The sequence below is a fragment of the Lentzea terrae genome (assembly GCF_003265345.1).
Classification (GTDB): Bacteria; Actinomycetota; Actinomycetes; order Mycobacteriales; family Pseudonocardiaceae; genus Lentzea; species Lentzea terrae.
In genome coordinates this window covers 1-57,671 of record NZ_QFWW01000021.1, presented here as the reverse complement: position 1 = coordinate 57,671, position 57,671 = coordinate 1, and the positions used below count along the sequence as shown (strand labels likewise).

Genomic DNA, 57,671 nt, shown 5'->3' with positions numbered 1-57,671 from the left:
TTCGGACCGGTTGCGCGCTCCGAGTTTCGCCATCGCCGTCGACAGGTAGTTGCGGACTGTCCCCTCCGCGAGGTTGAGCCTGGCCGCGATCTCGGCGTTGCCGGCGCCGGTGGTGACCTCGCGCAGCAGTTCACGTTCCCGTGACGTGAGCGGGTCGGCGTGGTCCCACGCGGCCATCGCGAGCTCGGGCGCGACGACACGTTCACCGGCGTGCACCCGGCGCAGGGCGCAGACGAGGTCAGCGATCGGCGCGTCCTTGAACACGTAGCCCACCACGCCGGACTCCATCGCGCGCCGCAGGTAGCCGCTGCGGGCGAACGTCGTGATGATCAGGACTCGCGTGGGATCGCCACGGCGGCTCAGCTCCCGCGCGACGTCGAGGCCCGTGAGACCGGGCATCTCGATATCGGTGAGCAGCACGTCAGGCCGGTATTCCGCAACGGCCGCAAGGGCTTCGTCACCATTGCCCGCGGTCGCGACGACCGTGACGTCGGGCTGGAGGTCCAGCAGCTGGGCGAACGCGCCACGCACCATCGTCTGATCCTCGGCCAGCACCACCCTGATCACGTGGCCACCCGCAGCGGGACGGCGATCGTGACCGTGGTGCCCGCCGAGCCAGTGCGCCGCACCAGTCCGCCGAGCGCGGCGATCCGCTCGCGCATGCCGGTCAGCCCGTTGCCCTCCTGCGCGTCGCTGCCGACGCCGTCGTCGGCGACCACCAGGCGCAGCTCGCCGTCGCGGGCCTCGACCCCGATGTGGCACGTCGTCGCGCTCGCGTGCCGGGCGACGTTGGTGACGGCCTCCCGCAACGCGAGCGCCAGCTCGTGCTCGGTCGAGCCGACGATCACGAGGTCCGGATCCTGCCGCACCACGACGTCGACGCCGAGGCTCGTCAACGTGGCACGGGCCGACTCCAGCTCGGTCTCGAGACTCGCGCTGCGCCAGCCGGTGACGGCGTCGCGGATCTCGCCCAGCGCCGCGCGGGCGGTGCGCTCGATCTCCGCCGCTTCCTCGTGCACCCGTGTGGGATCCGCGGCGACCAGCTGGGCGCGGACGATGATCGCGGTCAGCGTGTGGCCGAGCAGATCGTGGAGGTCGCGGGCGATGCGCTCACGTTCCGCGAGGGTGGCGAGATGTTCGATCCGCACATTTCGGATGCGCAGCTCGGCGGCCTCGCGTTCCCGTTCGGCCCACTCGACCTGCAGGATGCCGATCAGCCACAGGAAGATCAACGACGGGAGCAACCCCCACAGCCGGTAAGGCATCTCGACCACCGACACCACGGTAAACAGGCAGATCAGCGCGGACAGGCCGACGAACCACCGCATCGCCAGACGCCGGGACTCCGACAGACCCGCGAACGCCGCCGCGTAGACGAAGAGCACCGCGGCGCCGGTGTTGAACGGTGTCACAAGCGCGCCGAGCACCACCGTCGGCACCGTGCAACGCCAGCGGACCAGCGACGGCCGCTGCCACGCCAGCACGTACATCGGCACGAAGGCCGCGACCACGCCGGCCACGAGCACCCAGTCCACCCAGCCCGTGTCCGGGTCGAACACCGGTGCCCACAACAGGTTCCCGAGATAGAACAGGTGGAACCAGCGCGAGATCCCTGCGACTTTTTTCATGACCGGGCATGACGATACGACAACGCGGCCAGCGCCGCGGCCACGATCGTCGTGCCGAGCAGCACGAGCACGTGCGTGAGCACGGGTGCACCGGTCAGCTGGGCGAGCGCCAGCCGGGCCAGGTGGTAGGTGGGCAGGAACGGCGCGATGTCACCGAAGAACGCAGGCATGATCTCGAGCGGCATCCACAGCCCGGACAGGACGGCCGACGGGATGAGGATCGCGTTGAGCACAGCGGTCGCAGCGCCTGCCCCAGTCTGGAACCCGACCGCCAGGCTCAGCAACGCGAACGGCAACGCGCCCACCATCAGCACAGCGAGAATCCGCAGGAGCGCGGTCACCGGCGCGTCCAGCGCACCGGTGACCGCCGCGGTCGCCGTCATCGCGAGCAGCACACCCGCCGCGTAAGGCAGCGCGGCGACCACCTTCGCCGCAAGCGTCACACCGATCGGCACCGCGGACACCTGTTTCGCCCGCAGCCACCCGCGTTCCCGATCGGCCGCGACGCCGATGCCGGGATTCATCAGCACGACCGACACCACGCCGAACGCGCCGAACGTGGCGACCATCGTGGTGCCTGCCGACAACCCTCCGCTGCTGAACTTTCCGAACAGGGACACGAAAAGCCCGAAGAACGCCACCGGCATCACGATGGAGAAGAACAGCGCCGTGGGCTCGCGCACGATGCCCCTCAGCTCGTCCGTGAGCTCGACGCCGAAGACCTTCCCAGAAATGTGCACAGTCACGCCGCACCCCTCTCCCTTTTGATCAAACCCGCCACTGCCTCTTCCAGCCCGGCGCCCTCGACCCGCAGATCACTCAGACCGGGGTCCTGCGCGAGCAGCACCCGCAACAACGCCTCCGGCGTACGAGTGCCCAGATGAACGTGCTCGCCGTCGTTGCGCACCGACACCACACCCGGCAACATCGCGAGCCGGTCCCGGCCCAGTGCCGTCCGCGCGATCACCGTGCGGTCCGGCAACCGAGCCACCAGTTCGTCCGGCGTGCCGCCGGCGAGCACGCGACCGTGATCGAGCACCACCACGCGATCGGCGACGGCCGAAGACTCCTCGATGAGGTGCGTGGTGACCAGCACGCCGGTACCCCGCTCCCGGCGCTGCGCCAGCAGCTGCCAGAACCTCTTGCGGGCAGGCACGTCGAGGCCCGCGGTCGGCTCGTCCAGCACCAGCAACCTCGGATCGGCGACCAGCGCCATGGCGAGCTGCAGCCGCTGTTTCTGGCCACCCGACAGCTTGGCCGCGCGCCGCCCGGCCAAGTCGGTCAGGTCCAGCTCGGCCATGACCGGCCCGGAGGCCGACCTCGGCATCCCCGCGCGCACCGCGGCGCCGGTGACCAGCTCGACCACCTTCAGCGTGGTCGGGAACCCGAGGGACTGCTGCACCACACCAAGCCGCCTACGCGTCGACGCAATGCGCGGGTCACCGCCGCAGACGCGGACCCGGCCCTCCTTCGCGGGCAACAACCCGACCACCAGGTTCACCAGCGTCGTCTTGCCCGCGCCGTTCGGCCCGAGCAACGCCACGCACTCCCCCGCCCCGACATCGAGATCGACGCCGGCCAGGGCCGGCGTCGATCCGTAGCTGTGCCGCGCCCTACGTACTTCGAGCACTGTTTCCATGGGGCTCAGCCTGACCGGGTGAGGTGGGCGCCAGTAGTGAGGCGGAGTCACCGGTTGGTGATGACAAATGTCAACACCACAGCGTGCTCGGGACGCTGAGGTTGCGCCTCTGACCTGTTTCGTCACTCGGCCTGGCGGGGTATCTGGTCCGTTCGAGGGTTGAGCGGAAGGCGCACAGTGGATCCTGGCCCCCTGTTGTACACCGGCGCGGGCCTCGCGACGCTCGCCGCTGCTCTGCTGCCGCGGCTGCTTGCGCGCGCGCCGATCTCCATGCCGATGCTCTTCCTGGGCGCGGGCGCCCTGACGTTCTCAGTGGTGGATCCGCTGCCCGATCCCGACCCTGCCCGGCACAGCAGCGTGCTCCTGCACCTGACCGAGATCTGCGTGATCATCTCGTTGATGGGAGCGGGCCTCGCCCTGAACCGCGTGGTCGGTCTGCGCAACTGGGCGAGCACCTGGCGCCTGCTCGCCATCACCATGCCGCTGTCCATGCTCGCCGTCGGCGTGCTCGGCTGGGCCGCGCTCGGCCTCGGCGTCGCGGCCTCTGTTCTGCTCGCGGCCGCCCTTGCCCCCACCGATCCCGTGCTCGCGAGCGAGGTTCAGGTCGCCGAACCAGCGGAGAACCCGGAGTCCGACGAGGACGAGGCGCGGTTCGCACTGACCTCCGAGGCCGGGCTCAACGACGGGCTGGCCTTCCCGTTCACCTACGCCGCCATCGCGATCAGCGTCGCCGGAGCCGCGCCGTCGGGGTGGCTCGGGCATTGGCTCGCCGTGGACGTGCTCTGGCGGCTCGTCTCCGCACTGGCCGTCGGCCTGGTCATCGGCTGGGCATTGGGCAAGCTGTTCTTCTCGGCGCCGTCGAAGAAGTTGCGCCTGGCCGAGCACGCGGAAGGCTTCGTCGCGCTCGCGGCGACCTTCCTCGCCTACGGGATCACCGAGCTGATCGAGGGCTACGGGTTCATCGCGGTCTTCGTGTGCGCCTGCGCGGTCAGGGCCAGCGAACGCCGCCACGGCTATCACCAGGTGCTGCACCGCTACGTCGAGCAGGCCGAGCGGATGCTCACCGTGCTGATCGTCTTCCTGCTCGGCGGCGCCGCGGCCACCGGTCTGTTCTCTGGCCTCAGGTGGCCCGAGGTCGTGGTCGCCGCGGTGGTCCTGCTGCTGGTGCGGCCGTTGGCGGGGTGGGCCGGTCTGCTCGGCGGCGGAACCGGCCCGCGGGAACGAGCAGTCATCGCGTTCTTCGGTGTGCGCGGCGTCGGATCGTTGTTCTACCTCGTCTACGCCCTGCAAGCGGGCAAGTTCGCCGAGCAGAACGCGCTGTGGCGGGTCGTCGGGCTCGTCGTGATCGGCTCGATCCTCCTGCACGGGGTCTCCGCGTCTCCGATCATGTGGCTACTCGACCGGAAACGCCAGCGAAAGGCACGAGCTCGGCACGACGAGACGTCTCGCACCCACGTGTGACGGCCGGACGAGCCACCATCTACCTGCCTGGTACCAGGACGGCGGGAGATCACGGCCGATTCGGGGAGGGGTCTCGTCGGCGGACGAGTGCAGATCGGTGAGGTGGCAGAACGGACCAGCCTGTCGTTGCGCATGATCCGCTGCTACGACAAGCACCTCGACGGCCTCACGGAGTTCCGGATCGCGGATGAACTGAGCCGGGTTGCACGCGGACCGGACCAGACGAGGGGCTGCGGTCTTGCTGGAGTCGCGCTCTCAACGCCACTTGGCTCAGTTGGTCCACGGGCGACCCCGTGAGTCGATCACGGTTACGTCCCTGGGAATGCCGAACGCGACGAGCGAGGCCAGGATCGTCGGTCTTACCCCTGACAGTTCGATGAGAACGCCATTCCCGAGGGTGCGGCGTAACAGCCTGACGAGCATGACCAGTTGCGCACCAGGGGCAGTCGGAGCGCCGGCCAGATCTACCGTGAGTTTCTTGATCGAGTGAAGATCTGGTTCGTCGGGATCGTCCGTCATCGCTGCTCGGCCCGTCCGGCGGCCGCATTGTCGCCGCAGGCGCCCCGGACGAGGTCGCCGCAACCGGCACCAAAACCGCGACCTACTTGCGCCACGCTCTCGGCCGCTGACCACCAGCCAGCACCGTGTGCGTGTGGAAAACCCGCATCCGTGCAGGTTAGGCGGCATGTGAATCGTCGTGGATGAACACGCCGAGACGGTCCGGCCGATTTACGGTGAGACGTTCGATCTGGCCGGGTTTGAGGACCTGGGCCGAGGTCCACAGGGTTGCTGCGGCGGCCACTGGACGGCGGATCCGCTGCTCGTCAAGGTGCCGCTCGTGCTCGCGCACGGCATGCCGCAGGTAGGCCTGATCCTGATTGGCGTGCAATCCAGCAGTTCAGCGCGAAGAGGGCTGACCCAGCGTTCGATGAAGAAAGGTATGCGTGGAATCCGGACACCGCCGACACAGTAGCGATCCCCGCGATGTCGCGGCTCTAGCCAATCGCAGCGGGGCGACAGTGCCGAAACGGCAGCAACACTCCCCTGTGTTCGGATGGTGACGAGCCGGCGCATGAGGGCGCTGGTGTGGCCGCCGAGGTTGTCCCACACGAGCACGATCGGCCCGCCGAGTTGCTGATGCGCGGCATCCAGCAGGGCGGCGAAGTCGTGTTCGCGGAAGCCTTTCTTCTCGCCCTTGCGGCCTCGGTGCAGCATCATCCGGTAGATCAGCCGTGATTTCTCGCCCGCTTTGTAGCAGGTCATGGCCGCGATCGAGATCCGGCCCGAGCCCTTGGCCGTCACCGCGACCACGGGCGTGTGCCCGCGCGGAGCCCGTTTCCTCCAGGCGGCCACCGCGTCGTCATCGCGTTCCGCGGCGCGGTGGATCGGCACCTGGGGAGTCCAGCCCAGCCGGTGCAGCAGCAACGCCACACCCTTGAGGCTGTAGGAGACGTGAAACATCCGCCCGATCAGTTTCGCCACCCTGGCGAGCGTCCACCGCTGATCCTCGGCCCAGGCCGCCGCCGGACCGTCCAGCAAGGCCTGATGGCGATCCACGCCGCCTGTGCGTGGACTCCGCTGGTCACTGGCCTTCGGTCCCTCAGCCATCCGCCCGCCCGGACCCCGCGGTCGCCACGGTTCCCCGCGGAGAATCCCGTGAGCACCGTCCGCCAGCCCAGGGCGTCTGTGGTCGCCCAGAGTGTCCCCCGCCAGTTCAGCCGACACCCGGTCACCGTGCGGTTCACCGTCGCAGAACAGCTCGTCCGGCGGGAGTCGGTCGTGCCCGCCGAGGTCGAGTTCGTCGTGGTGGCACGCACCCGCGCGGTCCTGCGGCCGCTGAGACTCACCGGACTGGACCGCAAGTTCGACGTGATCCCCGACCTGGGTGCCCAACGATGAGAGTGGTGTCAGTCCTGTCGGCCGGCTGCCATGCGCTCGCGGAGGCTGCGCGGCCGCATGTCGGTCCACACCTCGTCGACGTAGGACACGCAGTCCTCCTTGCTCCCTTCCGTACCGGTGGCGCGCCAACCAGCGGGGACGTCCTGAACCGCCGGCCACAGTGAGTACTGCTCCTCGTCGTTGATCAGAACCTGGTACCTGACGTCCTCGTCCATGTCGTCATCGTCCTTTCGTGGTTTCTGCTTCTGATGCGTCCGTCGCGACGGTCTCGTCGCGAGGGAACGAACGCATGGTGGGACTGAGGGTGGTGATGACCGCGATGACGGCGATGGCGGCGGCGATCAGCAGGACCGCACGAGTACCGGACACCGCCTGCACGAGCAGGCCACCGAACGCCGGACCCGCCGCGGCGGACACCCCGGAGATCATCCCCATCACACCGCTCAGCCTGCCGCGCAAGCGATCGGGCGTCAGCAAGAGCTGGTAGGTGTTGATCGTCGTGTTCGCGGTCGGCGGCAGCAGGGCCATCGCGAAGAACAGTGCTCCCATCAGCAGGCCGCTGTCGATGAACACCGCTAGCGGGGTGAGCGCCGCCAGCGCCCAGAACACCCCGATGATCGATGTGTAGGGACTCACCACTCGATGCAGGTACGGCGCGAGCAGAGCACCGAGAATGCCGCCCACGCCGAGCATCGCCGCCATGACGCCGATCTCGCCCGGCGACACTCCCCTGCCGGCGACCAGCACGATGATGACGATGTAGTAGGCGCTGAAGAAGAAGTTGAGGCTCACCGCACACAGCACCGTGACCCGGACGTGCCGCTGCCGCCAGACCCAGCGCAGGCCTTCGACCATCTCCCCACCCAGATGGCTGCCTGGTTCCTGCTCGATGTCGCTGTGCGGCACGCGGACGAACAACAACGCCACGAACGAGATCGTGTGCGTGAGCACGTTGAACGCGAACGGCACCAGTCTTCCCACCGCGAAAAGGAAACCGCCCAACGCCGTGCCCGACAGCTGCCCCACCGAACCACGGGCGGAGTTCATCGCCAGCGCCCTCGACAACTGCTCCTGCGGCACGATCCGCACCAGCGAGGCACTTTCCGCAGGTCCGAACAGGGCGTTGCAGACACCCATCAGCGCCGCCACCACCACCATGTGCAGCACGCTCGGCACATCCAGCCACAACGCGAAGACGAGGCTGGCGACCGCCAATGCCTGCGTTGCCTCCGCGATGAGCATGAGCTTCTTTCGGTTCCAGCGATCCACCAGTGCGCCGCCGGGGACGCCCACCAGGACCTGGGCTGTCGCTTCGACCCCCAGCACCAGCCCGGTCATCGCGGGCGACCCGGTGACGGCTAGCACCAGCAGGGGGAACGCGATCATCGACGCGCTGAACCCCGCCCCCGACAACGCCTGGCTGATCCACAACAGCCGGTAGTCGCGGTTGCGGGACAGCGGAACAGTCATGGCTGCTCAGCCTTTCCCGCAGTCACGCGCGATGCTCCGCAGCGCGTCGGCGAAGTCACCGGCAACCGACTCCACAGTAGACAGATCGTGCAGACCAGGTTGGTAGAACCAGGAGAACACCAGCTCACCGCCCTGGACCGCACCCACGACCTCGAGCACGTGGGAACTGCTCTCGGCGAGATCGTGGTCCTGTCCCAGCGAGGAGTGCGACGCCGCGTAGAGACCGTCGCCGGTGTCCTTGGCCGTGCTGTCCCACTGCCCGAGGTAGTTGAAGGCGATCTGCGGTCCCCGCCCGTCGCCGGACAGCCGCTCGCGCGCCTCGGGTGAACCGAGATGACGCAGGGCCGAGTAGCCGAACCCGTTTCCCGGCACGGTTCGCAACTGCCTGCGGACCGACTTGACCAACTCCCGCCACCCCGGCTCGTCCCCGTCCGGCACGGTCAGGACGATCGGGAAGATCGTGGTGAACCAGCCGACGGTCCGAGTCAGGTCGACCGCGTCGAGAACGTCCTCGCGACCGTGTCCTTCGAGATCGATCGACACGACACGCTGACGAGTCCACCGGGACAACGCCCAGGCGAGGGCACTGAGCAGCACCTCGTTGATCCGCGTGCGGTAGGTGGCGGGCGCCGAGTGCAGCAACGCGTCCGTGTCCTCGGCGTTCAGCGCGATCGACACCACTTCGGCAGGCGCCTCGGACCGCTGAGGCGTCCGATCCACCGGCAGTTCCCACACGTCCAGGACCCCGGCCCAATGGGCGAGCTCGTGATCCAGACCCCCCGCCGCCACGTGGTCGCTGAGGCGGTTGGCCCAGTCCAGGAACGAGGTCGTCTTCCCGCCGAGGTCGACCGGCTCGCCTCGGGCCGACTGCCGGTACGCCAGATCAAGATCGTCCAGCAGGACGCGCCAGGAGACTCCGTCGACCACGATGTGGTGCGCCGCCAGGAAGAGGTACGGCCGACCGCGGGCGACCGTGAACAGGACGGCTTTCAGCAGCGGGCCGGTCCGCAGGTCGAAGCTCGCGTGCACCTCGTCGGCCGCCTTCTCCATCGCGGCCATCTGCCCGTCGTCGTCCACATCGGACAAATCGCGTCGGTGCAGCAGCTGGGCCGGCTCGGGGGCGGCGTTGTGCTGCTGCCACTCACCGTCGACGCACTCGAAGCGCATCCGAAGGGCGTCGTGGTGCAGCCACAGTGCGTCCAGGGCCTGTCGCAACGCCGTCTCGTCCAGGTCACCGGCCAGCTCCAGCAGCATCGACTGGTTGAAGTGGTGCGGATTGACGGTGTGGCTCTGGAAGAACCACCGCTGGATCGGTGTGAGCAGTACCGGACCGACGACCGGTTCCGCCTGCCCTCGTGCCACCGCAGTGTCTTCGAACGCGCCGAGCTCGACGGCGAGCACGTCGATGGTCTGGTGCAGGAACAGGTCTTTGGACGTCAGCCCCAGGCCGGCCTGCCTGGCCCTGGACACCACCTGCATGCTGAGGATGGAGTCCCCGCCCAGGTCGAAGAAGTTGTCCCGCACGCCGACTCGTTCCAGCCCGAGCACGTCGGCCCAGATCCGGGCGAGCGCGAGCTCGGCCGGGCTGCTCGGCTCCGCGTAGGGGGTTCCCGGATCGGGCACCGCGGTCACCAGGAGCAGCCGGCGCCGGTCCACCTTTCCGCTCGGGTTCAGCGGCAACGCGTCCAACGCCGTGAAGGCGATCGGCACCATGTAGTCGGGCAACGTCCGGCCGAGGAACTCGCGCAGGTCCGTCGTACCGGGTGCGGCCGAACCGAGTGCCGGCACCACGTAGGCGACCAGGCGTTCGTCCTGCACGACCACGACGGCCTCGCCGACCTCCGGGTGCCGCAGCAGAACCGACTCGACCTCGCCCAGTTCGACCCGGAACCCGCGGATCTGCACCTGGTCGTCCGTCCGTCCGATGAAGTCCAGCTCACCGGCCGCGGTCCACCTGACGAGGTCTCCGGTGCGGTAGAGGCGCGACCCGGCCGGCCCGAAGGGGTTGGCCACGAACCTGTCGGCGGTCAGCCCAGGACGGTTGAGATATCCGCGGGCCAGGCCCATGCCCGCGACGTGCAGCTCACCGGGAACACCGATCGGAACGGGCTGCAGCGCACTGTCCACGACGTACACACGGGTGTTCCAGATCGGCCTGCCGATGGACGGGGTTCCCGTGCCCGTCAGGGGTTCGCTCCAGGTCGTCGACACCGTGAACTCCGTCGGCCCGTAGCCGTTGATCATCCGCAGGTCTGGCGCCCAGCGGGCCGCCAGGTCGGCGCTGCACACGTCACCACCCACGATGAGAGTGCGGAAGTCCGGCAGTGGTGTCTTCGGCATCGTGGCCAGTGCTGCGGGAGGGATCTCCGCGACGGTCACCGCGTGATCAGCCAGCACCTGGGCGAGCTCTTCGCCCAGCAACGGGCCAGGCGGCGGTACGACCAGCGCTGCCCCGGCGGGCAACGACATGCACAGTTCCAGCACTGAGACGTCGAAGCTCGGGGAGGAGTACTCCAGGACGCGATCGGCCGGTGTGATGGCGAAATGGTCTATCGCAGCCGCCGAGAGACTGGCCAGCCCGGTGTGCGGCACGACGACGCCCTTGGGCCGCCCGGTCGATCCGGACGTGTAGATCACGTAGGCCGGATGTCCCGCCGACAGGGGTGAGGTCCGGTCCGCGTCAGTCAGATTGCCGGGCTGCTCACCATCCACTTCGGACATGAGGCCGGGCTCGTCGAGCACCAGCACGGCGATGCCCCCGGCGCTGGTCAGGTTCGTGACCATGTCGCGGCGGGTCAGGATCAGCGCGGGACGGGCGTCGGCGAGCATGAAGCCGATTCGTTCCGCCGGATAGGCAGCGTCCACCGGGAGGAACGCCGCCCCTGCCTTCAGCACCGCGAGCTGAGCGACGATGATGTCCACCGAACGCGGCAGGACGAGCGCGACGATCTGCTCCGGTCCGACGCCTCTGCCGACCAGCACCCTGGCCAGCCGGTTGGCTCGCGCGTTGAGCTCGACGAAGCGCACCTCCTCGTCCTCGCCGGTGGCGAGGACCGAGAACACCGCTGGAGCGTGCGGATCACGCCGCGCCTGCGCCTCGATCAACTCCGGCAGCAGGCCGGCGGACACGTCGTGATCCGTGTCGTTCCACTCGACCAGCAGGCGCTGTCGTTCGGTCTCGGAAAGCAGGGCCAGCCGGGAGACAGGTCGTGCCGGATCGTCCGCGATGGCGCCGAGCAGGACCTGCAGCTGGTCGGCGAGCCGCTCGATCGTGGCGGGCTCGAACAAGTCCGTGCTGTAGTTCAACGCGACCCGCAGGTGACCCTCGACCTCCTGGAACTCGACCGTGATGTCGAAGTTGGCCGTCGTCACCGGCAGTAGCACGTCCTGGACCTCCAGGCCGGGCAGCAGCGGCGAGGACTGCGGAGCGTTCTGCAGCACCACCATGACCTGGAACAACGGCGTGCGGCCGGTGTCGCGGCCGGGCTGGACACCGTCCACGACCCGCTCGAACGGAAGGTCCTGGCGGTCGAAGGCGTCCCGGACCGTCTCGTGCACCCCGCTGAGGAACTCGGTGAACGCGAGCTCACCGCGCACGTGAGACCGCAGCACCAGTGTGTTCACGAAGAACCCGACAAGTCCGGTCAGCTCGGCACGCTCCCGGCCGGAGGCCACGGTTCCCACCGTCACGTCGTCCTGCCCGGCCAATCGTCCGAAAAGGACCTGACAGGCCGCGACCAGCGTCGTGAACAAGGTGGTTTCCCGCTCACGGCTCAGCTCTCCGAGCCGCGCGGTGACCGACACGGGGATGACGGTCTCCCGCACAGCGCCGGCGGTCGAGCGCACCGCGGGCCTGGGGTGGTCCGTCGGCAGCTCCAGCGGCTGGACGTCCGCGAGTTGCCTGCGCCAGTACGACACCTGCTCGTCCAGCACGCTCTCCGACAGCAGTCCTCGCTGCCAGGTGGCGAAGTCCGCGTACTGCACGAGAAGCGGCGGCAGATCTGCCTGCTCGCCGCGCAGGGCGGCGCTGTACAGCAGGCTCAACTCACTGGCGATCACTCCGTTCGACCAACCGTCGGTGATGATGTGGTGCAAGGCCAGGGTCAGCACGTGCTCGTCGTCCGCCAGCCGGATCAGCCCCGGCCGCATCAGCGGACCGCGGCGAAGGTCGAACGGGCGGCGGCCCTCCTCGGCCAGCAACGCCATCAGATCCCCGTCCTGAGGCAGGTCGGCCACGGGCACCTGAACTTCGAACGGCGGTTGCACCACCTGGACGCCACTGCCTGCCACGGATCCGAACGTCGTGCGGAGAGACTCGTGCCTGGCGACCAACGTCGTGAACGCTTCGGACAGCGCGCCGACGTCCAGTTCGCCCACCAGACGCACGACGGTGAACGTCACGTACTCGGCGCCGCCCGGTTCGAAGTCGTCGAGGAACCAGAGCCGCTGCTGGGCGAACGACTGCGCACTGGTGCCGTGCCGCGGCAGCACCGGAATCCGGCCGGCGGTCCCAGCGCTCTCCGCGGCGATCGCGGCAGCCAGACCGGCGACCGTCGGAGTGGCGAACACCTCTCGCGGGGACACGCTCACCCCGCACTCGGCCAGCAACCCGGACACCAGCCGGATGCTCATGATCGAGTCGCCGCCGAGTTCGAAGAAGTTGTCGTCGACGCCCACGCGCTCCATGTCGAGCAGGCGCGCCCAGATGGCCGCGACGGCTCGTTCGAGACCGGTACGCGGTGCCACGTAGCGTTCGCCGGCTGCCCTGCCCGGTGCCGGAAGCGCCCGGCGGTCCAGCTTTCCGTTGCGGCTCAACGGCAGCTCGTCAAGAACCATGATCACCGCCGGAACCATGTACTCCGGCAGCATCGCCTCGGCGTGCTCACGGACCAGCGAAGGTTCGACGGTCGCCGGGACCACGTAGGCGACCAGCCTCTCCCCGTCCAGGACGGCCACCGCCTGGCTGACGGCCGGGTGAGCGGCCAGCACGGCCTCCACCTCCCCCAGTTCGACCCGGAACCCGCGCAGCTTCACCTGCTCGTCGGATCGTCCGAGGAAGGCCAGTTCGCCGCCGGCCATCTGCCGGACGGCGTCCCCGGTCCGGTACATGCGCTCCCCCGGCACGCCGAACGGGTCGGCCACGAACCGTTCCGCTGTCAGCCCAGGCCGGTTCAGGTAACCGCGCGACAGTCCAGAACCGGCAACGCACAGTTCGCCCGGCACTCCCCTGGGCACCGGTCGCAGGTCGTGACCGAGCACGTACCCGCGCATGTTGTCCAACGGTCGCCCGATCGGCACCGGGTCGGCCACCGGACCGTGCATCCGGTGGGCGGTCGCGAAAGTAGTGGTCTCGGTCGGGCCGTAGCCGTCGACGACCACCAAACCCGGGCACGCCGCCATGATCCGGCGCACCGCGGTCGCCGGGACCACGTCGCCGCCGGTCCACACTTCCCGGACGCCGGTCAGGCAACCAGGTGCGTCCTGGGCCACCAGCCGGAACAAGCCCGCGGTCAGCCACAGCCCGGTCACCTCGTGCTCGGCTACGGCCTGGCCCAGCGACTCGACGCTCAAGTCCGGGGTACTGGCCAGCACGACCTGGCCACCACTGAGCAACGGTACCCACAGCTCATAGGTCGAAGCGTCGAACGCCAGCGGTGAATGGGCCAGCACCCGCTGGTGAGCGCCACCGCGGAAACGGCCGTCCGAGGCCAGCCCCACCACGTCCCGGTGGCGGACCGCCACACCCTTCGGCGTTCCAGTCGACCCCGACGTGTACATGACGTACGCCAGGTTCTCCTGATCCACTCGGACTTCCGGGCCCGTGGCCGACTCTCCGGCATCGACGAGCACGGTCTGTCCACTGTGGAAGCCATCGGCGACGGCCTGCCAGGTGAGATCCGTGACCAGTACCGATGCGCCGGATTCGGTCAGCATGGCACGCATTCGCTGCCGTGGCGCGCGAACGTCGAGCGGAACGTAGGCCCCGCCGGCCTTCAGCACGGCCAGCTCCGCGACGCAGTGGCCGACCGAGGGCTCCAGCAGTAGTGCGACCCGATCTTCCGGCCGGACACCGAGCTCCACCAACCGGTTCGCCAAGTGGTTCGAGCGGGCGTCCAGTTGCGCGTACGACAGGACGACGGGCCCGTGCACCACCGCCGGTGCGTCCGGCGTGCGGACCACCTGGGCGGCGAACAGTTCGGGGACTGTCGCCGCAGGCACGTCACGCCGGGTCCCCTGGTACTTCGCGACAACGCGACCACGCTCGTCGTCAGACATCCACGGCAGCCTTGCCACCAGAACGTCCGCGTCGCCCGCGATGCCTTCGAGCAGGAGTCGCAGGCGATCGACCATCGCACGGATCGTGCCGGCGTCGAACAGCTTCGGGTCGTAGGCGAGGTCCAGGGCAAGGCTCTCGCCGAGGGAAGCACGCAGACACAGTGCGAAGCTCGTCGCGTCCGAGGAGCTCACCTCGAGCACGTGCGGTGCCCCTGCCGTCGCGGGCTCGGTGATCGGGTAGTTCTCGAACACGACCATGCTGTCGAACAGGTTCTGGCCGGCGGGCACGTCGCTCCAGGCCCGCAGCTGCCCGAGGGAGACGAAGTCGAAGCTCCGCGACTCGCTCTGCGCGGCCTGCAACTCCCGCAGCCACCTGACCAGCGTCCATCCACTGTGGACCTGAACGCGAGTCGGCACCGTGTTGATGAACATCCCGAGCATCGACTCGACGCCGGGAAGCTCGGCCGGGCGACCGGACACCGTGGTGCCGAACAGGACGTCCTGCTCGCCGCTGTACCGCGACAGCAACAGCGTCCACGCCCCCTGGATGATCGTGTTGACTGTGAGCGCGTTCTGCTTGGCGACCTCCTGCAACCTGATCGTCTCGATCGGCTGGAGCTCGACGCGGACCGACTCGGCCGACTGCGTCCGGTGCGCCTGCACCGGACGACGATCACAGGGCAGCGGGGTCGGCGACTCGAAGCCGGACAGCGTCCGCCGCCAGTACTCCTCGGCCTGTCCCGGATCCTGCTCGGCCAGCCAGCCCAGATAGTCGCGGAACGGACGGCGGGCCACGAGCTGAGGCTCACTTCCCCCGGCCACGGCCGCGTACTGTTCGCAGACCTCGGCGAACACCTGGGCAGCGCTCCATCCGTCGAGCACGACGTGGTGCGAGGTCCACACCATCAGCACCTCGTCATCGGACAGCGCGATGATCGACACCCGGGACAGCGGTGCCGTGCCGAGCTCGAACCTGTCGGCACGATCCCGTTCCAGCAGGTCACGCAGTCCGGCTTCCTGGTCGGCCGCGGTCCTGTCCCGCCAGTTGTACTGCGCGATGGGCAGCACGACGTCACGTTCGACGACCTGCACCGGTTCGTCGACGCCGGCCCACACGAGCCGGCTGCGCAGTGCCGGGGTCCTGTCCGTCACCCGTTGCCACGCCTCGCCCAGCCCGTTCGGGTCGGGCACACCGGACAGCCGGATGCGGATCTGCTCGAAGTAGGCGGCCGAATCCGTGTCCACCAGACCGTGGAACAACATTCCGGCCTGCAACGGGGTCAACGGGTAGATGTCCTCGACCGAACGGCCGTCGGAGACCAGGGCGTCCACTCCCGCCTGATCCAGCCGGGCGAACGGGAAGTCCGACGGGGTACGTCCGCCTGCCCCCGGTGAACCGCAGTGCTCGACGATCTCCCGCAGGGCCGCGATGAGCTGTTCTGCAAGGCGCTGCACGGTTTTCTCGTCGTGCACGGCGGTGGAGTACGTCCAGCCCAGTTCCAGCTCGCCGTCCTCGACGACGCCGGTCACCTCCAGCAGGTAGGTGCGCAGCCGGTCACTGGCGACGTCCTGGCCGATGCCACCACCCCAGGAGCGGTAGAAGCCGTCCGAGTCCGCACTTGCGTTCCACTGGCCGTGGTAGTTGAAACAGATCTCCGCTGCCTGGTCGGTGTTCAGCACGCCGTTCGGGCTCAGGTAGCGCAGCGCGCCGTAACTGAGTCCTTTGTGGGGAATCGCGCGCAGTTGTTCCTTGGTGGATTTGAGCGCGTCGCCCCAGCCGGTACCGGGCACCGCGAGCGCGACGGGGAACTCCGCGGTGAACCAGCCGACCGTGCGCGACAGGTCGATCCCGTCGAGGATCTCCTCGCGTCCGTGCCCCTCCATGGCGACCAGGACCCGATCGCGACCGGTCCACTGCGACAGCACGCGGCCAAGCGCGCTCATCAGCACGTCGTTGACCTGTGTGCGGTACACCTCGGGAACCTTGCGCAGCAAGGCGTCGGTGTTCTCCCGGTCCAGCCGCACCGAGATCGTGCTGCTGGACCCGGCCGTGTTGGCGCCTCGGCGATCCACCGGCAGCTCGGGTGATGCGGTGGCCTTGCCCCAATACACCCGGTCCTCGTCGAGGCCACCGGCCACGACGTGATCAGTCAGCCGCCGAGCCCACAGGTGATAGGAGCTCGTCTTCACGCCGAGGTCGATCGGTTGACGGGCCAGCGCCTGGTGGTAGGCGACCTCGAGGTCACCGAGCAGGATGCGCCACGAAACACCGTCGATCACGAGGTGATGGATCGCGAGGAAGAGCTGGGGTGCTCGGTCGCTGAAGGTGAACAGCACTGCCGCGACCAGCGGTCCGTTCATCAGGTCCAGACCGGATTGCGCGCCGGTTGCGGCGGCCTGAACCTCCACTTCGGAGAGATCGTGGCACCGCAACACCGGGATGTGGTGGATCGGTGCGAACTCCTGCTGCCACTGACCGTCGAGCTCGGTGAACCGGGCGCGCAGCGCGTCGTGGTGGGCCACGACCGCGTCCAACGCCGCGGACAGCACCTCCTCGTCGAGATCGGGGGTCAGCTCCGCCAGCGTCGACATCGTGAAGTGGTGGGGATCGTCGTGCTCGGTTTCCAGCAGCCAGCGCTGGATCGGGGTGAGCGGCGCCGGGCCGATGATCAGGTCGGGGTCGGCGGAATCGGCTGCCGTACCTGCCTGCACGACCACCGCGAGTTCGGCGATGGTCTGGTGGCGGAAGATGTCCTTCGAGGTCAGCCGCAAACCCGCCTGCCGGGCGCGAGAGACCACCTGGATGCTCAGGATCGAGTCACCGCCGAGCGCGAAGAAGTTGTCCTCAACGCCCAGCAGTCCGGCGCCGAGCACGGCGGCCCAGACGTCAGCCAGCTGCCGTTCGGTCTCGGTGCGCGGCGCGGTCCCGCTCGGATCCGGCTCCCGCAGGCGTTGCGGGGCGGGCAGGGCACGGCGGTCGACCTTGCCACTCGTGCTCAGGGGCAACCGGTCGAGCACGACGAACGCCGACGGCACCATGTAGTCCGGCAGGGTCTGCTTCAGCCAGGTGCGCAGCTGCAGCGCACCGGGCACACGCTCGCCGCTGGGCACGAAGTAGGCCACCAGTCTCCGGTGCCCCTCGTCCTCCCTGGCGACGACAACGGCCTCGGCGACCTCTACATGGCCGCGCAGTGCCGCCTCGACCTCACCGGGTTCGATGCGGAAGCCGCGGATCTTGACCTGTTCGTCGACGCGCCCCAGGTACTCCAGCAGTCCGCCCGCGGTCCAGCGCACCCGGTCGCCGGTGCCGTACAGCCGGCCTCCAGGCGGCCCGAACGGGTCCGCGATGAACCTCTCCGCGGTCAGTCCCGGCCGATTCAGGTATCCCCTGGCAAGGCGGCTGCCCGCCAGGTAGAGCTGACCTGGAACCCCGATCGGCACCGGGTGCAACAGCTCGTCGAGCACATGCGCACGCACGTTGTGACCCGGTCGGCCGATCACCGGGCGGTTGTGGGCGTCGAGCCGTGTCCACACGACGTCGACGGTGGTCTCGGTCGGCCCGTAGTAGTTGTAGGCGACCGTGCCCTCGACTGCGGACAGCTCACGCCACAACGCCGGGTCGACCGCGTCCCCACCAAGCATGACGACCGACGGCTGATGGCGCCCGCCTGCGAACAAACCGGCCAGGATCAGTTGCTGAACGTGGGATGGCGTCGAGTCGATCAGGTCGATCCTCCGGCTCACGACGTGGTCCACCAAGGCCTCGGGGTCCAGCCGCATGACGTCGTCGATCAGGTGCAGCTCATGACCGTCGGCCATCATGAGCAGGCCGTCCCACGACGCGTCGAACGAGAACGCGGAGGTCAACGCGACCCGCAGTCGGTCTTTTCCTTCCGCGGTACCGAACTCGGCCCGGTGGTCGTGACTCAGATCGGTCAAGCCCCGGTGGTCGACGACCACACCTTTCGGCCGGCCAGTGGAACCTGAGGTGTAGATGCAGTACGCGGCGTTCTCGGCCGCCACCGGGACGGCCACGTTCACCGCGGAGCCGTCGAGCACCGGGATCGAGTCGAGGACCACCACCGGCTGCGCGTCTCGCAGTACGAACTCGGTCCGGTCGGGTGGCAGCTCGGGGTCGAGTGGCAGGTAGACCGCTCCCGACTTGAGCACGGCGAGGATCGCCACGACCACCTCTGCGGACCGAGGTAACGACACGGCGACGAACCGCTCGGCAGCGGCGCCCTTGTCGATGAGATAGCGGGCCAGGCGGTTCGCGCGGGCGTTCAGCTCGGCGAAGGTCAGTTCCTCGTCCTGGAACACCAGTGCGGTCGCGTCCGGGGTTCGCGCGACCTGGTGCTCGAACAACTCCTGGAACGTCACCGAGGGCACGTCGACGTCGGTGACGTTCCAGGAAACCAGGAGCCGGTCCTGCTCGGTCCCGGTCAGCAGGTCGAGCTGTGCCACGGGCCGATCAGGGTCGGCCACGACCGCGGCGAGCAGCACACCGAGGTGCCCGACCATCTGGTCGATCGTGTCCGCGTCGAACAGGTCGGTGTTGTAGTCGACGAGTCCCCGCAGACCGTCGTCGTGCTCCTCGAACTCGAACCCGATGTCGAAGGTGGCCCTGGTGATCGGCAGTGTGAGCTCACTGATGGCGAGGCCACCCAGTTCGGGCAGCCGGTTGCCCGCGTTCTGCAACGTCACCATCACCTGGAACAGGGGCGAGCGGCTGGTGTCGCGGTCGGGCTGGAGCTCGTCCACCACCCGTTCGAAGGGCAGATCCTGGTTGGCGAAGGCGTCCAGCACGGTCCCCCGGACCTCCGCCAGGAACTCCCGGAACCCGCGCCGGCCGTCTATCCGTGACCGCAGCACGAGGGTGTTGACGAAGATGCCGACCAGCCGCTCCACCTCTGGCCGTTCGCGGCCGGAGCTCACCGTGCCGACGGCGATGTCGTTCTGACCGGACAGGCGTTGCAGCAACAGCTGGCAACCGGCCACGAGCGTCATGAACAACGTCGTGTCCTTCTGTCGCCCCAGCTCCCTGAGTCCGGCCGTGACCCCTGCGGGCACGGTGAACTCTCGCGAGGCGCCATTGGTGGTCTGCACCGGGGGCCTGGGCCGGTCGGTGAGCAACTCCAGCGCGGCGAGCCCGTCGAGCTGACCACGCCAGTACTCGACCTGCTCGCTCATCGAGTCGTCCGCCAGGCGTTCCCGTTGCCACAAAGCGAAATCCGCGTACTGGATCGGCAGCGCGGGCAGCTCGGCGGGTCCGCTGTACAGCGCGCTCAACTCTTCGGCCAGCACGCCCATCGACCAGCCATCGGTGATGATGTGGTGCATGGACAGCACGAGCGCGTGTTCGTCCGCAGCCAACCGCGCCGTCAGGACTCGCAGCAGCGGGCCGTGCGCAAGATCGAACGGGCGGGTCGTGTCGTTCTCGATCAGTCTGCGAAGTTCGGTCTCGTCCTGTGCTTCGACCACGGACACAGCGATGTCGCGCGGCGGGTGCACTACCTGCCGCGGCCTGCCGTCCGCCGATTCGAAGGTGGTGCGCAGTGACTCGTGCCTGGCGACCAGTGAGTTCAGTGCGCGGCCGAGGGCGTCGACGTCCAGGTGGCCGCGCAGGCGGACCGCGAAGACCGTCACGTACTCGGCGCTGTCCGGATCGAACTCGTTGAGGAACCACAACCGCTGCTGCGCGAAGGACAACGGCAGGTCCTGGTCGCGGCGCACGGCAGAGATCACCGACAGGGCAGGGCCGCTGGAACTCGCGGACAGGTCGGCGGCCAGCAGGGCAGGCGTCGGCAAGGAGAACAGGACGCGTGGAGACACCTCGGCACCAAAAGCCGCGCGCAGCCGGGACGCGACCCGGATGCTCAGGATGGAATCGCCGCCGAGCTCGAAGAAGTTGTCCTCGGCTCCCACGCGCTCGACGCCCAGAACCTCGGCCCAGATCGCGGTGACGGTCCGCTCGGCCTCCGTCCGAGGCGCTCGGTACCCACTGCTCGCCACAGCGCCCGCGTCCAGCGCCCGTAGTGCCTCCCGATCCAGTTTCCCGTTACGCGTCAACGGGATCTCCACGAGCGGGACGAACGCCGACGGCACCATGTAGTCGGGCAGGGTGCGCAGCAGCGCGTCGCGGAAGTCCGCTGTGCTCGGCAGGTCCCCGTCCGTGACCGGCACGACGTAGGCCACCAGTCTGCTGAGGCCCGTCTCGTCCTCGCGCGCCATGACGACAGCCGAGGCGATCTGCGGCAGCCCGAGCAGGGTGGCCTCGATCTCGCCGAGCTCGATGCGGAATCCGCGGATCTTCACCTGCCGGTCGGCGCGGCCGACGTACTCCAGCGCACCTTCCCCGCTCCACCGGACGACATCACCGGTGCGATACATCCGGGTGCCGGACGCGCCGAACGGGTCGGCGACGAACCGATCCGCCGTGAGGCCGGGGCGGTTGAGGTAACCACGGGCCAGTCCGGCTCCGGCGACGTACATCTCGCCGGTCACCCCGGCCGGAACCGGGCGCAGGCCGGCGTCGAGCACGTACGCCCTCAGGTCCGGCAGGCCCACGCCGATCGTGTCGACCGAGTCCCTCGTGAGCACCGAACAGGTGACGTGCACGGTGGTTTCGGTGATCCCGTACATGTTCACCAGCACCGGCGCGGAATCGTCGTGCCGGCTGTACCACTCCCCCAGTCGGCACGTGTCGAGCGCTTCGCCGCCGAAGATCACGTATCGCAGCGCATCGAGCTTGGTGGCGCCCATCAGTTCGTAGAACGCTGACGGGGTCTGGTTGAGCACCGTCACCCGCTCGTCGGCCAGCAGCCGCAGGAAGTCGCGCGGTGATCTGGAGACGGCCTGAGGTACGACGACCAGGCGCCCGCCGTGCAGCAGCGGACCCCAGATCTCCCAGACCGAGAAGTCGAACGCATAGGAGTGGAACAACGTCCAGACGTCGTGCTCGTCGAACGAGAACCAGTCGCGGGTGGCCTCGAACAGGCGCGTGACGTTGCTGTGCGGGACAACCACGCCCTTGGGTACACCGGTCGAACCCGACGTGTAGATCACGTAGGCCGCGTTCATCGGGGACAGCAACGGGCTTGGATCGGTATCCGGGTAGCCATCGCTGTCACCGATGTCGTCCAGCACCACAACGGGCTCGACGTCGTCGAGCATCGCCCTGATCCGCTCCGACGGGTGGTCCGGATCCAACGGCAGGTACGCCGCCCCTGTCTTGAGCACCGCGAGGATCGCCACGATCATCTCGGCCGAGCGTGGCAGGGCCAGCGCGACGAACCGCTCCGGGCCGGCGCCGAGTTCGATCAACCGGTGAGCCAGGCGGTTGGCCCGTGCGTTGAGCTGCCCGTACGACAGGCCTTCGCCCCCGCACGTGACGGCGATCGCGTCTGGAGTCCTGACCGCCTGTGCCTGGAACAGCTCTGGCAGCGTGCCGGCGGGTAGGTCGTGGGCAGAGCCGTTCCACTCCACCAACACCTGGTGTCGCTCGGACTCGCTCAGCATCGGAGACTTCGACACGGGCCGGGCCGGATCAGCGATGAATCCGGTCAGCACGACTTTCAGGTGCGCCGCCATGCGTTCGACGGTGTCCGCGTCGAACAACCTCGGGTCGTAGGAGAGCGCGACGTGGAGCCGATCGTCGAGGTGAGCACGCACGCTGAGCGGGAAGCTCGTCGTGTCCACGGCCTGCACATCAGTGACCCGGATGCCCGCGGTGGACGTGTCGTCGAACGGATAGTTCTCGAAGACGACCGAGCTGTCGAACAGGGAGTTTCCCGCTGCCAGGTCGCTCCAGGTCCGCAGTTCGGCCAAGGACACCGCCTCGAACCGCCTGGAGTCGGCCTGCTGCGCCTGCAGGTCGCGCAACCACTGCACCACCTGCTGGGTGTCGTCGACCCGGACGCGAGTCGGCACCGTGTTGATGAACATGCCGACCATCGACTCGACGCCGGTCAGTTCGGCCGGCCGCCCGGACACGGTGGTGCCGAACAGGACGTCTCGTTCGCCGCTGTAGCGGGACAGCAGCAACGCCCACGCTCCCTGGACGACCGTGTTCACGGTCAGACCGTTCTGCTTCCCCATCTGACGCAGCTGATCGGACTCATCCTTCGACAGAGCGACGTGCACCGACTCGGAGGACTCGGTTCGGTGAGCCTCCAACGGCTTCCGGTCGAACGGCAGCACGGTCGGTGACTCGAATCCTGACAGCAGGGCTCGCCAGTACTCCTCAGCCGCGGCCTGGTCCTGCCGGTGCAGCCACTGCAGGTAGTCGCGGAACGGCCGCCGGGCGGGCAGTTCCGGTTGCCGATCCGCAACGATCGCCGTGTACTGCTCGCACACCTCCGCGAAGACCTGTCCCAGGCTCCAGCCGTCCAGCAGGACGTGGTGGAAGGTCCAGACGAGCAGCACCTCACCGGCCGGGAGCGCGGCGATGCTCACCCGCATCAGCGGCGCCTTGGTCAGGTCCTTGGCGGCGACACGATCCTCCGCCGCCACGCGCGAAAGCTCCTGGTCTCGGTCCACATCAGACAGCCCACGCCAGTCGTGGTGCGAAGTCGGGACGTCGACCTTCCCGTGCACCAGGAGAAGCGGCTCGGCCACGCCTTCCCAGGCCACGGAACTGCGCAGCACCGGCGTGCGAGCCACCACGCGCTGCCAGGCCGCGCCGAGCGCCTCGGGATCGGACACGCCGGCCAAGGTCAGCCGGGCCTGGTCGAAGTAGGCGCCGGACTCCGCGTCCACCAGGCTGTGGAACACCATCCCCGCCTGCAACGGCGTCAGCGGGTAGACGTCCTCCACCGCTTTTCCGTTGCCCACCAGACGGTCCACGGCGGCCTGATCGAGCTGCGCCAGGGGGAAGTCCGACGGCGTGCGTCCACCCGCGTCCGGCAGGGCGCAGTGGTCGACGATCTCCAGCAGTGCCTGCCGCATGTCCCCGGCCAGGCGCGCCACCGTGGCTTCGTCGTGCACCTGGTCGGAGTAGAGCCAGCTGATGGCCAGTTCCCCGTTCTCCACCGCACCGGAGATGTCCAGCAGGTGGGCGCGCGGCTGTCCAGGAGCCAGGTCCTGGCCGACGCTGTCGCAGCGGGCCAGGTACAACGCGTTGGTAGCCGGCGCCAGGTCCCACTGGCCGTGATAGTTGAAACTGATCTGCGGTGACGGGTCGTCGCACAGCGAGTTCCGGCGCAGGTGGCGCAGGGCTCCGTAACTCAGTCCTCGCTGCGGCACAGCCCTCAGCTGTTCCTTCACCGACTGGAGAACCTGACCCCAGTGGCGGTGAGCGGGGACGGTGAGCGCGATCGGGAACATGGTCGTGAACCACCCGATCGTCCGGGAAAGATCAACGCCGTCGAGGATCTCCTCACGGCCGTGTCCCTCCATCGCGACCAGCACGCTGTCCCGTCCTGCCCACTTCGACAGGACCCCACCGAGGGCGCTGAGCAGAACGTCGTTGATCTGAGTGCGATACGCCTGGGGAACCTTGTGCAACAAGGCGTCCGTGTGTTCCTCGTCCAGCCGGACCGTGACGGTGCGGGTCGAACCCACGGTGTTGGCGCCCGAGCGGTCGACCGGCAGGTCGGCCGAGGCCGACCTCGACACGGCCTCCCACCGCGCGAGGTCGTCGTCGAACGCACCGGATTCGACGTGCTCCGCCAGGCGTTGTGCCCAGCGGGCGAACGAGGTGCCGACCGGCTCCAGCTCCACCGGCTGACCCGCAACCTTCTGATGGTAAGCCGCTTCCAGGTCCCCCAGCAGAATTCGCCAGGACACCCCGTCGATCACGAGGTGATGCGCGGTCAGGAACAACCGCGACCGCTGCTCAGGCCCCAGGTCGAACAGCACAGCCCTGAGCAACGGGCCGGTGTGCGGGCTCAGACCGGTCTGGGCGGCCAGCGCCTCGGCCTCGATCGCGCCCTGCCGCGCTTCGGGGTCCAGTGTGGACAGATCGCGGCAGTGGAACACCTCGATCGACTCGGCTGGCCGGACTTCCACCTGCCAGTCGCCATCCGCCTGTGCGAACCGCGCCCGCAACGCGTCGTGGTGCGACACCACTGCGTCAACGGCCACTCGTAGCGCCTTCTCATCGACGGCTGCCGGCAGCTCCACCAGCATCGACATGGTGAAGTGGTCGCGAGCCACCGGCACCGTTTCGAAGAACCAGCGCTGGATCGGCGTCAGCGGTACCGGACCGGTGAGCGGCCGATCATCGTCACTCACCGGCTCCGCCGCCGTCTCGACTCCGGCGGCGAGCTCGGCGATGGTCTGGTGCAGGAAGAGGTCCCGCGAGGTCAGTCGCAGGCCGGCCCGCCGGGCCCTGGACACGACCTGGATGCTCAGGATCGAGTCGCCGCCCAGCTCGAAGAAGTTGTCCTGGACGCCGACCTGCTCCGCGCCGACGACCTCCGCCCAGATCTCCGCCAGCGTGGTCTCCACCGCACTGCGCGGGGCTGTGTACCGCGCTGCCACGTCCGGACCAGGTTCAGGTGACGGCAACGCCTTGCGATCCACCTTGCCGTTGGCACTCAACGGCAGCTCGTCGAGCACCACGAAAGCCGACGGCACCATGTAGTCAGGCAGGCTCCGCTTCAGCCAGGGCCGCAGGTCCCCGACTGCGGGACCCGCGGAGGTCACGTAGGCCACCAGGCGCTTGCGCCCGTTGTCGTCGTTCGCGACCACAACGGCCTCGGCGACGTCAGGGTGTCGCGTCAGCGTGTTCTCGATCTCGCCCGGCTCGATCCGGAACCCGCGTATCTTCACCTGGTCGTCGGCCCGGCCCTGGTACTCCAGCACGCCGTCGGCCGTCCACCGCACCACGTCCCCGGTCCGGTACATCCGCGTACCCGGCTCCCCGAAGGGATCGGCCACGAACCGGTCGGCGGTCAAACCCGGCCGGTTCAGATAACCCCGGGCCAGTCCGGCACCCGCGACGAACAACTCGCCAGGAATGCCGACAGGTACCGGTGAAAGTGCGCCGTCGAGCACGTAGGCACGCATGTTGTCCAACGGACGCCCGATCGGCACCGCGTCCGGTACCAACTCGGTGTCGGACAACTCATGCGAGGTCGCGAAGGTCGTGGTTTCGGTTGGCCCGTAGGCGTCCGAAACCACGACACCAGGGCAAGCCGCCAGCATCCGGCGCGTGGCGGACGCGGAGACCACGTCGCCGCCGGTCCAGATCTCGCGGACACCGGCGAGACAGTCCGGCGCGTCCTGTGCCACCGCCTGGAACAACCCCGACGTCAGGAACACGCTCGTCAACCCGTACTCGGTGACCAGCAGCCGCAGGACGTCCGCATCCACATCACCCGGCGGGGCCACCACAACGCTGCCACCGTTGAGCAACGGCACCCACAGCTCGTAGGTCGAGGCGTCGAACGCGGAGGGCGAATGCAGCAGCACCCGTTCGTGCCCGCCGCCTTCGAAGCGACGATCGGCAGCCAGCGCGACCACGTCGCGGTGCCGGACCGCCACCCCCTTCGGCGTGCCCGTCGAGCCCGAGGTGTGCATGACGTAGGCCAGGTTGTCGGGATACATCGGGACATCGGGATCCGTGTCCGGCCCGTCCGGCAGGTGTGCGCTGTCAACCGAAACCACGTGCACGCGGTGGATCTCCTTGGCCGCGGCCTCCCAGGCGTGGTCGGTGAGCAGGACCGACGCATCGGTTCCCAGCAGGAGCGACCGCGTCCGCTCGACGGGTGCGCGCACGTCGAGCGGTACATATGCCCCGCCCGCCTTGACGATCGCCAGCTCGGCCACCACGAGGTCGGCCGAGCGGTCCATCAGCACGCCGACCGCGTGCTCCGGCCGCACACCGAGTCGAATCAGCAGGTGCGCCAGGCGATTGGCTCGGGCGTTCAGCTCCGCGTAGGTCAACGGCATCCCGTCGGCGATCAGCGCGGTCTTCTCCGGGGTCTGCCGAACCCGGTCGGCGAACAGGCCGGCGATTGTCCCGTCCGGACGCTCGCGAGCGGTGTCGTTCCACTCCCCCAGCACCTGGTCCCGTTCGGCACCGGACAGCAACGGCAGCCGCGACACCGGACGCTCCGGATCGGCGGCAATGGTCTCGGCCAGCCGCACCAGGTGCCCAGCCATCCGGTCGATCGTGGCGGCGTCGAACAGGTCCGTGCTGTAGCCGATCGAACCGGCGAGGACACCGGCCGACTCCTGGAACTCCACAGTGATGTCGAAGTTCGCCGTGCGTTTGGTCAGGGCGACCGGGCGGACGTCGAGGCCCGCGAACCGCGGGGACTCGCCCTGGGCGCCGTGCAGCAGAACCATGACGTCGAACAGCGGGTTGTGGCTGGGGTCGCGGTCGATCCGCAGTGCCTCGACCAGCTTCTCGAACGGGGCGTCGTCGTGTGCGAAGGCGTCCAGCACGGTGTCCTTCACCGCGTCCAGGAAGTCGGCGAACCGCGCCGATCCGTCCACTGTGGAGCGCAGGACGACGGTGTTCACGAAGAACCCGACCATCCGCTCCACCTCCGGCCGGCCCCTGCCGGAGACCACCGTGCCGAGGGCGACGTCCTGCTGACCGGTGTACCTGGCGAACAGCACCTGGCAGGCCGCGATCAGGACGGTGAACAGAGTCGTGCCGTGCGCGCGGGCCAGCGCGGTCAGACCGGCGGCGGCCTCCGCACGGATCTCGAACTCGTGCACCGCTCCCGCGGACGTGCGCACAGCAGGCCTGCGCCGGTCGGCCGACAACGCCAGCGGGACGACATCGGCCAGTTGCCTGGTCCAGTAGTCGAGGTGATGGTCCATCCCGGCACCGGCCGACCTGGCGCGTTGCCACACGGCGAAGTCGGGATACTGCAGGGAAAGCTCCGGCAGCGAGCCGGCCCCGTACAGCTCGCTCAACTCGTCGACGACAATGCCCATCGAAGCACCGTCAGTGACGATGTGGTGCGCGGTGAGCATCAGCACGTGTTCCTCGGCGCCGACGCGAACGAGCAGCGCCCGCCACAGCGGTCCCTGCCGCAGCTCGAAGGCCCGGGAATACTCCTCGAACAGCACGCGGTCCAGCTCGTCCGGTCCCAGGTCGATGATCGGCAACGGGAGGCCGGCCGCCGGGTGCACGATCTGCACGGCACTGCCGTCGATGTCGTCGATCGTGGTGCGCATGGACTCGTGCCGCGCCACCAACGCGTTCAACGCGGTCGTCAACGCGGCGACGTCCAGCTCACCGGCGAGCCGGAGTGCCACCGCGCTGTTGTACTCGGAGTCCCCTGGCTGGAACTCGTTGAGGAACCACAGGCGCTGCTGGGCGAACGACAGCGGGAGCGCACCGTCACGCTCGGCGCGAGGAATCACGTCGGTCCGCTCAGCACCTCCCGCCAACCGGCGCTTCAACAGCTCCTGCACCTCTGCGGGCAACGCGTCAATGCGGTTCTGCTTCGATACGGTCATCGCCGTTCCCCTGCTGTTCCGTGCCCGGATTGCCCGACGAGCTGTTCCAGCTCGCGCAGGACGTGTTCCTCGACGACTTCGGCCAGGGCGGAGACCGTTCGCGCGACCAGAACGTCACGTGGGGTCAACGAGACGTCGAACGCCACCCTGGCCTTGGCAGCGATGCCGAGGCTGCTCAGCGATTCGCCGCCGAGGTCGAAGAAGTCGTCGTGGATCCCGACCCGTGGCGCACCAAGCACGTCCGCCCAGATTCCGGCCAGTACCCGTTCGGTGTCGGTTCGCGGCTCCACGTGTCCCGGCCCCGCCACCGCGCCGGAAGGTTCAGGCAACGCGCGCCGATCCAGCTTCCCGTTGGGGCTCAACGGCAACCGGTCCAGGATCACGAACGCCGACGGAACCATGTGCTCCGGCAGGGACTCGGCCACCACGGCCCGGAGCGTCCCGGCCAGTGTCTCGTCCGCTGCCGTCACGTAGGCGACCAGCCGTTTGACTCCTGGTGCTTCTTCCCGAGCGACCACGACGACGTCATCGACGTCGGCGTGCCTGCGCAGGACCGTCTCGATCTCGCCAGGCTCGATCCGGAACCCGCGGATCTTCACCTGGTGGTCCACCCGGCCGGCGAACACCAACTCGCCCGACGGGTTCCACCGCACGAGGTCCCCGGTCCGGTACATGCGGGATCCGGCCGGGCCGAACGGGCACGCCACAAAGCGTTCCGCCGTCAGCCCCGCACGATGCAGATACCCTCGCGCCAACCCCGCGCCGGACACGTACAACTCACCCACGACGCCCACGGGAACCGGACGCAACGCGCTGTCCACGACGTAGACCCGGGTGTTCCAGATCGGTCCGCCGATCGCGGGCACACCATCACCCGGTGACAGCGGGCCGCTCCACGTCGACACCACCGTTGCCTCCGTCGGGCCGTACGAGTTGATCATTCGGCGGCCAGGCGCCCACCGCGTCACCAACTCGGCCGAACAGGCGTCTCCGCCCACCGTCAGCATCCGCAGCCCCGGCAACTCCGAACCCTCGGGAACAGTCGTCAACGCCACCGGCGGAATCAACGCATGTGTGACTCCCTGAGACACGACGACGTCGGCCAAAGCCTCGCCCAGCAACGGACCTGGCGGTGGCACCACCAAGGCCGCGCCGACCGGCAGGGACATGCACAACTCGAGCACCGACGCGTCGAAGCTCGGCGATGAGAACTGCAGCACCCGATCACCAGGACCCACCTGGTAGTGCTCGGCCTCGGCCGCTGAGAAGCCCGCCAGTCCGGCATGGGACACCACGACGCCCTTCGGGATCCCCGTCGATCCGGACGTGTAGATCACATACGCGGCATTGGCCAACGTCACCGGCGCCAACCGATCCACCTCGGTCGATCCGTCCACAACAGACTGGTCGAGCGCCAGCACCTGGACGTCGCCTGGCAGCATCCCGGTGAGATCAGCGGTGGTCACCACCAACACCGGTCGTGAGTCCGCCAGCATGAACGCGATCCGCTCCGGCGGATAGGCGGGATCAACGGGCATGAACGCCCCGCCTGCCTTCGCCACGGCCAGCTGCGCCACCACGATGTCCACCGATCGCGGCAAGAGCAGTGCCACGATCTCCTCAGGCCCGACACCACGATCAACCAACGCGTGCGCCAGCCGGCTCGCCCGCGCGTCCACCTCGGCGAAGCTCATCGACTCGCCCTCGAACACCACGGCCGGCGCCTCGGGCGTCCGCGCGACCTGCTCCTCGAACAGCTCCGCCAGTGTCAGCCCAGGCACGTCCCGTGCGGTGTCGTTCCAGGCCACCAGAACCTGGTCACGCTCGTGCTCGGTCAGCACGTCGATCTGTCCCAGAACGACAGCGGGATCGTCGGCGACCAGTCCGAGCACACGGGTCAGGTGCCCGGCGATCCGCTCGACACTCGAGGCGTCGAACAGCTGAGGGTCGTAGCCGAACTCGACCGACAGCCGCTCACCAGGAGACACCACCACGCTCAACGGGTAGTTCGTCGTCTCCACCGCCGACAACGCGCGCAGCTTCAACCCGCGCACCGCCGCTGCCTCGTCGTTGATCGGATAGTTCTCGAACACCACGATGCTGTCGAACAGGTTCGTCCCACCCGGCAGTCCACTCCACGCCTGCAGCTTGCCCAGCGACACGAAGTCGAACCGCCGCGACTCGGCCTGCGAGGCCTGCAGCGCACGCAACCAGTCGACCAGGCTCGACGTGTCGTCGACGGCTGCTCGAACGGGCAGTGTGTTGATGAAGATGCCGGTGATGTCGTCCACCCCGGGCAGATCGGCGGGACGACCGGACACCGTGGCGCCGAAGCAGACGTCGCGATGCCCGCTGTACCTGGACAACAGCAATGCCCAGATCCCCTGCACCACGGTGTTCACGGTCAACCCGTTGCGCTGGGCCATTTCGCGCAGCCGACCCGTCTCCTCGGCACCCAGCTCGAACGGCAGCCACTCCGACGAGCGGGTGGCGTACATCTGGACCGGTGTCCGGTCGTACGGCAGTGTCGTCGGCGCCTCGTAGCTCGCGAGCAGCTGCCGCCAATGGGTTTCCGCGGCAGCGTGGTCCTGTTCCGCCAGCCAGCGGAGGTAGTCCCGGAACGGACGGCGGCTCGACGGCGTCGGCGGCCGTCCACCGGCCAGGGCGGCGTGCGCGTCGAACACGTCCGACAGCACCCGGAAGACGCTCCAGCCGTCCAGCAGGACGTGGTGGAAGGTCCACACGACCTGGACCTCGGTGGCCGACAGCTGTGCCAGGGCGAGCCGCATCAACGGAACGGCGCGCAGGTCCAGCCCAACGGATCGATCGGCCGCGAGAAGCTCCGCGAGTCGGCGCTCACGGTCCTGCTCTGTCGAGGAGTCCCAGTCGAGGAAGGTCACCGGGACCTCGGCCTCGGCGTGGACCACCTGGAGCGGCTCGTCGACGCCCTCCCAGACCATGCCGCTGCGCAGCACTGGTGTGCTGTCGACGACGTGCTGGAAGGCGCGGGCGAGCACCTCCGGATCGGGCACGCCGTCGAGCACGAACGTCGCCTGCTCGAAGTAGAGGCCCTGGCCCTCCTGCGACACTCCGTGGAAGACCATGCCGGCCTGCATCGGTGTCATCGGGTAGACGTCCTCGACCGCACGCCCGTCTCCCACCAGCCGGTCCACGCCGGTCTGGTCGAGTCCGGCGAGTGGGAAGTCGGACGAAGTACGACCCCCCACGCCCGGCTCGGCGCAGTGCGCGATGATCTCGCGCAGCGCTGCCACCAGTTTCTCCGCCAGGACCCGGATCGTGCTCTCCTGGTGCACGTTGCCGGAGTACAGCCAGGTGAACTCCAGTCGCCTGTCCTCGACACTTCCCACGACGTCGAGCAGGTGCCCGCGAGTGGCATCGGTGCTGATGTCGGACTGGAGGCCACCGAGCATCTCGTGGAACAGGCCCTCGCCGAGGTTCGTCCAGTCGAACTGGCCCAGGTAGTTGAAGCTGACCGGTGGCATGGACGTCAGCTCACGGCCCGCGAGGTAGCGCAGGGCGCCATAACCCAAGCCGCGCCGCGGCACCGCCCGCAGCCCTTCCTTGACCGACTTCAGCGTGGAGCCCCAGTCGGCAGTGCCGACGTCCAGGGCCACCGGGAACATGCTCGTGAACCACCCCACCGTGCGAGACACGTCCACGCCGGCAAGGACTTCCTCACGACCGTGCCCTTCAAGATCCACGACGACCCGGTCACAGCCGGTCCATCGGCCGAGCACCCGGCCCAACGCCGCCAGCAGCACGTCGTTGACCTGCGTCCGGTACACCCCGGGAACGTCCCGCAACAACGCCTCGGTCTCCGCGACGCCCAGCCCCACCGACACCGATCGGACCGATGAGGCGGTGTTGTGTCCACTGTGGTCCACCGGAAGGTCAGGATCACCTTGAACCTCGGCCCAGTGCGCGAGTTCGTCATCGAATCCGCCACCGAGCGCGAACTCGTCGAGCCGCAAAGCCCAGTCGCGGAACGCGGTGGTCTTCTGTTCGATGTTGACCGGCTCACCGGCGGCCAGCTGCTGGTAGGTGGCGTTGATGTCCTCGAGCAGGATCCGCCACGACACACCATCCACCACCAGGTGATGCACAGCCAGCAACAGCACCGGCCGCTGGTAACCGCCGAACTGGAACAACACCGCCTTCAGCAACGGCCCGTCGACGAGATCAAAGCCTGTGTGCACCTCCGCGGAGACGTCCCGCATCGCCGACTCACTGTCCACATCGGCCAGATCGTGGACCTGCAGCAGATCAGCCGGCTCGACCGGCGCGTTGTGTTGTGTCCAGCGGCCGTCGACAATCCCGAAGCGCATCCGCAGCGCGTCGTGGTGGGCGATCACCGCGGCCAACGCACCACGGAGAGCCTCCTCGTCCACTTCGCCACCCAGTTCTATCCGCACCGACTGGTCGAAGTGCTCGGCGTGGTCCGGGTTGGTCCGGAAGTACCAGTGCTGAATCGGGGTCAACGGCACGTCACCGGTCACCACGCCCTGGTCGACCCGCTCGGCGACGACCTCACTGACACTGGCCGCGAGCACCGCGATGGTGGGATAGCGGAACAGATCCCTCGGCGTCATCCCGAATCCGGACTTCCGTGCTCTGGACACAACCTGAATGCTCAGGATCGAATCGCCGCCGAGCTCGAAGAAGTCGTCCTCGACACCCACCTGCCGCACGCCCAGGACCTCGGCCCAGATCCGCACGAGTTCGGTCTCGGCGGCGGTGCGTGGTGCCACGTGATCGGCGAGGGCGCTGTGGAAGTCCTTGGCGGCCAGTGCGTCCCGGTCGAGCTTTCCGTTCCGGGTCAACGGCAGTTCGTCCAGCACCAGTACCGCGGAGGGGACCATGTAGTCGGGCAGCAGCACAGCCGCGTGCCGCCGCAGTTCTTCGACGTCAACGCTGCCACCGGCATCAGGCACGACGTAGGCCACGAGTCGTTTGACACCACTGCGGTCCTGGCGGGCCACGACCACGGCTTCGCTGACACGGTCGTGACCGATCAGTGCCGCCTCGATCTCACCGAGCTCGATCCGGAAGCCACGCACCTTGACCTGGTCATCGGCGCGACCGACGAACTCCACCAGGCCGTCGCCCGTCCAGCGTGCGACATCCCCCGTCCGGTACATCCGGCCGCCGGGCGCACCGAACGGATCAGCGATGAAGCACGCCGCGGTCAACCCGGGACGGCCCAGGTAGCCCCGGGCGACCCCGGCTCCGGCGATGAACAACTCCCCAGGAGCGCCGACGGGGACCGGCCCCGAGCCGCCGTCCAGGACGTACACCTGTTTGCCGTCCAGGGGACTTCCGATGGGCACGATGTCCGGCACCACGGCCGGCGACCGGTAGGCGGTCGCGAACGTCGTTGTCTCCGTCGGGCCGTAGCCGTCGACGACAGCCAGCCCCGGACACGCTTCCAGCACTCGGCGCACCGCGCCGGCGGGCACGACGTCCCCACCGGTCCACACCTCGGACACGCCCGCCAGGCACGACGGATCGTCCTGTGCCAGCACCGTGAACAACCCGGCCGTCAGCCACAACGCCGTGACACCGTGCTGAGAGACCAGCGCACGCAGCACGTCGGGATCCACGTCACCCGGCGGCGCGACGACGACCCGGCCGCCTGCCAGCAGCGGAACCCACACCTCGTACGTCGACGCGTCGAACGCCGATGCGGAATGCAGCAACACCCGGTCGTGGGCACCACCCGCGAAACGCCTGTCGGCGGCCAGCGCGACGACATCGCGATGGCACACCGCCACGCCCTTCGGCACTCCCGAAGAGCCCGACGTGTACATCACGTACGCGAGACCGTCCGGATCGATCCGAACCTCGGGAGGGTCACTCGACTCCGCGTCGACGTCGTCGGCCGCCAGCACAACAGATCCGTGGTGTGCCAATGACGCGGTCGCGTGCCATGTCTGATCGGTGATCAGCACCGATGCACCGGCCTCCGTCAGGATCGCCCGCATCCGATCCACCGGAGCGCGCAGATCGACCGGCACGTACGCGCCACCGGCCTTGAGCACCGCCAGTTCGGCGACGACGAAGTCGACAGATCGCTCCATCAGCAGACCGACGCGCTGTTCCTGGCGGATTCCAAGCCGGCCAAGGCGATGCGCCAGCCGGTTCGACCACGCGTCCAACTCCGCGTACGTCAAGGACAGACCGTCCGTTACCAGCGCAACCGAGTCCGGCGCACGAGCCACCTGTGCGGCGAACGTCTCAGTAACGGTGGCACGTACGACACTGCGGACGTTCTCGTTCCACTCCTGCAGAACCTGCCTGCGCTCGACCGGGGACACCGCGTGCAGCTCGCGCAGGGTCTGGCCGAAGTCTTTGGACATGCTCGACAGCAGCGCTTCCAAGTTCGCCGCCATCCGCTCGACCGTGATGGCGTGGAACAACGTCGGGTCGTAGTCGAGCCGGATGGACAGTTCGGTGTCCGGGCTCACCACGACCGTGAGCGGGTAGTTGGTGGGCTCCACGTCCCGCGACTCGACCAGGCTGATTCCGTGCCTGGCCGCGGCGCCGGGGTTGAACGGGTAGTTCTCGAACACCACGATGCTGTCGAAGAGGTTCGTACCGCACCAGTTCTGCAGCTGAGCCAGGGAGACGTACTCGAACCGCCGCGACTCCGCCTGAGTCGCCTGCAGATCACGCAGCCACGAGACCAGCCGCCTGGCACCTTGGACACCCACCCGTGTCGGCACCGTGTTGATGAACAAGCCGACCATGGGTTCCACGCCGGGCAGTTCGGCCGGGCGGCCTGACACAGTCGTGCCGAACACCACGTCCTGCTGTCCGCTGTACGCCGACAACAACACGGCCCACGCGCCCTGAACGACGGTGCTCAACGTCAAACCGTTCCGTTGTGCCGCCGCACGAACACGCGCGGATTCCTCGGCGGACAAGGTGATGCGGACGGTCTCTGAGGAAAGCGTCCGATGCGCCTCGCCACGTTTCCGGTCGTAGGGCAACGGGGTCGTGGAGTCGACATCGCCGAGCAGCGCCCGCCAGTACTCCTCGGCCTCACCGAGGTCGCGTTCGGACAGCCACTCGAGGTAGTCGCGGAACGGGCGTCTCGCGGGCAGCTCCGGCATCCGCTCCTCGACGATGGACGCGTACTGCTCACACACCTCCTGGAACACCTGGGCCGCGCTCCACCCGTCGAGCAGGACGTGGTGGAAGGTCCACACCAGCAGAACCTCTGCGGGCGATGTCGTGATCACAGCGAGCCGCATCAGCGGTGCTTCGGCGAGATCCAGTCCCTCGGCCCGCCCGTCGGTGAGAAGGCGCACCAGCTCGTCGTCCTGCTGCTCCGCTGTCCACTCCGTCCAGTCGTCGTAGCGGATCGGCAGAACCACATCGCGCGCCACGACCTGCAGTGGTTCGGCGAACCCGTCCCACACCACACTGCTGCGCAGCATCGGAGTGCGGTCGACCACCCGTTGCCAGGCGGTTCCCATCGCAGCCGGGTCACGGACACCGGACAACCGCAGGCGCACCTGGTTGAAATAGGCGGTCGAGCTGGTGTCCACCAGGCTGTGGAACAACATTCCGGCCTGCATCGACGTCAGCGGGTACACGTCCTCGACCTGACGTCCGTCGCCGGCCAGAAGGTCCACGGCGGCCTGATCGAGTCCGGCCAACGGGAAGTCCGAGGCGGTACGACCACCTGCCCCCGGTTCGGCGCAGTGCGCGACGATCTCGCGAAGTGCTCGGACCATGTGCTGCGCCAACGACTCGACGGTCGCCTCGCGGTGCACGTTCGCCGAGTAGTACCAGATGAGTTCCAACGCCCCGTGCTCAACCCGGCCGACCACGTCCAGCAGATGCGGCCTGGGCGCCCGCGGATCGGCAGAACCGCCCACACCACCACGAACTTCCCGGAAGAGACCACTTGTCGTCCAGTCGAACTGGCCGAGGTAGTTGAAGCTGATCTGTGGTGATGCCTCGGAAACCGACAGCGTCGTGCCGACGAGGTGGTGCAGGGCTCCGTGGCCCAGGCCGCGTCTGGGCACCGAACGCAGCTGCTCCTTGATCGCTTTCAGCACCGAACCCCAGTCACCGGCACCGGCGTCCAGCACCACCGGGAACATGCTGGTGAACCACCCGACGGTGCGGGAGAGGTCGATGTCGGAGAACAACTCCTCACGGCCGTGGCCCTCGAGGTCGACGAGCACCTGGTCACGGCCCGTCCACCGGGACAGTGTCCGGGTGAGCGCACTCAGCAGAACATCGTTGACCTGCGTGCGATACACCGCGGGAACGTCCTGCAACAACGCGGTGGTCTCCTCGGTTCCCAGGCGCACCACCACTTCCCGCATCGACCCGATCGTGTTGGCGCCGTGATCATCGGGTGGCAGCGCGGACTCGTGGTCGGTGGTCACGGTCGCCCAGTGCGCCAGTTCGTCGGAGAACCCGCCGCTGTGCGCGTGGTCGGTCAGCCGCACGGACCAGTCCCGGAACGAGGTCGTCTTCGGCTGCAGGGCGACGTTCCGGTAGGCGGTGTCGATGTCCTCCAGCAGGATCCGCCAGGACACGCCGTCCACGACGAGATGGTGCACCGCCAGGAACAGCAACGGCCGCCGAGTCTCGCCGAGATCGAACAACACCGCCTTGACCAGCGGCCCGTGGTGCAGGTCGAAGCTCGCGTGGATCTCGTCGATCGCCCGCTGCACGTCGGCATCGGGCAGCGGGTGAACCTGGAGCACGTCCAACGGCTCGATCGGAGCGTTGTGCTGCGTCCACCGACCATCGATGTCGTCGAACCGCATCCGCAACGCGTCGTGGTGAGCGACCACCGCGGCCAGCGCTTCCCCGAGCGCGGACCGATCGGTGCCGAGGTCCAGTTCGGCGAGGACCGACTGGTTGAAGTGCTCCGGATGCACGGTCTGGTTCTCGAAGAACCACCGTTGGATCGGTGTCAGGGGCACGTCGCCGGTCACCGGCCCCTGGTCGACGGCCGTCCGCACGACACCGGCACCACTGGCCGCCAACGTGGCCACGGTGGGATGCCGGAACAGATCCCGGGGCAGGATCGTGAGACCGGACTGGCGAGCACGGGAAGCGATCTGAATGCTGAGGATCGAGTCGCCGCCCAGCTCGAAGAAATTGTCCTCGACACCCACCTGCGGCACGCGGAGGACGTCGGCGAAGATCCTGGCCAGCTCCACTTCCGCGGCATCACGGGGTGCCACGTGGCCGGTCGTCGTGAGCCCGGCCCAGTCGACCTCGGGCAGCGCGCGGCGATCGACCTTGCCGTTGACGTTGAGCGGCAACCGGTCCAGCGGTACGAACACCGAGGGCACCATGTAGTCCGGCAGTGTTCGCGCCAGGAACGCCCGCAACTCTGCGGTGTCGGGGATCTGGCCCGGCGAACCCACGACGTAGGCGACGAGCCTCTTGCGGCCGGTGCTGTCGCCGGTCGCGACAGTGACGGCCTCGGCCACGTCGGCGTGGCCCTGCAGCGCGGCTTCGATCTCGCCGAGCTCGATCCGGAACCCGCGGATCTTCACCTGGTCGTCGGCCCGGCCGACGAACTCCAGTTCACCATCGGCGGTCCACCGGACCACATCACCCGTGCGGTACATCCGTTCGCCCGCGGTGGCGAAGTCCGGCACCGCCACGAACCGGTCCGCGGTCAGCCCTGGCTGGTCCAGATACCCGCGCGCCAGCCCGGCACCGGCGATGTACAGCTCCCCCGGCGCACCTGCCGGCACGGGCCGCAGACCACTGTCCAACACGTACACCCGCACGTTGTCCAGCGGGCGCCCGATCGGCACGACGTCGGGTACCGCGTCCACGCCGACCATGCTTCGCTGAGTGGCGTACGTGGTCGTCTCGGTCGGCCCGTAGACGTCGACGACGACGAGCCCAGGACAGGCGGCCGACACGCGACGCAACGCCGTGGCCGGAACGACCTCTCCGCCGGTCCACACCTCTTGTGCACCGGCCAGGCAGTCCGGTGCGTCCTGAGCGACCATCCGGAACAACCCGGAGGTGAGGAACACCCCGGTCACCCCGTGCTCGTCGATCATCCGGCGCAGCACGTCGGCATCGACGTCGCCCGGCGGTGCCAGTACGACTCGGCCCCCGTTGAGCAGAGGGACCCACAACTCGTACGTCGAGGCGTCGAAGGCGAACGGCGAGTGCAGAAGCACGCATTCGTGCCCACCGCCGCGGAACCGGCGGTCGAGGGCGAACGAGGCGACGTCGCACTGGCGGGCCATCACTCCCTTCGGAGTGCCCGTCGAACCCGACGTGTACATCACATAGGCGAGGTTCTCCGGGTCGATGACCACGGCAGGCCGTTCAGCCGATTCCCGCGACAGTGAGACGTCACCGTCGATGACAACGTGCTGTCCACTGTAGACATCGGCGGCTGTCGGCTCCCACCGCTGGTCCACCAACAGCGCTGAAACACCGGCCAACATGGCACGCATCCGAGCAGCGGGAGCCCGCACGTCGACCGGCACGTACGCCCCACCCGCCTTGACGACCGCCAGTTCGGCGACCACGACGTCGATCGAGCGCTCCATCAGCACACCGACGAGGTCCTCCGTTCGCACCCCCAGGCCGATCAGTCGATTCGCGAGCTGGTTCGCCCGCGAGTCCAGCTCGGCGTAGCTCATCGATCCGGCGTCCGACGTCAGGGCGACTGCCTGCGGGGTACGACTTGCCTGCTCGGCGAACAAACTCGGCACCGTGGCCGGCGGGAGCTCGTTGCCGGTGCTGTTCCACTCCTCGACCACCTGATGGCGTTCGGCGGCTGTCGTGACGAGGAGCTGGGACATCCGCCGGTCCACGTCGTCGGCGATGCCGCCCAGCACGAGGACGAGGTGCTGAGTCAGCCGGCTGATCGTGGCCGCGTCGAACAGGGCCGGGTCGTAGCCCAGCTCGACCGCCAACTGCCGTCCGGGAGTCACCATCACGCTCAGCGGGTAGTTCGTCGTTTCCACCGCAGACAGTTCGCTGAGACACAAACCATGTGAGGCGGCGGCTTCGACGTCGATCGGATAGTTCTCGACCACCACGATGCTGTCGAACAGAGTGGTGCCGCTCCTCTGCAGCCGCGCCAGCGAGACGTGGCCGAACCGCTGGGCCTCGGCCTGACGGGCCTGCAACTCCCGCAACCACTCCAGCACGCTCTGCTGCCAGCGAATGCCCACTCTGGTCGGGATGGTGTTGATGAACATGCCGATCATCGACTCCACGCCGGCGAGTTCGGCCGGTCGGCCGGACACCGTCGTCCCGAACACCACGTCCTGCCGGCCGCTGTACGTCGACAACACCAAAGCCCAGGCGCCTTGAACGACAGTGCTCAGCGTCAAGCCGGCCTGCTGGGTCATCGCGCGCAATCGGTCCGTCTGCTCCGCCGAGAGGGCCGCGTCCACGTTTTCCGACGACTCGGCGTGGTGTGCGTCCAGCGGTGGCCGGTCGTAGGGCAGGGGCGTGGGCGAGTCGAGATCGCCGACAACGTCCCGCCAGTACGCGTCACTCGCGTGCCGATCCTGTTCGGACAACCACCGCAGGTAGTCGCGGAACGGCCGGCGGCTCACCGGCTCGGGACGGCGGCCTCCAGCAAGTGTGGCGTGGGCGGCGAACACGTCCGAGAGGACGCTGAAGATGCTCCACCCGTCCAGCAGCACGTGGTGGAAGGTCCACACGACCTGGACCTCGGTGGCGGACAGCCGCGCGAGCATCAGCCGCATCAAGGGAGCGGTGCGCAGGTCCAGTCCCCGCACCTGGTCCTCGGCGAGGAACTGGGCGAGCCGCCGGGCCTGATCGGCCGCGGGCAAGTCGCTCCAGTCCAGGAAGGACACCGGAATCGTGGCTTCGCGCATGACCAGTTGCAGCGGCTCGTCGACGTCCTCCCAGACGACACAGCTGCGGCACACCGGATTCTGATCGACCGTGTGCTGGAAGGCCGTGGCCAGGGTCCGCGAGTCGGGAACGCCGTCGAGCACGAACGTGAGCTGCTGGAAGTAGACGCCCTGATCACCTTGCGAGACCCCGTGGAACACCATTCCCCGCTGGGCCGGGGTGAGCGGGTAGACGTCCTCGACAGTCCGCCCGTCACCGGCGAGGAGATCCACGCCCGCCTGATCCAGCCGCGCCAGTGGGAAGTCCGACGGGGTGCGGCCGCCCGACCCGGCCAGAGCACAGTGCGCGATGATCTCCCGCAACGCCGAGACCAACTCCTCGGCCACTGACCGGACGACGTCCTCGCCGTGCACGGTCCCCGAGTAGAACCAGGTGAACTTCAGCGCCCCTTCCTCGACCATGCCGACGATGTCGAGCACATGGGTACGACGGGCGGCCGGATCATCGCTCAACTCGAGTCCACTGTGGAGGTCGCGGTACAGCGCGCTCTCACCGGTCACCCAGTCAGCCTGGCCGAGGTAGTTGAACCGCACGGGTGGCGCGGGCGCGTGCGGCAGCTTGTTCGCGAGATGGCGCAGGGCCCCGTACCCCAGTCCGCGCTGTGGTGTCGAACGCAACTGCTCCTTGACCGACTTCAGCGCCGTTCCCCACTCGCCGGAAGTCGTCTCCAGCACGACGGGGAACATCGTGGTGAACCACCCCACCGTGCGAGATACGTCCACGTCGGCGAGAACTTCCTCACGACCGTGGCCTTCCAGGTCCACCACGACCCGGTCACGACCGGTCCAGCTCCCCAGCACCCGGCCCAACGCCGCCAGCAGCACGTCGTTGACCTGCGTCTGGTACACCTCGGGAACGTCCTGCAACAACGCTTTCGTCTCCGCGGCCGTCAGCACCGCCGAGACTGACCTCGTGGAGCCGACGCTCCCCCGCTCGATGTCGGTTTCGCCCGTCGGTGTGGTCGCGTTCCAGTACATCAGCTCGTCGTCGAATCCGCCGGCGAGCGCGTGCTCGGTGAGTTTGCGCGACCAGTCCTGGAACGACGTGGTCTTCGGGGGCAGCGCCACCTTCCGGTACGCGGCGTCGATGTCTTCCAACAGGATCCGCCACGACACACCGTCCACCACCAGGTGATGCACGGCCAATGACAGCACCGGCCGCTCGCCGCCGACCACCAGCACCGCTTTGAGCAGCGGCCCTCGGCCCAGGTCGAAACTCACATCCGTCTTGCGGTCCACATCGGACAGATCTCGCACCTCTAGTACGTCCGCGGGGTCGTCAGGTGCGTTGTGCTGCGACCACTGGCCATCCATTACCTCGAATCGCATTCGCAAGGCGTCGTGATGAGCGATGACCGTCTGCAACGCGGACCGGAGTGCCCCGTGGTCGACATCTCCGGCCAGCTCCACCGCGAGTGATTGGCCGAAGTGTTCCGATCCGGTCGTGCGGGCGTCGAACAGCCAGTGCTGAACCGGTGTCAAAGGCACCGGGCCTGCCACCACACCCTGATCGATCACCCCAGTCCGCGCCGTTGTCACATGCGGTGCGAGGGAGGCGATGGTCTGATGGAGGAACAGGTCTCTCGACATCACCATCAGGCCCGCTCGGCGCGCCAGCGAGACGACCTGGATGCTCAGGATCGAGTCACCACCCAGGCCGAAGAAGTTGTCCTGGACGCCGACCCGTTCCAGCCCGAGCACGTCGGCCCAGATCTGGACGAGGACGCGCTCGACGTGGGTCCGGGGCTCGGCGTAACCCGTCCGGCCGGCGCCGAAGTCCGGTGCCGGCAGAGCGGCACGGTCCAGCTTCCCGCTGGAGTTGAGCGGCAGTCCGCCGAGGGCGACGAACGCCGACGGAACCATGTGGTCCGGCAACGTCCGGCCGAGGAAGTCACGCAGCTCGGCGACGTCGATCGCCGCTGCGACAACATAGGCCACCAGCCGTTTGTGCCCGGACTCCTCCTGCCGCACGACCACGACCGCTTCCGTGATGTCCTCGCGCTGCCGCAGAGCGGTCTCGACCTCGCCGAGCTCGATCCGGAATCCGCGGATCTTCACCTGGTGGTCGGCCCGGCCGAGGTAGTCGAGCTCGCCGGCGCGGTTCCACCGCACCACGTCTCCGGTGCGGTACATCCGGGCACCTGGCGCGCCGAACGGGTCGGCGATGAAGCGGTCGGCGGTCAGGCCCGGCCGGTCGAGGTATCCGCGGGCCAGGCCACGGCCACCCAGATGAAGCTCACCGGGGACGCCGATCGGCGTGGGCCGAAGTGACGGGTCGAGCACGTAGGCGGTGGTGTTGGCGATGGGACGGCCGATCGGCGGTGCCTGCTGCTGGTCGCCTCCGTCGGAGTACCAGGCCGCCGCGTACACCGTTGCCTCTGTCGGGCCGTAGATGTTGGCGATCCGGCAACTGGGCAGTGCGGCGCGAATGTCCCGGACCATCTGTGCCGGCAGCGCCTCACCAGCGAGGACGACGGTGTCCGCACTGACAGGTAGTCCGCCCTGGGCGAGCAACTGCGCAAACGCCGAGGGAACACCGCTGATCAGACTTACGGGCTCGGTCACCACGCCCTCACCGAGCGCCAGCAGGTCACGCACGATCTGGACGGTCCCGCCGACGGCAAGCGGGCAGAAGATCTCGAACACGGACACGTCGAAGGTCAGCGAGGTCGACGCCACGACGCGGGCCAGCCCAGTCGCGCCGAACTCGGCCGCGGCCCACGCCACCAGGCCGGCCATGCTCTGGTGCGTGACCACGACTCCCTTGGGACGGCCGGTGGAACCAGAGGTGTAGATCACGTAGGCCGGACTGGCCGCGAGCACGCCGCCCACCGGATCTCCGGCCCGGCTCGCGGCGAGTGCCTCGACGACACCGGGCTCGTCGAGGACCAGCCGAGGCACGTCCCCGTGGGCGGGGATCTGCTCGGTGACGCCGGTCGTCACCAGCACCAACGCGGGCCGGGCGTCGTCGAGGATCAGGGCGATCCGCTCCGCCGGGTAGCCGGGGTCGATCGGCAGGTACGCGGCTCCGGCCTTCAGGACGGCCATGGCTGCCACCACGAGGTCCGCCGACCGGGGCATCGCCAGCCCGACGAACTGCTCGGGCCCCACGCCTCGGCTGATCAGCAGATGCGCCAACTGGTTTGCTCGCCGGTTCAGCTCCACATAGGACAGCCGCACGTCGCCACAGACCAAGGCCGTGGCCTCTGGTGTCCGTGCCACCTGCGCCTCGAACAGCGCCGGCAACGTCATGACGGGAACGTCCCGCGCGGTGTCGTTCCACGTCACGACCACCTGGTGCTGTTCGGCGTCGGTCAGCAGGGGCAGCTGCGCCAGCGTCCGGTCCGGTTGGTCGACGATTCCCCTCAGCAAAACCAGAAGATGATCGGTCAGCCGCACCATCGTGTCCGCGTCGAACAGGTCGGTGTTGTACTCGATCGCGACATCCATCTCCTGGCGACCGCGCGGCCAGAACTCGACCACGAGGTCGAATCTGGCCGATGGGCGCGGCAGATCCTGCTCGGTGATCCGCAGTCCCCCGGCCTCGTGTGGCCGGACCATCGCGTTCTGCAGCACGACCAGGGCCTGCACGAGCGGCGTCCGGCTGGGGTCGCGTTCGGGTTGCAGTTCCTCCACGACGCTGTCGAACGGCACCGCGCCGTTGGTGAACGCCTCCAGCACGGTCTCGCGGACCTCGCGAAGGAACTCGGTGAACGGCCGGGTGGGCTCGGCCCACGACCGCAGAACAAGGGTGTTGACGAAGAAGCCGGCCAGGTTTTCCAGCTCGGCTCTGTCTCGTCCGGCGACGACGGTTCCGATCGAGATGTCCCGCTGGTTGCTGTAACGCCAGAACAACACCTGCACGGCCGCGGTGAGAGTCATGAACACGGTGGCGCCGTGTTCACGTCCCAACGCCGTCAGCCTCTCGACCAGCTCCGGTGGCAGGGACGCGCGGTGCACCGCACCGGCACTCGTGCGCAGGTGCGGACGTGGCCGGTCGGTGGGCAGTTCGAGCGCCTGGATTCCCTCCAGCTTCCGTTTCCAGTAGCCCAGTTGACGAGCTGCGGCAGGGGTGGACAGCTGCAAGCGCTGCCACACCGCGAAGTCCGCGTACTGGATCGGCAGGCAGGGCAGGTCCGCCGTGCCCGCGTAGAGCTTTCCGAGCTCGTTCACGAGCAGTCCGACCGACCAGCCGTCGGTGACGATGTGATGCTGACTGAGCATCAGCACGTGGTCGTCGTCGGCCATCCGGATCAGCACCGCGCGGGTCAGCGGGCCTTGTCGGAGGTCGAACGGCCGGGCCAGCTCCTCGGCCAGAACCCGATCCAATTCCTCCACAGTGGACACGTCTTCCGCGCGCAGCGGAAGGTCGGCTTCTGCAGCCACAACCTGGACTCCACGGCCATCCACTGTGCGGACTGTCGTGCGCAACGATTCGTGCCGGGCGCTCAACGCCGTCAACGCACTTCGCAGTCTCTCGACATCCAGCGCTCCCGACAGGCGCAGACCGACGCCGGTGTTGTACTCCGTCCCTCCGCCGGTCAGGTCATCGAGGAACCACAACCGTTGCTGCGCGGAGGAAAGCGGTAGTGCCTGATCTCTGGGGACCGGAGTGATCTCCGCCGCGTGCACGGAGTCCGGCCGCACCGGAAGAGACTCGGCGAGCTGCGCGACCGTGCCGGCGTCGAACACGGCACGTGCGGAGAGCCCGACCCCGAACGCACCACGCACTCGCGCCAGCACCTGGGCGCCGAGGATCGAGTCGCCGCCGAGTTCGAAGAAGTCGTCCTCGACACCTACCTGCCGCACTCCCAGCACTTCCGCCCAGATCCCGGCCAGAACCCGTTCGTTGTCAGTCCGCGGCTCCACCTGTCCAGCCCCCGGCGCCACACCGGACGGCTCAGGCAACGCCCGGCGATCCAGCTTGCCGTTCGGACTCAGCGGCAATCGATCCAGCATCACGAACACCGCCGGAACCATGTAGTCCGGCAGACGCTCGGCGGCCACGGCCCGCAGCTCGGCGGTCAACGCGTCGCCGGCCTCGGTTGTGGCGACATACGCCACCAGCCGTCTGCCGCCCGAAGGCTGTTCCTGTGCCACGACGACAACATCGTCGACTTCCGCGTGCCCGCGCAGCACCGTCTCGATCTCGCCGGGCTCGATCCGGAACCCGCGGACCTTCACCTGGTGGTCCAACCGTCCGATGAACTCCAAGTCGCCCAGCGGGTTCCACTGAACCCGGTCGCCGGTGCGATACATCCTGGACCCGGCGGGACCGAAGGGACACGCCACGAAGCGCTCCGCCGTCAACCCCGCACGCCCCAGATACCCGCGTGCCAGTCCCGGGCCGGCTACGTACAACTCGCCTGCGACACCCACTGGAACCGGACGCAACCCGCTGTCCAGCACGAACACCCTGGTGTTCCGGATCGGCCTGCCGATCGGAGGCACCTCCCCGGCCGACAACGGACCACTCCACGTGGAGACCACAGTGGACTCGGTCGGACCGTACGAATTGATCAACCGCCGGCCTGGCGCCCACCGTGCCACCAGCTCCGCCGAACAGGCGTCCCCACCCACCGTCAGCATCCGCAACCCCGGCAGGTTCACCCCCTCGGGAACCGTCGACAGCGCCACGGGCGGAATCAACGCATGCGTCACGCCCTGGGACGTCACCACCTCCGCCAGCGCCTCCCCCAGCAACGGACCCGGCGGAGGAATCACCAGGGCCGCTCCTGCTGGCAGCGACATGCACAGCTCGAGCACCGACGCGTCGAAACTCGGTGACGAGAACTGCAACACCCGATCGCCAGGCCCCACCTGGTAGTGCTCGACCTCCGCCCCCGAGAGACTCGCCAGCCCTGCGTGCGACACCACGACGCCCTTCGGACGCCCCGTCGACCCGGACGTGTAGATCACATATGCGGGACTCACCAACTCCAACGGGCTCAACCGATCCTCGTCGACCGGACTGGCATCCGTGCCGTCAACAGCGGACAGCTCGTCGAGCAGGAACACGTCCGCGTCAGGCAGCAGCACACCCGCGAACTCCGCCGTTGTCACGACCAGCACCGGGCGTGAGTCCGACAACATGAACGCGATCCGGTCAGCCGGATAGGCCGGGTCGATGGGCAGATACGCGCCACCTGCCTTCACCACGGCCAACTGCGCGACAACGATCTCCACCGACCGCGGCAACACCAACGCCACGATCCCTTCCGGCCCCACACCACGCCCGATCAACACATGCGCGAGCCGATTCGCCCGGACGTCCAGCTCCGCGAAGCTCACCGAGCCGCCCTCGAACACCACCGCCGTCGCCTCAGGCGAGCGCCGAACCTGTCCCTCGACCAACTCCGCCAGCGTCAGTCCTGGCACAGCCCGGGCGGTGTCGTTCCACCCCACCAACATCCGCTCACGCTCGGCCACTCCCAGAACGTCGATCTTTCCCACCGGCACGGCCGGATCCACGGCGACGACCTCGAGCACTCGGCCGAGATGCCCGGCGAACCTGTCCGCCACGAGTGGATCGAAGCCATCTCGCTGATGTTCGATCACGCCGGACACGCCACCGTCGTGCTCGACCAGACGCACCACGAGATCGGCGAGACGCAGTCCCGTGAACGACGGGGCATCGGCGAAGCGATCCGACACGACCACCACCGTCGGCGGCGAGTCGTTCAGGCTCGCTTCCTGCGCCAGGCCGCCCACCTGGGTCAGGAGGTCGGCGAACAGGCACGAATCATCCACTCTGGACCGCAGCACCGGCACTGTCGTGAACGAGCCGGCCGGCGGGCCGAGGTCGCCGGCTCGGCCGTCGAGCACACCCACCGGAACTTCTCGCCGGCCCGTCCACCGGGACAGCACGACAGCCGCCGCCGCGACAAGTACGTCGGTCCCGCCGGCACCGTGAAGTTCGGCGATGTCCGCGGGAACGGGCAGCCTGCGGATCTCCGCCGCCGGCCCGCCGACGACGGCAGCGCTGTAGAGCACTCCGAGTTCCTCGACCAGGACGTGCAGCGACCGCTCGTCAACCTCGCCGCGGTGTGCGGAAAGCAGCACCACGTGTTCGTTCTCGGTCACCTGCAGCACATCGACGTCGACGGACCGAAGCTCCTCGTGCCGAGCGCCCAGCCCTCGCGCGGCCTCAGCCAGTGCGGTCGTGTCCAGCGCACCGAACAGCCGGACCGAACAACTCACTGTTTCGTGCGGCATCGTGTCATGGGCCATGGCGGATCTCGAACCTTCCGGGCGCGATCGAGCGACCGGTGCCCGTCACGAGAGACACCGGGGAACACAGGACGAAGACCTGGTGCGTCAGGGTTTTCGGCGGCCGGCGACACGACCACCGCTCTGGATCCCGCTCACCTGTCCCGCCGGCGAATCCCCCAGGAAGCGGCCGCCGAGGATCCGGCGGCCGGAGACCGGCTCCCGTACCGAGAAGAGCCAGTCCTCGTGCAGCATCAACTCCTGGTACTTCTCTCCGTTGACCACGAGGGTGGCCGCGGCACCATCCAGCCCGCCGACCACATATTCCATGTCACCGTTCGCGTAACTGCCGAACAGGTTGCGGGGAAACGGGATCTGCTCGCGCAGCTCGGGCACGGTGTAGTCGCCCACCGGAATGTCCATGGCCCGCAACTGATCGACCAGCTCGTCCCACAACGCCGAGCCGGTGTTCGCATTCGTCGTCAGCGCGACCACTCGGTCGTGCGCCGGATCGATTCGAAGACGGCATGACGTGCCGTCGGAGTTGCCGTCGTGACCGGCCCAGTCGCCATCAGCGTCGTGGTAGACCGCCAAGCCCAGCCCCCAGCCGTCGGCGAGCCCGAACGGTTCGGATCCGGGGACAGGACGCCGCATGTCCTGAACCGTGCGCGAGGCCAGCGGCGCGGAGCCGGTGCGGCCGGCCAGATGCACGCGCCCGAACGTCACCAGGTCCTTGGCGCTCAACGCGAGCGCGCCGCAAGGTGCTTCGACCACTCGCATCGTCTGGGCGACCGCCATGGCTCTGCCGGTCACCTCGTTCACCGCGTGCCCGGAAACGAAGGAGTAGGGCGGACTGCGCGGATCCGGCCGCACGAGGAACGACGGCACTATGCCGAGCGGCTTGAGCAGGAGTGCCTCGACCGCATCCCACCAGCTCATCCCGGTGATCTCTTCGACGATGCGGCCGATGAACACATATGCCACATTGGAATAGCTGAACCCCGAGCCAGGGGGTTGGACGAGCGTGAGCTCACGGCAGTCGCGCAGATACCTGCGCGGAGAGGAGGCCGCGTCGGACTGCTCACCCAGGCTCGACGGCAACCCACTGGTATGGCTGAGAATCTGCCGCGCAGTCAGCCGATGACCGAGGCTGTCCGGTTCGGTTCCCAGTTCGGGGAGGAACGTACCGATCCGGTCGTCCAGATCGAGGTCACCATCGGCGACCAGGAGCATCGCCAACGATGCCGTGAAGGCCTTGGTGATCGACCCCACCGGGAACTTGGCGTCCGGGTCGACGTCACCAGCGGTGACATCGACCGCCCGGCCGTCCATCAGGACGGCGAGCTGGGCAGCCGGAACACCGTGTCGTCGCGCTAGATCGGCGAGCACTTCCCCGAGCCGCGCGGTTCCGGTGTCAGGCATCGCTGTGAACCCTCCCCGATCCTTCGGCTGGCTTGCCTGGCACGAAATGATCAATGGCACCCGCGCACGATCAGCCGATGCGGACGCGTTTGCTCGTGGAGGGACAACCGGGGATCCACTTGGTGCACAAAGAACCCCGGTGCGCTGTTTGCGCTACCGGGGTCCTGGGCAACACCCTGACTTTACGACTCCGCCACACCGACGAGTACCGCCGGATACCGCAGTCTCCGCCGTCCAATCGCCGACGATCTCTCACGGCGCGAGATCCCGGCCGAACTGTCCACATGAGACTTTCGCGGCCCGGCCGGGCAACTCGGGGCGACGTTCGTCGTCCGGTCTGATGATCCCGCGACGCCGTTGCGGACGGTGCCAGCTGGGCAAGATCAGCCGACTCGCCCACATCGCACGGCCGCTTCCCGAGTGTCAACGGCGACTGGCTCGACGACGTCAACCACGAGATCGGAACACGCGCACGTCCCGCTCCCCCAGCGCGACCGGCCCTGCCACGACGATCTCGGTGCCGTCCAGCAGGTCGGTGGGCGCGACCGGTGCCTCGACCCCGACCAGTGCCTCGTCCGGCTCTTCGAGAAAGGCGGAACAGTGCGCTGGCAGCCTGTCTCGCCGTCGATGATGAAACACCTCCTCGTTGTCGGCGAAGAGCGCGGCGCCGCGGTAACGAGCAACTTCTGCGCTACCGCAACGGCGACCCGATCACCAGGCGCCGATACGACTGTCTCTGGCAACGGCTCGACAAGCATCTGCCGTGGGTCGCAACGCAGCAGGTGAGCACCCACTGGATCCGCTACACCACGCTGACATGGGTCGAGCGGCACTTCGGCTACGCCGTCGCACGTGCTTTCGCCGGACACTTCGGCAAGAGCGACGCCGCCACCACAACCACCTACGTCCGAGCGACCATCGAAGAAGTCGCCACCGCACTCGCCTCGCTCACGAACGAAGAGCATCCCCTGGCAGTCACCAATAGCTCTGTTCAGTAAGAACCACGTCGGAGCACCGTTCGTCACGTGCATGAAGAACGCGCTACCCGCACCTGGGACGCACTGGGAGTTTCACACCCATCACCAGGGCGTGGCACGCACCCGCGCACAGCTTGCCGTGGGCATCACGTCGCCGATTGGCAGGTCACCCGAAACGGATGGCCTGCCAATCGGTGTGGTGCGGTCAGTGGACGTACAGGTCGAACGACTGGCCGTCGATGTCGCAGCGCCAGAACTCCCAGCGGTGCTCGTTTGAGATTTGCCGGCCCGTGTTGTCACACTCCTCCGGGTCGGTGACGCCGTCGCGGTGCAGGTACAGCAGCTCGGTGTCGGAGGTGTTGTAGAGCAGCGAGTGGTCCACCGACCAGTCACCGAGCTCGGTGCCAGGGTTCAGCACGGAGTCGGCGTCGAAGTGCCAGTGCACCCCGAGCCAGAGGCGGCTGTGCGCGTTCTCGTCGGCGGCGTCAGTGAAGCTGTCGAAATGCCGCTCCGTGCTGATCTTGTGCGGGTCCTCGGTGGTGCCGGTGTACGCGATGTCGTCTCGGCCGAACCAGTGCCGCATGACGGCCGCCCAGGTGTATGCGAACGTGGCGTGGCCCGACACGTAGGCGGGGAAGTTCGGCGAGAAGGAAACGCCGTTGCGGTCCTGGGAGAGCGGCTTCCACGCCGGATCCTGCATGGTGTCCGGGTTGCCGTCGTTCTGCGCCTGGATCGCGGTCTCGGGCCGCCACAGGTCGATCGTGCCGAGGTACTTGCGGTCCCAGGCGAGAATCGACGCGTCGGCCATGGCGAGCGCGACCTGGGCGAACAGCTTGACCTTCGACTCGACCGGCACGTGCTGGTCGCGGGCGACGAGCTGGGTGTGTGCGAAGATCTGGCCCGGCGGCTTGTACGTGCCGTCCAGATCGTTGGCCCAGAAGAAGGCGGCGTCCGTCTGGTCCGGCGTCCGGATCGTCGAGGTCCGCTCGCCGAGGCTCTTCACCTCGTTGAACTGCTCGGTGTAGATCGAGCTGGTGAGCAGTTGCTGGTAGGTGGTGGCGCCGCCGGGCAGCGGGGGCCGGAACTGGGATCCGCTGGTCATCGTGAACGGCCGGACGGCACCCCAGTTCGGCGTTGCCGGCTCCTGCCCCTGGACGGTCCGCTGGAATGCGCCCGGCGTGGGCTGGAACGTGTAGGGCGTCTGGTTCGCGGAGCCGTCGTTCGTCCGGTTCTGCACGATGGCCTGGGCAGCCTGCTTGCCGACCGACTGGCCGGCTGCCTGCTGCGGCGACGCCGGGGTACCGCTCTGGGCCTCCGTCAGCTTGGCGCCGAACTTGTCCCCGAAGAGAGCCTTCAGTGTGTCGTGCGCGGCGTAGTCGAGTGCGGTGTCGAAGTCGCCGCCGCCGGCCACCTTGATGACGTACGGCTGGCCGAGGCAGTCGGCCTCCCGCCGCGCGCACAGGATCGAATTTGCCGCGTCGTACATCGCGACGTGCATCATTGCCCCGGCGCGAGCCAACGGGCCGGGCGCCCCGCCAGCGTCCCGGTATGCCTGCAACAGCACGTCATTCCAGAAGACGACGTGATCAGACGGCGCGGCCGCGAGCGCCGCGCCGGGCGGCGCGACAGCCTGTAGCGTCCCCGCTAGCGTGACCGCAGTGGCGGCAAGCACTCCGAACCGGCGTAACGAGCGGCGTTTGATGAAAGACAGCATTGTGGAACCTCCCCGTGTCCCTGTAGTTGTCGCACCGACCATCCCTGTGCGACTACTACCTCGTGGATTATGGACTTGGCCATCTTGTTGGTAGAGCAATGCAGAGAGCCCGAGCCGATCGACAAGAGGTCGACGAACTCGGCGGCGGTCGCTGAAGCCCATTTAGTGCAGTCGGCGCTCAGTGCATTGTCGGGAAACCAACCGTCCATGCATCGACGTGATGAAGGCCGGTTTGTAGTGGGTCAGCCAGTGCCGCAGGTCGATCAGGGACTTGGCCGCGAGATAGGTCGGATCGCCCTTGAAGATCTTGCGCGCGCCGCAGATCTTCAGAGCACTGTTGTACTTGTCCAACGCGGACTCCCGCTGTGGTCTTTCCCCACGCCCGGTCCTGTCCCAATGCTCGCCGAGCTTCGCCGGTGATCTGTGGAGATCTGTCCGAGGTAACTCTCCTAGCCGTCGTAGACGTCGGCCAGGAACTCGTTGATCACCGATTCGAGGAACGCAGCAGACTCCATCACGGCCGAAATTGTGCAAGCGCGGTGGCTGATGGAGCTTCCATGATCGGCCGGACCGAACGGGATGAGTCAGCCGGTCTCGGACAACCGGCAATGGCCGCCAAAACGCCCTGATGACGATTGAGCGACAAAGACGATCGAGACCAACGATCTATGAAGCGGCTCCACAGCACGCAACATCAGTATGACCCCCCAGCCCCGCCGAGCGATCACCCTCCGATGATCGCAGAGTTACCCGGCGTACCCGCTGGAACGCTAGCTAACGCCAACCACACACCATAGAGTCCGAATGGAGTAAATCCCGCCAATTGTCCGTTTAGGACCCAGCGTCACACAGCGAATGCCAAGTGCCGTGGCTCGCATGGGAACGGCAGCCGTACGTGGATATGACACAGGCACAGATCAAGTTGCGTCTCGACCACAGGAGGCGCACACCAGACACATGTCACCACCCCATCCACCGCGGAGATCGACATGGCCTGGACAGAGCAGATCGGCAAGAACTCCTGGCGCGTCCGCTACTACACCGGCGACGGACGCACCGCGTCCATCCCGGCTTCGCTACCAAGCTGGCCGCCGAGAACCACGCCAACGACATCGAGAGCGACCAACGCCGCAACACCTGGCTCGGCCCCGCCCGGGGCAAGACGACCCTCGCCGAATTGGTCACCATCTGGTTCGCCGCGCTCGACCTCGACACACGCACCATCGACAACTACCGCAGCATGCTCCGCCGCCACATCCTGCTCCGGTGGGGTTGTTCTACCGATGTCAGGTGAGGTCGGCCACGCGTTCGACCTCGGAGGTCCGGCCGGCCAGGATCAGCACGTCGCCTCGGTTGATCACGGTGTCTGCGGTGGCGTAGGAGAAGCCTTCGCCCGGTCGCTTCACTCCGACCACTGTCACTCCGTACTTGGACCGCAGACGGCTCTGGTCCAGCGGCATACCGACGGCCTCTGCCGGGGCGCGGGTCTTGACCATCGCGTAGTCGTCCTCGAACTCGATGAAGTCGAGCATTCTGCCGGTTACGAGGTGGGCGACGCGCTCGCCCATCTCGTGCTCGGGCAGCACCACGTGGTGCGCGCCCATGCGTTGCAGGATGCGACCGTGCTGACGGCTGACGGCCTTGGCCCAGATGTGGGGGATGTCGAAGTCCACCAGCAGGGCGGTGGTGAGGATGCTGGCTTCGAGGTCGGTTCCGATGCCGACGACGGCTCGCTGGAACTGGTCGACGCCGAGCTGTCTCATCACCTCCGGGTCGGTGGTGTCGGCGACGACGGCGTGGGTGAGTTCCTGCGCGTGCTGCTGGACGATCTTGGGGTTGGAGTCGATGCCGAGGACCTCGGTTCCGCGGGCGGTGAGTTCGAGCGCCAGTGAGCTGCCGAAGCGGCCCAGGCCCACCACGACCACCCGTGAGGTTTGCTTATCCGACAACAGGTCGCTCCTCGGGGAGTTCGTAGCGCCGAGCGCGGTCGCGCAGGGCGAGCGCGGACGCGAGAGTGATCGGTCCGAGTCTGCCGATGAACATCAACGCGATCAGGACGAGCTGACCGGCGGCGGGCAGCTGGGCGGTGATGCCGGTGGACATGCCGACGGTGCCGAATGCTGACGTCGTCTCGAACAGCAGGTCGTCGAGGGGGAACGGGCTGATCGACAGCAGCGTGATCGTGCCGGCCATCACGGCTCCGACGCCGAGCAGGGCCACGGTCAGCGCTTGGCGCTGCACCTGGTCGGTGAGCCGCCGGTTCATCACGTGCACTGTCGGCTCGCCGCGGATCTCGGCGAGGATGACGAAGCCGAGCAGGGCGAAAGTGGTCACCTTGATACCGCCCGCCGTGCCGGCGCTGCCGCCGCCGATGAACATCAGCACGTCGTTGATGAGCAGTGTGGACGGTTGCATGGCACCGACGTTGAGGCTGTTGAAGCCCGCGGTGCGGGGCATGACGCCGTGGAAGACGCCTGCCAGCAGTTTGTGGTGCACGTCGAGCTTGCCGAGGGTGTTGCCCCACTCGAGCACCAGGACCGCGAGCGTGCCGAGCGCCAGCAATCCGAAGTAGACCGGAACCGTGATCCGCGTGTGCAGAGACCACCTCTTCCGGTTGCGCCTGCGCACGAGCTCGAAGATGACCGGAAAGCCGAGTCCTCCGACGATGACGGCGAACAGGATGGGCAGGCAGATCCACGGATCCGCTGCGAACCCGACCATGCTGTCGGTGTACAGCGCGAACCCGGCGTTGTTGAACGCCGACACCGCGTGGAAGATCCCCAGGTAGGCGGCCCGCGCCGGGGATTCTCCGTACCCGATCAGGAACCGCAGCCCCAGAAAGACCGCCGTCACCGCCTCGACGACCAAGCTCACCACGATCACGCCACCGATCACGGTGCGGACGTCACCGAGCCCGAGGGTCTTGGTCTCCGCCTGGGCCGTGAGCTGCATCCGCAGGCCGAGGCGGCGCGAGACCAGCAAGGTCAGCAGCGAGGCGAGCGTCATGATGCCGAAGCCGCCGACCTGGATCAGGGCGAGCACCACCACCTCGCCGAAGGTCGACCAGTGCGTCGGGGTGTCCACCACGACGAGTCCCGTCACGCAGATCGCCGACACCGCGGTGAACAGCGCCGCGACCGGATCGGTGCCGGCACCGGACTCCGTCGCCATCGGCAGCATCAGCAGCGCCGTACCGATCAGTGTCGCCACGGCGAACGCCAGCACCACGACTCGCGCGGGATGCCGCAGGCTCGGCACCAACCGTCGCCTCAGGAACGCTGGTTTCGACAGCGACGTCACCAAGCTCCACCACGCAGGGGTCCAGGACGCACCCGGCGAGACCGAGCGATGACGCGCGGCTCCTCAGCGCGCCACGTCTCATCAATACCTGGACAGACCCAGCTCCGACGCAATCTTTACGCCGTCTTTGCGCGTCGGTTGCCAGCTCAACCTGAGCATCCACGTCACCTGGGGTTTGCCTCCGACGTGTTTTTACGGCATCTTGATGGGTGGAGCGCCGGGAAGCCTGGTCGGCCCGCTCGTCACAACACGGTGGCGGCGGCTACGCGACTTGAGGTGCCATGCCCCGGCTGCGATCGTCCTTCGCGTTCTCCTCTCCCCGGTCCGGCAAGACGGGACACCCGCCCGAACGCTGATCCGCGCGTTCGTCCTGCCTGGTGGGCACTCGGATACCGAGTTGCTCTTCTTTCTCTTGTCTTGCAAGGCGTTCATGCCGCTGGGTCTCTTGGGGTGAGGTGTGTCGTGGTGTTCGTTCCGCGCATGATTCCGATGATCGACAGTCCGCAGGTGGCCATCGCGCTGGCAGCCCGCTGGCACCGGGCGAGAACGCTCGTCCTGCTCTCGATGGCGGGGTTGCCCGCGTTGATCGGGTTGGTCTGCTTGACCTTCGCGCTGCTCCCCCGCCTTGATGTCTCCGCGATGCCGTGGTGGTCGGCGATTCCGGTTCTCGCGGCCTTCCTGTCCGTCATCGCGCTCGTGGTGTGGTTGCGCCGCGACGGACTGACCGATCCCGCGTCCTGGTTTCCCGCGACGGTGCTGATGACCGGCAGCCAGCTGGTGCTCGGTGTGGTTCCCGGCTTCGGCATCGCGGTGCGGTCCGCGACCGGGACCGCCGTGGTGGTGAAGGCGTTGCTCGCCGTCGGCGTGCTGAGCGCGGGCTCGGCGTGGTCGCTCTCGCGGAGGGCACATCGTGCGCTGCTCGCCTCACCGGTGCCCGAGCTGGGTGCCACCCCGCTGCGGCTCGTGTTCCGCGGTCGTCTGTCCCGCATCGCGATCGGGACCGATCGGGTCGACTGGACGATCCGCGTGTCCGGCAGCTGGCTCGACGCGGGAGTGTCCTTCCGCAACCTTCGTGACGTGTCGGTCACCACGAAGAGCAGCAGCAGCGATGATGCTCTTGCTCTGGTGCTGCACACCTCTTCGGGTCGCTGGACCGTCCCCACGCAGGATGCGGCCGTGTTGTGCGAGTTGCTGCGCCTGCGAAAGACGTCGTGGGAGCAGCGGGTCGAGACCGCGATCGAACGGGAACGCGAGCTCTACCACGAGATGCTGCACCTGCTCGCGACCGCACGCGGCACCGCATCCACCGCCGACGAGTCCGTCTCGGTGACGGTGGACGCGGATGGTGTCGCCACCGGCATCGAGCTGACCGACGGAATCCGCGGTAAGAATCCCCAGCGCATCTCGGCGGAACTCATGGAGTGCTTCAGTCGAGCGCGACGAGTGGCGCGCAACGAAGTCCAAGACCTCATGGTGCAGCGATACGCCGGTTCCGCGTCCGAGAAACTCGCCGCCTGAAATCGAGCCTCCACAAAGGATGGTGGTCACCAGTGCAACGCAGCGGAGGTGGCAAGACCAGGCGCTCGAAGCGACGAGCACAGGCCGCAGTGCCCGCGGATCTGCAGGTGTTCCTCCAGGCACTGAGAGAGATCAGCGTCACGGAGAGAACCCTCGCCACCAATGAACGGCACCAGCTGCGCAACGCGGGTGCCGAGGCAGCCGAGCACGGTGTGCCGCTGAGCCAGCTGATCGAGCAGCATCTGACCCGGACTTGGCGGTCGTGGACGACCTTGCCCGGCGTTGAATCAGCGGACAACGCCGAGGCCGTCAAGAAGGTCGGTGAAGCCGTGTTCCGCGCCGCGGAGGACGCAGTCAGCGAGCTGACCAAGGGGAACGAGGAGACCCAGCGCTGGACGATGCGCACCGAGGAGTCGCTGCGCCGCGAGTTCATCGACGACCTTTTGGCCGGACGCGATGTCGGCCAGCTCGCGGAACGCGCTGAACGGTACGGACTGCGGCTCGCCGGCCAGAACGTGGTCGCGGCGGCCTGGGCGCCCGAGCCGTTCGTGACGTCGGGGACGGCGACGACGAACGTCCAGGCCGCGATGAGTCTGCGGTTCAGCTCCCGCCACGTGCTCGTCGCCGCCCGCGAGGGCCTCCTGGTGTGCGTGGTCCCGCACGATCTCGGTGGTGCACCTGAGGAGTTCGCCCGGCAGGTCGGCGAGGTCGTCGGGCGGAACGCCAGGTGGAGGGTCGGCGTCGGTCAGCCGCAGTCGGGTCCCGGTGGTGCGGCCCGTTCCTTCGAGCAAGCGCGCAACGCTCTGGACCTGGCCGACCGGCTCGATCTGGGCGAACGGTTCGTCAAAGCCGCGGATCTCCTGGTCTATCAAGTGCTTCTGCGGGACAGCGCGGCGCTCGGCGAACTCGTCACCGCGGTTCTCGAGCCGTTGCGCGGGGCCCGTGGAGGAGCTGAACGCCTGGTGGAGACCTTGGGCGTCTACTTCGCTTCCGGGCGCGTCACCACCGCCACCGCCAAGGCCCTCGGTGTCGGCGTTCGCACGGTCACCTACCGCCTCGATCGTGTCCGGGAACTGACCGGCTACCGCGCCGACGATCCCGCCCAGGCGTTCACGCTTCAGGTGGCGGTGCTCGGTGCACGCCTGCTCGCCTGGCCTCAGCGGAAATCAGCGCCGTGATTGCCGGACTCCGGCAGACAACGCCCGCCCAACTGGCCGGGCGGGTGCCTTCCCGCCGGACGAGATCGGATCGACGATGGTGTAGAGACGTCACACGTTGAGGCGTACCTCCACCGGAGGAGGGTCGCACCATGGATCCCTGGCTCATCTGGCTGATCATCGCGCTCGTGCTGGCCATCGCCGAGATCTTCTCGCTGACAGCGGCACTCGGCATGCTCGCGGTCGCGGGGTTCGTCACGGCTGGTGCGGCGGCGGTCGGCCTGCCGGTTCCCGGCCAGCTCGTGGTGTTCAGCGTTGTGTCGGCCGCGGGTGTTCTGCTGGTCAGGCCGTGGGCGCGGCGAATGATGCTGCAGCCGCGGCTCGAACGGTTCGGCGTCGACGCGTTGATCGGCGCGTCCGGCTACGTGCTGCGTGAGGTGAACGGGCACGACGGTCTGGTGCGCATCCGCAGCGAGGACTGGACGGCTCGCCCGTACGACGAGTCCCTCGTCATCCCCGCCGGAAGCACAGTCGACGTACTCCACATCGACGGCAGCATCGCCGTCGTCTACCCACGGGAGTTTCAATGATCGTGTCAAGCGACTTGGGCCGTGAGCTGTGGTGAGCGATGGAACTCCCGGCCATCGCGCAGCAGTGCCCA

Annotated in this window: 22 protein-coding genes (1 of these 22 running past the window's edge); 7 read left to right on the top strand and 15 right to left on the bottom strand. The window is 68.0% G+C overall.

The annotated features are described in order from the left end of the window. The 4 genes in view from DI276_RS25615 to DI276_RS25600 are tightly spaced (each overlapping or abutting the next) and all read right to left on the bottom strand, a layout consistent with a single transcriptional unit that may run on beyond the window. Nucleotides 1-567, bottom strand: the 5' portion of a protein-coding gene (locus tag DI276_RS25615) for a response regulator transcription factor (protein ID WP_112267778.1). 36 nt of this gene lie to the left of the window's left edge; only the first 567 of its 603 coding nucleotides appear in the window; its start codon is at nt 565-567; its stop codon lies off the left edge, out of view. Beyond that, nucleotides 564-1,628: a sensor histidine kinase gene (locus DI276_RS25610; RefSeq protein WP_112267776.1), complete on the bottom strand. Its 1,065-nt coding sequence runs from the start codon at nt 1,626-1,628 to the stop codon at nt 564-566. The genes DI276_RS25615 and DI276_RS25610 overlap by 4 nt, the downstream gene beginning before the upstream one ends. Beyond that, complete coding sequence (locus tag DI276_RS25605) at nt 1,625-2,374, bottom strand: ABC transporter permease (protein ID WP_232836907.1); 750 nt, start codon at nt 2,372-2,374, stop codon at nt 1,625-1,627. The genes DI276_RS25610 and DI276_RS25605 overlap by 4 nt, the downstream gene beginning before the upstream one ends. Then, nucleotides 2,371-3,267 (bottom strand): ABC transporter ATP-binding protein, encoded by an 897-nt coding sequence (locus DI276_RS25600; protein ID WP_112267774.1) that lies wholly within the window; start codon nt 3,265-3,267, stop codon nt 2,371-2,373. The genes DI276_RS25605 and DI276_RS25600 overlap by 4 nt, the downstream gene beginning before the upstream one ends. A 177-nt stretch (nt 3,268-3,444) precedes the next feature. Here DI276_RS25600 and DI276_RS25595 point away from each other — a divergent pair, with 177 nt between their 5' ends. Then, nucleotides 3,445-4,728: a cation:proton antiporter gene (locus DI276_RS25595; RefSeq protein ID WP_198680894.1), complete on the top strand. Its 1,284-nt coding sequence runs from the start codon at nt 3,445-3,447 to the stop codon at nt 4,726-4,728. A 729-nt stretch (nt 4,729-5,457) separates the two neighbouring features. Here the strand turns inward: DI276_RS25595 and DI276_RS25590 are convergent. Next, complete coding sequence (locus tag DI276_RS25590; protein ID WP_198680893.1) at nt 5,458-6,285, bottom strand: winged helix-turn-helix domain-containing protein; 828 nt, start codon at nt 6,283-6,285, stop codon at nt 5,458-5,460. A gap of 99 nt (nt 6,286-6,384) precedes the next feature. On the opposite strand from DI276_RS25590, the gene DI276_RS25585 reads away from it, so the two are divergent. After that, nucleotides 6,385-6,627: a hypothetical protein gene (locus DI276_RS25585; protein WP_157984929.1), complete on the top strand. Its 243-nt coding sequence runs from the start codon at nt 6,385-6,387 to the stop codon at nt 6,625-6,627. An 8-nt stretch (nt 6,628-6,635) separates the two neighbouring features. Here DI276_RS25585 and DI276_RS25580 read toward each other — a convergent pair whose 3' ends face one another. From DI276_RS25580 to DI276_RS52330, 6 genes are all read right to left on the bottom strand, one after another. Further along, nucleotides 6,636-6,842 (bottom strand): MbtH family protein, encoded by a 207-nt coding sequence (locus tag DI276_RS25580; RefSeq protein ID WP_112267768.1) that lies wholly within the window; start codon nt 6,840-6,842, stop codon nt 6,636-6,638. Nucleotides 6,843-6,846: 4 nt separating this feature from the next. Then, entirely contained in the window at nt 6,847-8,097 is a 1,251-nt protein-coding gene (locus DI276_RS25575; RefSeq protein WP_112267766.1) for an MFS transporter, read from the bottom strand. A 6-nt stretch (nt 8,098-8,103) separates the two neighbouring features. Further along, on the bottom strand, nt 8,104-27,795 hold the full coding sequence (locus DI276_RS53070; protein ID WP_112267764.1) for a non-ribosomal peptide synthase/polyketide synthase: 19,692 nt from the start codon (nt 27,793-27,795) through the stop codon (nt 8,104-8,106). Continuing rightward, nucleotides 27,792-46,943, bottom strand: a complete 19,152-nt coding sequence (locus DI276_RS53065; protein ID WP_112267762.1) for a non-ribosomal peptide synthetase — start codon at nt 46,941-46,943, stop codon at nt 27,792-27,794. The genes DI276_RS53070 and DI276_RS53065 overlap by 4 nt, the downstream gene beginning before the upstream one ends. Nucleotides 46,944-47,030: 87 nt before the next feature. Beyond that, complete coding sequence (locus tag DI276_RS25560) at nt 47,031-48,344, bottom strand: serine hydrolase domain-containing protein (protein WP_112267760.1); 1,314 nt, start codon at nt 48,342-48,344, stop codon at nt 47,031-47,033. 447 nt (nt 48,345-48,791) lie between these two features. Next, complete coding sequence (locus DI276_RS52330; RefSeq protein ID WP_232836906.1) at nt 48,792-48,983, bottom strand: hypothetical protein; 192 nt, start codon at nt 48,981-48,983, stop codon at nt 48,792-48,794. A 143-nt stretch (nt 48,984-49,126) separates the two neighbouring features. Between DI276_RS52330 and DI276_RS52325 the strand changes: the two genes are divergently transcribed. Beyond that, the gene (locus DI276_RS52325; RefSeq protein ID WP_232836905.1) at nt 49,127-49,342 is read left to right on the top strand and encodes a hypothetical protein; all 216 of its coding nucleotides are present in this window, start codon (nt 49,127-49,129) and stop codon (nt 49,340-49,342) included. Between the two features lie 184 nt (nt 49,343-49,526). Here the strand turns inward: DI276_RS52325 and DI276_RS25550 are convergent, their stop codons facing one another. Further along, a complete protein-coding gene (locus tag DI276_RS25550; protein ID WP_157984928.1) occupies nt 49,527-51,035 on the bottom strand; it encodes a vanadium-dependent haloperoxidase in 1,509 nt (502 codons plus the stop codon). Between the two features lie 162 nt (nt 51,036-51,197). Continuing rightward, nucleotides 51,198-51,386, bottom strand: a complete 189-nt coding sequence (locus tag DI276_RS25545; RefSeq protein WP_112267756.1) for a hypothetical protein — start codon at nt 51,384-51,386, stop codon at nt 51,198-51,200. Nucleotides 51,387-51,897: 511 nt separating this feature from the next. On the opposite strand from DI276_RS25545, the gene DI276_RS25540 reads away from it, so the two are divergent. Further along, nucleotides 51,898-52,329: a hypothetical protein gene (locus DI276_RS25540; RefSeq protein ID WP_157984927.1), complete on the top strand. Its 432-nt coding sequence runs from the start codon at nt 51,898-51,900 to the stop codon at nt 52,327-52,329. Here DI276_RS25540 and DI276_RS25535 read toward each other — a convergent pair. Further along, nucleotides 52,322-52,987 (bottom strand): potassium channel family protein, encoded by a 666-nt coding sequence (locus DI276_RS25535; protein WP_232836939.1) that lies wholly within the window; start codon nt 52,985-52,987, stop codon nt 52,322-52,324. The two genes, DI276_RS25540 and DI276_RS25535, sit on opposite strands and share 8 nt — an antisense overlap. Beyond that, nucleotides 52,974-54,335, bottom strand: coding sequence for a TrkH family potassium uptake protein (locus DI276_RS25530; RefSeq protein ID WP_456298522.1), 1,362 nt, complete (start codon nt 54,333-54,335; stop codon nt 52,974-52,976). Before DI276_RS25530 ends, DI276_RS25535 begins: the two co-directional genes overlap by 14 nt. 465 nt (nt 54,336-54,800) lie before the next feature. Between DI276_RS25530 and DI276_RS25520 the strand changes: the two genes are divergently transcribed. The 3 genes from DI276_RS25520 to DI276_RS25510 all read left to right on the top strand — a co-directional run bounded on the left by DI276_RS25520 (nt 54,801) and on the right by DI276_RS25510 (nt 57,600). Then, a complete protein-coding gene (locus DI276_RS25520) occupies nt 54,801-55,853 on the top strand; it encodes a YbaB/EbfC family nucleoid-associated protein (RefSeq protein ID WP_157984926.1) in 1,053 nt (350 codons plus the stop codon). A gap of 32 nt (nt 55,854-55,885) precedes the next feature. Then, complete coding sequence (locus tag DI276_RS25515; protein ID WP_157984925.1) at nt 55,886-57,031, top strand: PucR family transcriptional regulator; 1,146 nt, start codon at nt 55,886-55,888, stop codon at nt 57,029-57,031. Between the two features lie 131 nt (nt 57,032-57,162). Continuing rightward, entirely contained in the window at nt 57,163-57,600 is a 438-nt protein-coding gene (locus DI276_RS25510; RefSeq protein WP_112267744.1) for an NfeD family protein, read from the top strand. Nucleotides 57,601-57,671: the final 71 nt, after the last annotated feature.

Excerpts from the sequence above, each read along its gene's own strand:
- DI276_RS53065 (WP_112267762.1), bottom strand. The coding sequence starts at position 46,943 with ATGGCCCATGACACGATGCCGCACGAAACAGTGAGTTGTTCGGTCCGG.
- DI276_RS25510 (WP_112267744.1), top strand. The coding sequence starts at position 57,163 with ATGGATCCCTGGCTCATCTGGCTGATCATCGCGCTCGTGCTGGCCATC.
- DI276_RS25580 (WP_112267768.1), bottom strand. The coding sequence starts at position 6,842 with ATGGACGAGGACGTCAGGTACCAGGTTCTGATCAACGACGAGGAGCAG.
- DI276_RS25600 (WP_112267774.1), bottom strand. The coding sequence starts at position 3,267 with ATGGAAACAGTGCTCGAAGTACGTAGGGCGCGGCACAGCTACGGATCG.
- DI276_RS25575 (WP_112267766.1), bottom strand. The coding sequence starts at position 8,097 with ATGACTGTTCCGCTGTCCCGCAACCGCGACTACCGGCTGTTGTGGATC.
- DI276_RS53070 (WP_112267764.1), bottom strand. The coding sequence starts at position 27,795 with ATGACCGTATCGAAGCAGAACCGCATTGACGCGTTGCCCGCAGAGGTG.
- DI276_RS25610 (WP_112267776.1), bottom strand. The coding sequence starts at position 1,628 with ATGAAAAAAGTCGCAGGGATCTCGCGCTGGTTCCACCTGTTCTATCTC.
- DI276_RS25560 (WP_112267760.1), bottom strand. The coding sequence starts at position 48,344 with ATGCCTGACACCGGAACCGCGCGGCTCGGGGAAGTGCTCGCCGATCTA.
- DI276_RS25550 (WP_157984928.1), bottom strand. The coding sequence starts at position 51,035 with ATGCTGTCTTTCATCAAACGCCGCTCGTTACGCCGGTTCGGAGTGCTT.